The 57,671-nt window shown below is 26.3% G+C and carries 51 protein-coding genes, 1 other RNA gene and 3 pseudogenes (2 of these 55 cut by a window edge); 20 read left to right on the forward strand and 35 right to left on the reverse strand.

Annotated features, from left to right (window positions below; genetic code table 11):
- The 6 genes from tig to ASUIS_RS09840 form a co-directional block, all read right to left on the reverse strand.
- Positions 1-913, reverse strand: the 5' portion of a protein-coding gene (tig, locus tag ASUIS_RS09815; RefSeq protein ID WP_118886961.1) for a trigger factor. The gene continues 389 nt to the left of window position 1, outside the view; 913 of the gene's 1,302 nt are visible here — the first part of the coding sequence; its start codon is at positions 911-913; its stop codon lies beyond the left edge, outside the window.
- 142 nt (positions 914-1,055) lie between these two features.
- Positions 1,056-2,186 carry a polyphosphate kinase 2 gene (gene ppk2, locus ASUIS_RS09820; RefSeq protein ID WP_118886962.1) on the reverse strand — a complete coding sequence of 377 codons (1,131 nt, stop codon included), beginning with the start codon at positions 2,184-2,186 and terminating at the stop codon, positions 1,056-1,058.
- Between the two features lies 1 nt (position 2,187).
- Positions 2,188-3,087, reverse strand: a complete 900-nt coding sequence (gene ppk2, locus ASUIS_RS09825; protein ID WP_407923313.1) for a polyphosphate kinase 2 — start codon at positions 3,085-3,087, stop codon at positions 2,188-2,190.
- Positions 3,088-3,140: 53 nt separating this feature from the next.
- Positions 3,141-4,289, reverse strand: coding sequence for a carboxynorspermidine decarboxylase (gene nspC / locus ASUIS_RS09830; RefSeq protein WP_118886964.1), 1,149 nt, complete (start codon positions 4,287-4,289; stop codon positions 3,141-3,143).
- Positions 4,279-4,443 carry a rubredoxin gene (gene rd, locus ASUIS_RS09835; protein WP_118886965.1) on the reverse strand — a complete coding sequence of 55 codons (165 nt, stop codon included), beginning with the start codon at positions 4,441-4,443 and terminating at the stop codon, positions 4,279-4,281. The genes nspC and rd overlap by 11 nt, the downstream gene beginning before the upstream one ends.
- 19 nt (positions 4,444-4,462) lie before the next feature.
- Entirely contained in the window at positions 4,463-5,656 is a 1,194-nt protein-coding gene (locus ASUIS_RS09840; protein WP_118886966.1) for a saccharopine dehydrogenase family protein, read from the reverse strand.
- Between the two features lie 149 nt (positions 5,657-5,805).
- Here ASUIS_RS09840 and ssrA point away from each other — a divergent pair.
- The 4 genes and pseudogenes from ssrA to ASUIS_RS13960 all read left to right on the forward strand — a co-directional run.
- Positions 5,806-6,194: a transfer-messenger RNA gene (gene ssrA / locus ASUIS_RS09845) on the forward strand.
- A 202-nt stretch (positions 6,195-6,396) separates the two neighbouring features.
- The gene (locus tag ASUIS_RS09850; protein ID WP_118886967.1) at positions 6,397-6,669 is read left to right on the forward strand and encodes an integrase arm-type DNA-binding domain-containing protein; all 273 of its coding nucleotides are present in this window, start codon (positions 6,397-6,399) and stop codon (positions 6,667-6,669) included.
- Positions 6,670-6,858: 189 nt separating this feature from the next.
- Positions 6,859-7,521, forward strand: a pseudogene (locus tag ASUIS_RS13955) (IS3 family transposase); the annotation flags it as partial.
- 7 nt (positions 7,522-7,528) lie between these two features.
- Positions 7,529-8,005 (forward strand): annotated as a pseudogene (locus ASUIS_RS13960) (IS3 family transposase); the annotation flags it as partial.
- Positions 8,006-8,415: 410 nt separating this feature from the next.
- Here ASUIS_RS13960 and ASUIS_RS09865 read toward each other — a convergent pair.
- The 5 genes from ASUIS_RS09865 to ASUIS_RS09885 form a co-directional block, all read right to left on the reverse strand.
- Positions 8,416-9,351, reverse strand: a complete 936-nt coding sequence (locus ASUIS_RS09865; protein WP_192894502.1) for a DNA-methyltransferase — start codon at positions 9,349-9,351, stop codon at positions 8,416-8,418.
- Positions 9,344-12,070, reverse strand: coding sequence for a DEAD/DEAH box helicase family protein (locus ASUIS_RS09870; protein WP_118886969.1), 2,727 nt, complete (start codon positions 12,068-12,070; stop codon positions 9,344-9,346). The genes ASUIS_RS09865 and ASUIS_RS09870 overlap by 8 nt, the downstream gene beginning before the upstream one ends.
- 290 nt (positions 12,071-12,360) lie before the next feature.
- A complete protein-coding gene (locus ASUIS_RS09875) occupies positions 12,361-12,963 on the reverse strand; it encodes a recombinase family protein (protein ID WP_118886970.1) in 603 nt (200 codons plus the stop codon).
- A 73-nt stretch (positions 12,964-13,036) separates the two neighbouring features.
- Entirely contained in the window at positions 13,037-13,537 is a 501-nt protein-coding gene (locus ASUIS_RS09880) for an IS3 family transposase (RefSeq protein WP_118885941.1), read from the reverse strand.
- Positions 13,521-13,913: an IS3 family transposase gene (locus ASUIS_RS09885; protein WP_118886971.1), complete on the reverse strand. Its 393-nt coding sequence runs from the start codon at positions 13,911-13,913 to the stop codon at positions 13,521-13,523. Before ASUIS_RS09885 ends, ASUIS_RS09880 begins: the two co-directional genes overlap by 17 nt.
- Positions 13,914-14,422: 509 nt before the next feature.
- On the opposite strand from ASUIS_RS09885, the gene ASUIS_RS09890 reads away from it, so the two are divergent.
- Genes ASUIS_RS09890 through ASUIS_RS09900 form a run of 3 tightly spaced genes read left to right on the forward strand, consistent with a single transcriptional unit; the run spans position 14,423 to position 15,264 of the window.
- Positions 14,423-14,593, forward strand: coding sequence for a helix-turn-helix transcriptional regulator (locus ASUIS_RS09890; protein WP_118886972.1), 171 nt, complete (start codon positions 14,423-14,425; stop codon positions 14,591-14,593).
- Between the two features lie 25 nt (positions 14,594-14,618).
- A complete protein-coding gene (locus ASUIS_RS09895) occupies positions 14,619-14,918 on the forward strand; it encodes a nucleotidyltransferase family protein (protein WP_118886973.1) in 300 nt (99 codons plus the stop codon).
- Positions 14,911-15,264, forward strand: coding sequence for a HepT-like ribonuclease domain-containing protein (locus ASUIS_RS09900; RefSeq protein WP_118886974.1), 354 nt, complete (start codon positions 14,911-14,913; stop codon positions 15,262-15,264). The genes ASUIS_RS09895 and ASUIS_RS09900 overlap by 8 nt, the downstream gene beginning before the upstream one ends.
- Positions 15,265-15,538: 274 nt before the next feature.
- Here the strand turns inward: ASUIS_RS09900 and ASUIS_RS09905 are convergent, their stop codons facing one another.
- The 7 genes and pseudogenes from ASUIS_RS09905 to ASUIS_RS09930 all read right to left on the reverse strand — a co-directional run bounded on the left by ASUIS_RS09905 (position 15,539) and on the right by ASUIS_RS09930 (position 24,468).
- Positions 15,539-17,782 (reverse strand): CheR family methyltransferase, encoded by a 2,244-nt coding sequence (locus ASUIS_RS09905; RefSeq protein ID WP_118886975.1) that lies wholly within the window; start codon positions 17,780-17,782, stop codon positions 15,539-15,541.
- A 26-nt stretch (positions 17,783-17,808) separates the two neighbouring features.
- Positions 17,809-18,048 (reverse strand): annotated as a pseudogene (locus ASUIS_RS09910) (chemotaxis protein CheB); the annotation flags it as partial.
- A gap of 178 nt (positions 18,049-18,226) precedes the next feature.
- Positions 18,227-18,370: a hypothetical protein gene (locus ASUIS_RS13720; RefSeq protein WP_153801682.1), complete on the reverse strand. Its 144-nt coding sequence runs from the start codon at positions 18,368-18,370 to the stop codon at positions 18,227-18,229.
- 122 nt (positions 18,371-18,492) lie between these two features.
- Positions 18,493-21,288, reverse strand: coding sequence for an autotransporter family protein (locus tag ASUIS_RS09915; RefSeq protein ID WP_118886977.1), 2,796 nt, complete (start codon positions 21,286-21,288; stop codon positions 18,493-18,495).
- Between the two features lie 135 nt (positions 21,289-21,423).
- A complete protein-coding gene (locus tag ASUIS_RS09920) occupies positions 21,424-23,289 on the reverse strand; it encodes a sensor histidine kinase (protein ID WP_118886978.1) in 1,866 nt (621 codons plus the stop codon).
- A 2-nt stretch (positions 23,290-23,291) separates the two neighbouring features.
- Positions 23,292-23,954, reverse strand: a complete 663-nt coding sequence (locus ASUIS_RS09925; protein ID WP_192894500.1) for a response regulator transcription factor — start codon at positions 23,952-23,954, stop codon at positions 23,292-23,294.
- Positions 23,955-24,240: 286 nt separating this feature from the next.
- Complete coding sequence (locus ASUIS_RS09930) at positions 24,241-24,468, reverse strand: hypothetical protein (protein ID WP_118886980.1); 228 nt, start codon at positions 24,466-24,468, stop codon at positions 24,241-24,243.
- A 175-nt stretch (positions 24,469-24,643) separates the two neighbouring features.
- Between ASUIS_RS09930 and hisC the strand changes: the two genes are divergently transcribed.
- Positions 24,644-25,750, forward strand: coding sequence for a histidinol-phosphate transaminase (gene hisC, locus ASUIS_RS09935; RefSeq protein ID WP_118886981.1), 1,107 nt, complete (start codon positions 24,644-24,646; stop codon positions 25,748-25,750).
- A 405-nt stretch (positions 25,751-26,155) separates the two neighbouring features.
- On the forward strand, positions 26,156-26,887 hold the full coding sequence (cobA, locus tag ASUIS_RS09940; RefSeq protein WP_118885510.1) for a uroporphyrinogen-III C-methyltransferase: 732 nt from the start codon (positions 26,156-26,158) through the stop codon (positions 26,885-26,887).
- 41 nt (positions 26,888-26,928) lie between these two features.
- Here the strand turns inward: cobA and ASUIS_RS09945 are convergent, their stop codons facing one another.
- The 8 genes from ASUIS_RS09945 to ASUIS_RS09980 form a co-directional block, all read right to left on the reverse strand.
- On the reverse strand, positions 26,929-28,503 hold the full coding sequence (locus ASUIS_RS09945; RefSeq protein ID WP_226799887.1) for a nitrite/sulfite reductase: 1,575 nt from the start codon (positions 28,501-28,503) through the stop codon (positions 26,929-26,931).
- Between the two features lie 114 nt (positions 28,504-28,617).
- Positions 28,618-28,860, reverse strand: a complete 243-nt coding sequence (locus tag ASUIS_RS09950; protein ID WP_118886982.1) for a DUF4006 family protein — start codon at positions 28,858-28,860, stop codon at positions 28,618-28,620.
- 1 nt (position 28,861) lies between these two features.
- Positions 28,862-29,752 (reverse strand): c-type cytochrome, encoded by an 891-nt coding sequence (locus ASUIS_RS09955; protein WP_118886983.1) that lies wholly within the window; start codon positions 29,750-29,752, stop codon positions 28,862-28,864.
- 1 nt (position 29,753) lies between these two features.
- Positions 29,754-29,978, reverse strand: coding sequence for a cbb3-type cytochrome oxidase subunit 3 (locus ASUIS_RS09960; RefSeq protein WP_118886984.1), 225 nt, complete (start codon positions 29,976-29,978; stop codon positions 29,754-29,756).
- 8 nt (positions 29,979-29,986) lie between these two features.
- Positions 29,987-30,670, reverse strand: a complete 684-nt coding sequence (gene ccoO / locus ASUIS_RS09965) for a cytochrome-c oxidase, cbb3-type subunit II (protein WP_118886985.1) — start codon at positions 30,668-30,670, stop codon at positions 29,987-29,989.
- 14 nt (positions 30,671-30,684) lie between these two features.
- Positions 30,685-32,151, reverse strand: a complete 1,467-nt coding sequence (ccoN, locus tag ASUIS_RS09970) for a cytochrome-c oxidase, cbb3-type subunit I (protein WP_118886986.1) — start codon at positions 32,149-32,151, stop codon at positions 30,685-30,687.
- Between the two features lie 193 nt (positions 32,152-32,344).
- Positions 32,345-33,013 carry a hypothetical protein gene (locus ASUIS_RS09975; protein ID WP_118886987.1) on the reverse strand — a complete coding sequence of 223 codons (669 nt, stop codon included), beginning with the start codon at positions 33,011-33,013 and terminating at the stop codon, positions 32,345-32,347.
- A gap of 260 nt (positions 33,014-33,273) precedes the next feature.
- A complete protein-coding gene (locus tag ASUIS_RS09980) occupies positions 33,274-33,624 on the reverse strand; it encodes a hypothetical protein (protein WP_118886988.1) in 351 nt (116 codons plus the stop codon).
- 172 nt (positions 33,625-33,796) lie between these two features.
- Between ASUIS_RS09980 and ASUIS_RS09985 the strand changes: the two genes are divergently transcribed.
- Positions 33,797-34,495: a DUF1003 domain-containing protein gene (locus ASUIS_RS09985; protein WP_204513395.1), complete on the forward strand. Its 699-nt coding sequence runs from the start codon at positions 33,797-33,799 to the stop codon at positions 34,493-34,495.
- Positions 34,496-34,536: 41 nt separating this feature from the next.
- On the opposite strand, the gene ASUIS_RS09990 is transcribed toward ASUIS_RS09985, so the two are convergent.
- On the reverse strand, positions 34,537-36,324 hold the full coding sequence (locus ASUIS_RS09990) for a KUP/HAK/KT family potassium transporter (protein WP_118886990.1): 1,788 nt from the start codon (positions 36,322-36,324) through the stop codon (positions 34,537-34,539).
- Positions 36,325-36,547: 223 nt separating this feature from the next.
- Here ASUIS_RS09990 and ASUIS_RS09995 point away from each other — a divergent pair, with 223 nt between their 5' ends.
- Complete coding sequence (locus tag ASUIS_RS09995; RefSeq protein WP_118886991.1) at positions 36,548-37,078, forward strand: YaeQ family protein; 531 nt, start codon at positions 36,548-36,550, stop codon at positions 37,076-37,078.
- A gap of 17 nt (positions 37,079-37,095) precedes the next feature.
- Here ASUIS_RS09995 and ASUIS_RS10000 read toward each other — a convergent pair whose 3' ends face one another.
- From ASUIS_RS10000 to ASUIS_RS13730, 7 genes are read right to left on the reverse strand one after another with little or no spacing between them, the layout of a single operon-like run.
- On the reverse strand, positions 37,096-37,455 hold the full coding sequence (locus ASUIS_RS10000; protein ID WP_226799889.1) for a hypothetical protein: 360 nt from the start codon (positions 37,453-37,455) through the stop codon (positions 37,096-37,098).
- Positions 37,456-37,468: 13 nt separating this feature from the next.
- Entirely contained in the window at positions 37,469-38,905 is a 1,437-nt protein-coding gene (locus ASUIS_RS10005; protein WP_118886992.1) for an AMP-binding protein, read from the reverse strand.
- A complete protein-coding gene (locus ASUIS_RS10010; protein WP_118886993.1) occupies positions 38,902-40,038 on the reverse strand; it encodes an MBOAT family O-acyltransferase in 1,137 nt (378 codons plus the stop codon). Before ASUIS_RS10010 ends, ASUIS_RS10005 begins: the two co-directional genes overlap by 4 nt.
- Complete coding sequence (locus ASUIS_RS13725; RefSeq protein WP_192894489.1) at positions 40,038-40,178, reverse strand: hypothetical protein; 141 nt, start codon at positions 40,176-40,178, stop codon at positions 40,038-40,040. The genes ASUIS_RS10010 and ASUIS_RS13725 overlap by 1 nt, the downstream gene beginning before the upstream one ends.
- A 1-nt stretch (position 40,179) precedes the next feature.
- Positions 40,180-41,319, reverse strand: a complete 1,140-nt coding sequence (locus ASUIS_RS10015) for a D-alanyl-lipoteichoic acid biosynthesis protein DltD (protein ID WP_118886994.1) — start codon at positions 41,317-41,319, stop codon at positions 40,180-40,182.
- Positions 41,312-41,545 carry an acyl carrier protein gene (locus tag ASUIS_RS10020; RefSeq protein WP_118886995.1) on the reverse strand — a complete coding sequence of 78 codons (234 nt, stop codon included), beginning with the start codon at positions 41,543-41,545 and terminating at the stop codon, positions 41,312-41,314. The genes ASUIS_RS10015 and ASUIS_RS10020 overlap by 8 nt, the downstream gene beginning before the upstream one ends.
- Positions 41,546-41,585: 40 nt before the next feature.
- Positions 41,586-41,753 carry an entericidin EcnAB gene (locus ASUIS_RS13730; protein ID WP_192894490.1) on the reverse strand — a complete coding sequence of 56 codons (168 nt, stop codon included), beginning with the start codon at positions 41,751-41,753 and terminating at the stop codon, positions 41,586-41,588.
- A gap of 120 nt (positions 41,754-41,873) precedes the next feature.
- Between ASUIS_RS13730 and ASUIS_RS10025 the strand changes: the two genes are divergently transcribed.
- Both ASUIS_RS10025 and ASUIS_RS10030 read left to right on the forward strand, forming a co-directional pair.
- Positions 41,874-43,025 carry a trans-sulfuration enzyme family protein gene (locus ASUIS_RS10025; protein ID WP_118886996.1) on the forward strand — a complete coding sequence of 384 codons (1,152 nt, stop codon included), beginning with the start codon at positions 41,874-41,876 and terminating at the stop codon, positions 43,023-43,025.
- A 10-nt stretch (positions 43,026-43,035) separates the two neighbouring features.
- A complete protein-coding gene (locus ASUIS_RS10030; protein WP_118886997.1) occupies positions 43,036-44,529 on the forward strand; it encodes a PLP-dependent transferase in 1,494 nt (497 codons plus the stop codon).
- 14 nt (positions 44,530-44,543) lie between these two features.
- Here ASUIS_RS10030 and ASUIS_RS10035 read toward each other — a convergent pair whose 3' ends face one another.
- A complete protein-coding gene (locus tag ASUIS_RS10035) occupies positions 44,544-45,206 on the reverse strand; it encodes a response regulator transcription factor (RefSeq protein ID WP_118886998.1) in 663 nt (220 codons plus the stop codon).
- Positions 45,207-45,370: 164 nt separating this feature from the next.
- On the opposite strand from ASUIS_RS10035, the gene ASUIS_RS10040 reads away from it, so the two are divergent.
- The 7 genes from ASUIS_RS10040 to ASUIS_RS10070 form a co-directional block, all read left to right on the forward strand.
- Positions 45,371-48,226 (forward strand): ABC transporter substrate-binding protein, encoded by a 2,856-nt coding sequence (locus ASUIS_RS10040; RefSeq protein ID WP_118886999.1) that lies wholly within the window; start codon positions 45,371-45,373, stop codon positions 48,224-48,226.
- A gap of 126 nt (positions 48,227-48,352) precedes the next feature.
- On the forward strand, positions 48,353-49,759 hold the full coding sequence (locus ASUIS_RS10045) for a methyl-accepting chemotaxis protein (protein ID WP_226799891.1): 1,407 nt from the start codon (positions 48,353-48,355) through the stop codon (positions 49,757-49,759).
- A 9-nt stretch (positions 49,760-49,768) separates the two neighbouring features.
- Positions 49,769-50,161, forward strand: a complete 393-nt coding sequence (locus ASUIS_RS10050) for a PAS domain-containing protein (protein WP_118887000.1) — start codon at positions 49,769-49,771, stop codon at positions 50,159-50,161.
- A gap of 139 nt (positions 50,162-50,300) precedes the next feature.
- Positions 50,301-52,307, forward strand: a complete 2,007-nt coding sequence (locus tag ASUIS_RS10055; RefSeq protein WP_118887001.1) for a HAMP domain-containing methyl-accepting chemotaxis protein — start codon at positions 50,301-50,303, stop codon at positions 52,305-52,307.
- A 183-nt stretch (positions 52,308-52,490) separates the two neighbouring features.
- A complete protein-coding gene (locus tag ASUIS_RS10060; protein ID WP_118887002.1) occupies positions 52,491-54,617 on the forward strand; it encodes a methyl-accepting chemotaxis protein in 2,127 nt (708 codons plus the stop codon).
- 45 nt (positions 54,618-54,662) lie between these two features.
- The gene (locus tag ASUIS_RS10065) at positions 54,663-56,378 is read left to right on the forward strand and encodes a putative bifunctional diguanylate cyclase/phosphodiesterase (protein WP_226799893.1); all 1,716 of its coding nucleotides are present in this window, start codon (positions 54,663-54,665) and stop codon (positions 56,376-56,378) included.
- A gap of 21 nt (positions 56,379-56,399) precedes the next feature.
- Positions 56,400-57,671, forward strand: partial view of a PAS domain S-box protein gene (locus ASUIS_RS10070; RefSeq protein WP_118887004.1) — the 5' portion only. 924 nt of this gene lie beyond the right edge of the window; 1,272 of the gene's 2,196 nt are visible here — the first part of the coding sequence; the start codon lies at positions 56,400-56,402; its stop codon lies beyond the right edge, outside the window.

Genomic DNA, 57,671 nt, shown 5'->3' on the forward strand with positions numbered 1-57,671 from the left:
TCTCAACTAAAGTTTCTAAATATGCAGGTTTTAATTCTTCTGTATAATATTTTCTCATAACTTCAGATTTCATTTGCTCTTTAATTTTTTCTCTTAAAGTATCAATTGTTACATTTTCTTCACCTGGTAACATTCTTTGTGCAAATTCATCATTTAATTCAGCTGCAACTTTTTCTTGAATTTCATGTAAAGTTACTTTAAATGTTGCTTCTTTTCCAGCTAAATCTTTAGCTTGATAAGATGTAGGGAAAGTTACAACAACATCTTTTTGTTCTTCATATTTCATACCAATTACTTGTTCTTCAAATCCTGGAATAAATGAACCTGATCCTACATGTAATGGATATTTTTCTGCTTTTCCACCGTCAAATGCAACACCATTAACAAAACCTTCAAAATCAATAACTGCATGATCTCCATCTTTTACAGCTCTTTTTCTACTAAGTTTTTCTAATGGAGCTGAAGATTTAGCAATCTCTTCTAATCTAGCATCAATCTCTTTTACATCTACAGCTTTATCTTCAACTGCTGGAATTAAAGATTTATAATCACCTAAATCAATAGTTGGTTTGCAAGCAACAGAAATTTCTATATCAATAGAACCATCTTCTTTTTTGTCAAATTTAGAGATTGTTGGTTCACCAATTAAATCAGCATTTGCAATATTTAATTCTTTTAAAGCTTCACCTAAAACTGTTCTTAAAGCTTCTGCTTCTGCATCTTCTCTTAATTTGTCAGCAAATCTTTGTTTTACAACAGCTACAGGAACTTTTCCTTTTCTAAAACCTTGAACATTCATTGTTTTAGCAGCTTGTTTTGCTACTTTATCTAGATTTGATTCTACTACTTCTTTTGCAATAGTTGCAGTTATTACCGCATTTGCACTATCAACTCTGTTTGCGCTAAATTCCATTAAATTTACTCCGATTGTTATAATTTTAACGCTGATTTTATCTAAAAATTACTAAGGCTTTTATAAAACATTGATTTTAGAATACTTTGTGTAGAAATTTGTATATTTAAAGAGAGTTTTTTTAAGCAAAAAAACAAAAGATTTAATAATCTTTTGATTTTCTCATTTGTAGAAGTTCTTTTTGAACAGAGATATTTATCTCTTCATTTGCATCAAAATCTAAAGAATAATTTCTTCCATCATAATCAACAGAATTTAAAATAATCTTCATTGCTTCAAGTCTTGCTTTATGTTTATCATCACTTCTTACAATATGCCAAGGAGCACTTCTTGAAGTTGTTCTTCTTAACATTTCATATTTTTTTTCTGAAAATTCATCCCATAAATCTTGAGCTTGCATATCAACTTCTGAAAATTTCCATTGTCTTAATGGATCTTCAATTCTTCTATCAAATCTTCTTTTTTGTTCTTCTTTTGAAACTGAAAAATAAAGTTTGATTAAAATCATTCCTTGTCTTACTAAATCTTGTTCAAAATTTACAATATCTTCCATAAAAATTTCATGTTCTTCTGGTGTACAAAATCCAAAAATTGGCTCAACCATAGCTCTGTTATACCAAGATCTATCAAATAAAACTATCTCTCCACCTGTTGGGAAACGCTCTATATATCTTTGTAAAAACCACTGATTTTTTTGAGTTTCTGTAGGTTTTCCTAACGCAACTACTCTATAGTGTTTATTATTCATATATCTAGTAATTCTTCTAATAGCTCCACCTTTTCCTGAAGCATCTCTTCCTTCAAAAAGAATAATCATTCTTTTATTCTCTTTTTCTAGATAATTTTGAAGTTTAATTAACTCTATTTGATATTTTTTCAAAGCTTCTAAATCATAAATTTTTTGAATTCCTTCTGTTAAAACATGAGAATTTAATTTTTCATAATTACCTAAAATTGATTTTAAAAATTCATTTTCTTCTTTTAATTTTTTTAAAACTTCATTATCTTTAACTACCAATTTTTTTTCCTGTAATTTTATTTTTTCATCAACTTTTATTTCTGGTTTAAATAAAACAGAATTTTTAAAGGCTTCTAACAAAGAAATAGCATCTTTTTTTGTTAAATTGTCTTTTTTAGTAAATCCTAAAACTTTTACATATCTTTTTTTATCATGTTGAAATCTTGCTATATATTTATTTCCAAACTCTGGATGAGCTTCTTTTGAAACATATAATCCACTATAATTTGTTCTTTCAAAATCACCTAAATTCATTCTAAGATAACCTCGCTAATTTATTGTCCTGTTCCATATTCTCAATCTCAGTTGTACCACTTATTAATATCTCTTTATCTATTTTAAGAAATTCTTTTTCTTCTGTTTTATTTTTATATTCAACATTAGACAATATATATCTAATACAATTTAATCTAGCTCTTTTTTTATTATCACTTCTAATTACAGTCCATGGGGCAACGTCTGTATTTGAAGCCATCAACATAGAAAATTTTGCTATTGTATATTTATCCCACAAATTTTGTGATTCTTTATCTACAGGTGAAAGTTTATATTGTTTTAAAGGATCTATTTCTCTTTTTTTAAATCTTTTTGCTTGTTCTTTTTTTGAAACTGAAAAATAAAATTTCAATAAAATAACTCCAGATTTTACTAACATTTTTTCAAACTCTGGAACTTCCCTTAAAAATTCATGGTGTTCTTCTGTTGTACAAAATCCCATTACAGGTTCAACCCCTGCTCTGTTGTACCAAGATCTATCAAAAAATACAATTTCACCAGCACTTGGAAGATGCTGAGTATATCTTTGAAAATACCATTGTGTTCTTTCAATATCACTTGGCTTTTCTAAGGCAACAACTCTAGCACCCCTAGGATTAAGATGTTCTGTAATTCTTTTTATAGTTCCACCTTTTCCAGCAGCATCTCTACCTTCAAAAATCATTAGAACTTTTAGACCTTCTTCTTTTACATGATTTTGAAATTTCAAAAGTTCTATTTGAAGTTTTGTTAACTCTTTTTCATACTCTAAAGTCTCTTTCCTAACCCAAATCTGAACTTTTTCTACACCATCTTCACTCTTGTGAGCTAGTTTTTCTCTTTCTCTAGATTTATTTTTAAAATTATGTTTTAAAGAATCTTTGCTATCTATAACTTCCATATCAGAAAATTCATTATTAATAATATTTCTTTCGTGCCCCGTCATTTAATCTCCTATGAAAGTCTCATTTTGTAATCATTATAACCAAAGTTTTTTACAATTTGATAACTATTTTCATCATGTTTTATTACAATTGATGGTAATTTTATTCCATTAAATGTAGTTGTTTTTACCATCGTATAATGAATCATATCTTCAAAAATGATTTTATCTCCTACTTCTAAAGGTTCATCAAAAGAGTAATCACCGATAATATCACCTGCTAAACAAGTATTTCCACCAAGTCTATAAGTGTATTTTTTTTCACCTGCAAGACCTGAGTTTCTAATCATCGCTCGATATGGCATAGCTAAAGTATCAGGCATGTGAGCTTCTGCTGATGTGTCTAAAATAACTAAATCCATACCATTATTTATTACATCAAGAACAGTTCCCACTAAATAACCAGTTTGCCAACCAATAGCTTCACCTGGTTCTAGATAAACTTTTAAATGTGGGTATCTTGATTTAAAATCTTTTAATAGTTTTATTAAACCCTCAACATCATAATCAACTCTTGTAATATGATGACCACCTCCAAAATTTACCCATTTTAATTTATCGAAATATTGAGAGAATTTATCTTCAAAAGCTGCTAATGCACCCTCAAGTGCATCAACATTTTGTTCACAAAGAGCATGAAAATGAAACCCATCTAAATACTCCAATTGCGACTCATCAAAATTTGCCTTTGTAGTTCCCATTCTTGAAAACGGTGCACAAGGATTATATAAATCTACTTCAACGCTTGAATATTCAGGATTTAATCTAATCCCCAATGATGTTTTTCCAAAGGCTTTATCTTTATATCTTTTTAGTTGATTAAAAGAGTTAAAAACCACATGATTTGATATTGATATTATTTCATCAATTTCATCATCTTTAAAAGCAGCAGAATAAGTATGAACTTCTCCACCGAATTCCTCTTTTGCCAAAATTGCTTCATGAAGTCCTGATGCACAACAACCTTTTAAATATTTTTTGCATAAATCAAAAGTTGACCATAAAGCAAAACCTTTTAATGCTAAAAGAATATTTACGTCTGCTTCATCTTGGATTCTTTTTAGAAGTTTTAGATTATTTTCTAAAAGTTTTTCTTCACATACATAACTTGGGCTTGGTAGTTTGTCAAAACTATCTACTATTATATTATTAGTCTTCAAGTGGCTCAAAATCCTCTTTACTTACACCACAATCTGGGCATTCCCAATCTTGTGGTAAATCTTCAAATGCAGTTCCTGCAACAATTCCAGAATCTGGATCACCTATTTCTGGGTCATAAATATAATCACAAATTGTACAAATATATTTTTGCATGATAAATTCTATATGAGTATTATAACTCTAAAATTTTCCAAGGAAGACCTTGAGTCATTAATTCTTCCATAAATGGTTTTGCATCAAATTCTTCTATGTTAAATACACCTTTATTTTTCCAAATGCCTTTGTAAAGTAATTTAGAACCAATCATTGCAGGAACTCCTGTAGTATAACTTACAGCTTGAGCTCCTGTTTCTTTGTAACACTCTTGGTGGTCGCAAATATTGTAGATGTAAACTTTTTTTGCTTTTCCATCTTTGATACCTTCAATAATACAACCAATATTTGTTTTACCAACAGTTCTTGGTCCAAGGCTTGCAGGGTCTGGTAATAATGTAGTTAAAAATTCAATTGGAGTAATCATTACACCTTTATGCATAACTGGTTCTATTCCTAACATTCCAACATTTTGTAAACAATTCATATGTTGAATATAAGCATCACCAAATGTCATAAAGAATCTAATTCTTTTTAAACCTTTGATATTTTTTACTAGTGATTCTAACTCTTCATGGTAAAGTAAATATGATGGTTTAACACCAACTTCTGGATAATCATGATCAACTCTAATTTCTAAAGGAGTTGTTTCAATCCATTGTCCATTTTCCCAATATCTACCATTTGCAGATACTTCCCTTAGGTTGATTTCTGGATTAAAATTCGTTGCAAATTTATATCCATGATCACCTGCATTACAATCCATAATATCTATAGTGTGAATTTCATCAAAAAGATTTTGTTGAGCATATGCACAAAATACACCAGTAACACCTGGGTCAAATCCAGAACCTAAAAGAGCCATAATTCCAGCTTCTTTAAATTGATTATCTCTAGCCCATTGTAATTTGTATTCAAATTTAGCTTCGTCTGGATGTTCATAGTTTGCAGTATCTACATAATCAACTTTACATTTAGTACAAGCGTCCATAATTGTTAAATCTTGATAAGGTAACGCTACATTTAAAACTAATTTTGGATTTACTTTTTCTATTAATTTTACTAATTCATCAACATTGTCAGCATCCACAGAAGCTACATCTATTTTTACACCTTGATTTTTTAAAATATCAGCAGCCATAGATTCACATTTAGAAACTGTTCTTGATGCTAATGTAATCTTTTCAAAAGTGTCAATATTCATTGCACATTTTACAGTTGCAACTCTACTTACTCCACCTGCTCCAATAATTAAAATACCTTTTTTGCTCATTATTCACTCCGATATATTTTTATGTATTTATTGTACTATTTTTAAATATAAGAAAGGATAAAATGGTTTAAAATTACCATTTAGTAACAATTTGATTACAATTAACGTGGTTTTAATAATTGCTTATGTAAACTTCACTTTCGAGTTATGGGGAAGTCCTGGCTTCGATTGGAGTGTTTCGGTTTTAGTTGCATGTCGGTATGAGCATATCGTTAAAAGGCTCAAAAATGTTTAAATGCAAACAATACAAATTACGCACCTCAAAGGGTAGCAGCTTAATTGCTCTACCCCCGCTCTCTGAATAGAGGCGGGTGTTGCTTCACCTACAGATTATTCTGTTAGAGTAGGATTCGAAGTATAACAAACAAACAGATATATCTTAATTATTATCTTTTAAGTTAAGACTAACGCATAAAAGACAGTTTTATTAAAGTTTAATTGTACTTTTCTAAAATTAAATCGAACAATTAAAAAAGCATGTATAGATATTAAAGTCAAGCATTTTAAGACACGGGTTCGACTCCCGTCTTCTCCACCAATACTTTGTTCTATGTTATTCTATAAATACCACAGAACCTCCCATTTATCGATTATCTTAAATTTTATTTGTTCGTCTTTGTTCGCAAGTATTCAACTAAATTCTCAACTTTATGTTACTCTTAATGTTACTCTATTATAATTTTTATGTTACTTTTGATTTTTCATAAAATAAGTAACAAAAAATATTAAGGATATGAGTTATGCCCAAAGTAGTTACACCTTTAAATGAAAGAAAAATTATAAATGCAAAACCTAAAGAATCAAATTACACTTTAACAGATGGAAATGGTTTACAATTATTAATAAAATCATCAGGTGTAAAAATTTGGGAATTTGTTTTCACTTCTCCAATAACCAAAAAAAGAAGAAAAAAGACTTTTGGTAGTTATCCTATTATTACCTTAGCAAAAGCAAGAACATTAAAAAATGAATACTTAACTCTTATATCTAATGGTATAGACCCTGTTGAATGATCCGGCTACACTAATTCATACTTGGAATTTAAAAACTTCTAAGTTAAAATAATAAGTATGAAAGAAGTAGAAAAAATGAGAAATAGTAAATATACTAAAGAGTTTAGAGATGAGACTGTTCACTTAATTTTGAATAGTAAAAAGTCAGCAATGCAAATTGCAGCATAGAACGTAGCGTTAGCAAGAAAAGATCTTGGAATAAATGATAAAACAATTTATAATTGGATTAAAGTTTATAAAAAAGAGAATAATATAACAACTCCTATTGATGAAACTAAAAATCAATCTAAATCCTCACAACAAGAATTAGTGGCTGAACTAAAACAGCTACGAGCAGAGAATAAATTACTCAAACAAGAAAGAGATATTCTAAAAAAGGCAACAGCATACGCAGCATTTGAAACTCTATCAAAGTATGCTTGGATAAAAGAGCATAGAAAGAGTTTCAATATAAAACTTATGTGTAAAGTTTTTAAAGTTGATAAAAGTAGCTATTACAATTGGGTTAAAAATGGTTGTGTAATTCAAAAAGTTGATGAGAAACTTAATGAACTAATTGAAATAATATTTCTTCAATCAAGACAAACATATGGTACAAGAAGGATAAAAGATAAACTTCTTGAAAGATATGGTGTAATAGTTTCAAGAAGACGAATTAGAAATATTCTAAAACAATTAGGATTGTTTGTAAAAATGAAACGAAGATTTAAAGTTATGACAACAGATTCAAATCATAATTTACCAATAGCTCCCAATATTTTAAATAGAGATTTCTATGCTTCAAAAGTTGATGAAAAATATGTAGGCGATAGAAGTATTAATAAAAAGATATTAAATATATCTTTTTATTAATACGCGTTATATTCCAACAAGTGAAGGATGGTTGTATCTTGCAACAGTTATTGATTTATATTCAAGAAAAATAGTTGGTTGGAGTATGGATGAAACAATGAAAGTTTCACTTGTAAATGATGCTTTAAAGATGGCTCTTATTTCAAGAAATCCAGAAAAAGGACTAATTTGGCATACAGATAGAGGAAGTCAATATGCTTCTTATGAACATAAAGATTTACTCAAAAGACATGGAATAATTCAAAGTATGAGTCGAAAAGGGAATTGTCATGATAATGCAGTTGCAGAAAGTTTTTTCCATACATTAAAAACAGAATTAATCCATCATGAAATTTATCATACAAAAGAACAAGCAAAAAGATCAATATTTGAATATATAGAAGTGTTTTATAATAGAGAAAGAAGTCATAGTGCAAATAACAATTTATCACCAGTAGAGTTTGAAGAAAAACAAAAATTGTTACAAAAAGAAATTGCTGCTTAGGGATTATAATTTCTGAGTATGTTTTAGGGTTGACAGATCACTTCATTGTTCCTAATTTTAGTAATACCCTACTTAATATTATATTAAAGTATGCCACCTAATATGCCAATTTATTAATATGTTGAAAAATTAAATATCTATATGGTTCAATGTAAATCATCTAAAGTCAAAATCATTATTTAAATAGCATTCTGACTATATAATTACTTTAATAACTTGATTATATCTTTTGGTTTGTATGCAGATATTTTTTACTATAGAATAGTTCCCCTAATTTTATTAATAATAGGAATTAAAGAGAGAACTCTACGCAAAATATCTCTAAAATATAATTATAGCGTCTAATAAGTAAATTACATTAGAATCTATTTTTTGATAATCATTTTGCTTTTAGTTTTTTAATTGATTCATTAATTCAAAGCTAATTCTTCTAAAATCATTTCTATATTTGGATTCTTTTTGATTTCATATGGAATAGTTTTTATAGAGAAATCCATATTTCTAATGTGCTCATCAAAATATGAAAAAATTTTATCATCGGTATCTATCATAATACTATTTCGACCTTCTTCAATACAAACTCTTCCTGTTGTTCCTGAACCGCCAAAAAAGTCTAATACAGTAGAGCCTTCATATGATAAACCTCTTACAAATCTTCTTATCAGTTCTATAGGTTTTTGAGTAGGATGTCCAACTCTTTCTTTTGAATTTCCATTTAATCTACCTATTTCCCAAACATTAGTAGGATTTTTTCCTTTTTCAATATTTTCTGGTATTAGTCTTTTATCCCTCAGAGCAGCTTTCTTTTGTTCTTCTGCATATGGAACACGTACAGAATCTAAATCAAAATAATATTTCTTAGTTTTACTAAGCCAAATTGCTTCTTCATGCCTATTTGCAAAAAATCTGTGAGCAGACATACCATTTTTATAATACCAAATTACAAGGTTAACAAATCTAAGTTTTGTATGATGTCTTGTATAATGAAGAACTTCAAGTAAATCACCTTTCTTTAAGTCTTGGTACTGAAAGCCACCAAATATAACACAATTTCCTGTATCTGATAAAATTCTAAAAATTTCATCTAACCATTGTTTTGCCCATTCTAAATAATTATCATATGTATCCCAATAATCTAAATCTAAGTTATATGGAGGATCAATTAATATTAGTTGAACAGATGAATCAGGAATTTTCTTAAGAAATTTCACAGAATCTTCTGTAAAAATTGCATGTATTGTTTTTTTTGGTGACTCATTTTCTATGTGTGAACTATGTTTCTGTCCATCTTTTTTTAGCTTGTTTAAAGCAATATGCCCTTTGTTGAAATGTGATTTATTAGCCAAAAATATAATCCTTTAAATAATAGTCTTCTGTTAAGAAGTTTTTTCCAAAAAGTGTTTTTAGTTTAATTTCATCTTCATCTGAAAATCTATTAACTCTATTTTCGATAAAATCTTTTAAATTTTTCATTCTTTCGGTTGTTAATTCTAATGGTTCATCTTGATTAAATTTTAAAGTTGAAGATGTAGCATAAAAAATTAAAACTTCTACTTCTTGTGTAGTTTGTTTTATTATACCAAGTGATTCCAATAAATTAAATAAAAATGGTACTCTCCTAACTATAACGTCTTCAGTAGGCTCTTTTAATCCATTCATTTCACAAAATTGTTTAACTTCTGTATGTTTAAAAAATGATTTATATATTGTCTGTTTGGGAATGTTTTTTGACCTATTAACTCTGTAAAGATAATTTAGAAGTAAAGATAGTGCATCCATATTCAAAAATAAGTTTCTTATATATTGTAAGTTTTTAGAATCAGATTTTAGAAAGTCAAATATTTCTGTGTTAATCTTATTTAAACTTTCTATACCACTGATAGTTGAGATATCCCATGAAATTTCTTCTGATGCACTAAAAGTAAATGATTTTTCTTTCAAATAATTCTCAAAAATCTTATATAGTTTTTCTCCTTCCTCTGTAAAGGAAATTATAAATTCATTTTCTAAACTACTCCCTCTAAAATCTAAAATTATTTTTAATTCCATTAATGCTTGTAATTTATACTTAGTTTGTCTTTGAAATCCACCAAGAGAACCACTATCATAAGCTCCATTAAATTTGATATATTTTGGTGCTAAATAACTTGAGTCGAAATTCTTTTCACCTATATTTTTTAATAGATATAGCACATGACGCATATCTACGCCTTGTGGGAAATGATAGCTAAACTCTGTATGTTCATTAATTTTCTTTAAAAAACTACCCCATGAACCAAACATTGATAAATATCTACTCATTTTAAATTCACCAAATTGATTAATATCATCTGGTGTAGGTTTTCTTTTTAATGATTCTTTTAAATTATAATATGCAACTATTAAATCATTTTCTTCTATATCTAAAAAGCTTAAATCTTGAGAATCTAAAATTTCTTCAACTTCTGCATCAAATTTTACATTACATTTTGGAGAATATATATATTCTATTTTTTCAATTCTACCATTTCCACCATTTCTAATTTCTTTTGATTTACCATCTGATAAATAAGTCCTAATTTTACTTGCTTTCTTATAATTTGTAATAAAATCAAGTACAGTAACATTTTCTTTTGAATTACATAGTCTTAATCCTCTTCCGAGTTGTTGGAGGAAAATTGTTTTAGATTCTGTTGGTCTTAGAAACAATAGGACTCTTAAATCAGGAAAATCAATACCTTCATTAAACAAATCTACAGTGAAAATTACAACAATCTCATTGTTTGTAAATTTATTAATGACTTCATCTCTATTTTTTGATTCAGATGTTAGTGAAACAGAAGGTATACCTTTTTCATTAAAAAACTTTGCCATGGCGTTTGCATGTTTTATTGAACAACAAAAACCAACAGCTTTATTCGCTTTTCCTTTTTCAATATATTCTTCATAAATTCTTTGATTTCTTTCTGGAATAATAAGATATTTATTTAGGTCATTGATATTATATCTTGCTCCATTGTATTTAATTTTTGAATAGTCAATGTTGTCTTTAAGTCCATAATAATTAAATGGTACTAAAAAACCATTGTTAATTGCATCAAACAATGTGTATTCAAAAACTTTATTATAATCAAATAATTCGAATATATCTTTTCTATCCATTCTGTCAGGAGTTGCAGTCAACCCTAACATAAAAAATTTTGCTTGAAAATATTCTAAAATAATTTTATAAGAAGGTGCTTGACCATGATGTACTTCATCAACAATAATATAATCAAAATAATCATGCACAAAACTTTCTAATATATGTGATGTATTTAATGAATCTTTAGAAGCAAAAAGTATTTTTGAATTATGTAAATTTTCTTTTACTTCTCCTGTTAATATCCCTATCTTTTCATTTGGATAAACTTCTTCAAAAGCATTTTTAGCTTGTTTCAATATATCTAAACGGTGTACTATAAAAAGTATTTTTCCATCAGACTTTAATGTATCAAAAGCAGATAAATAAGTTTTTCCAGTTCCAGTAGGTAACACCACTATACCTTTTTTCCAATTATTTTTTCTACATGCGTCTAATGTTTCTAAAACTTCTTTTTGCAGATAATTAGGATTTATGCTTACATTACCTAATAGTGTAGGTTCTTGTTTTTTTATAAGATATTTTATACTATCTAATACTTTTTTTCTCCATAAATCAGATTGTAGCTGTGTAAAAGAAAACCTTAAAAGCTTCCATCCTGCTGATAATATTTCATTTTGTCTAAATAAACTATCATCAAACATATCGCTTGTAATAGCTCCTTCTGCATGGTACGTTTCACCATCAATCTCAAATGCTAACTTTGTGTTGTTATAAATTAATCCAAAATCTAATCTTCTTGACTTACCCTCTGAGTCTATAAATGGATACTGAGGTACTAAGTATTTAATAAAAGTTTCTCCTAATAATGGATATATGAAGTCTGAAATAAAAAGTTTTTCACTTTCTTGTGTTATTTGATGTTTATAATAATCGAGATACTCATCAAGAGTAACCTTTTCTAAGTCTATTAATTTATTTTCCCATGATATTGTATTTGACATGTAATTTCCTTCATAAAAAATAAAGCGTACTTGAAATATGTTAATTATTTGCTTAAAATTTATCTTAATAAAAGAGCTTTATATTTAATGTTATTGATAAAGAAATTGAAAAGATTTGTATAGATTGTGAAATTTCTTTATTCATACTATATTTTTAAATAACATATTAAATTAATTAAAAGAAATCAATAAGAATAAATATACCATTTTTTAAAATTTTGCATAGTAGAATTTTAGATAAATAATTATATTCTTTATCTAAAAAATAGCTCCAATTTTAATTATAAGTTCTAGATTTTATTTCTAATCCAACTTCTTAAAGAAGGTTGAGTGCCAACACCAATGTACTTAACTATCTTTTGAACAGATAATCCAAGTTTATATAGTTCTTCGATTTTATCTTTATGTTCATCATACATTGATTTTACTATTTGACCTTTTTGTCTTCCAAGAATTTTTCCTTTTGCTCTTGCAACTGCTAATCCTTGTTTTGTTCTCTCACTTATTATTTCTCTCTCTGTTTGAGCAAAATATCCATAAATAGAAATTAGTAAATTTGATAGAGCGGAATTATCAGTTGAAAGTTCAGGTTGATTTATAAAAATTAGTTTTATATTCTTAGAATTAAATTTTTCTATTAGATTTAAAATCTCTAACATATTTCTTCCAAGTCTTGAAAGTTCTGTTACAACTAAAGTATCATTAGCTTCTAATTTCAAAAATAAATCATCAATTAATCTTTCTTTTTGATTTTTTCTACTTGATACTTCAACTTCTATAAAATCTTCAATTTGAATTTTTTTATTAAATGCAAATTCTAAGATTTTATGTTTTTGATTTTCTAAAGTTTGTTTATCTGTAGATACTCTGATATAAGCATAATATTTACTCATTTTTACCTCTTATAAGTTTAATCCTAATGATTATGATCTGTCAACCCTAAAACATACTCAGAAATTATAATCCCTAAGCAGCAATTTCTTTTTGTAACAATTTTTGTTTTTCTTCAAACTCTACTGGTGATAAATTGTTATTTGCACTATGACTTCTTTCTCTATTATAAAACACTTCTATATATTCAAATATTGATCTTTTTGCTTGTTCTTTTGTATGATAAATTTCATGATGGATTAATTCTGTTTTTAATGTATGGAAAAAACTTTCTGCAACTGCATTATCATGACAATTCCCTTTTCGACTCATACTTTGAATTATTCCATGTCTTTTGAGTAAATCTTTATGTTCATAAGAAGCATATTGACTTCCTCTATCTGTATGCCAAATTAGTCCTTTTTCTGGATTTCTTGAAATAAGAGCCATCTTTAAAGCATCATTTACAAGTGAAACTTTCATTGTTTCATCCATACTCCAACCAACTATTTTTCTTGAATATAAATCAATAACTGTTGCAAGATACAACCATCCTTCACTTGTTGGAATATAACGCGTATTAATAAAAAGATATATTTAATATCTTTTTATTAATACTTCTATCGCCTACATATTTTTCATCAACTTTTGAAGCATAGAAATCTCTATTTAAAATATTGGGAGCTATTGGTAAATTATGATTTGAATCTGTTGTCATAACTTTAAATCTTCGTTTCATTTTTACAAACAATCCTAATTGTTTTAGAATATTTCTAATTCGTCTTCTTGAAACTATTACACCATATCTTTCAAGAAGTTTATCTTTTATCCTTCTTGTACCATATGTTTGTCTTGATTGAAGAAATATTATTTCAATTAGTTCATTAAGTTTCTCATCAACTTTTTGAATTACACAACCATTTTTAACCCAATTGTAATAGCTACTTTTATCAACTTTAAAAACTTTACACATAAGTTTTATATTGAAACTCTTTCTATGCTCTTTTATCCAAGCATACTTTATAGAGTTTCAAATGCTGCGTATGCTGTTGCCTTTTTTAGAATATCTCTTTCTTGTTTGAGTAATTTATTCTCTGCTCGTAGCTGTTTTAGTTCAGCCACTAATTCTTGTTGTGAGGATTTAGATTGATTTTTAGTTTCATCAATAGGAGTTGTTATATTATTTTCTTTTTTATAAACTTTAATCCAATTATAAATTGTTTTATCATTTATTCCAAGATCTTTTCTTGCTAACGCTACGTTCTATGCTGCAATTTGCATTGCTGACTTTTTACTATTCAAAATTAAGTGAACAGTCTCATCTCTAAACTCTTTAGTATATTTACTATTTCTCATTTTTTCTACTTCTTTCATACTTATTATTTTAACTTAGAAGTTTTTAAATTCCAAGTATGAATTAGTGTAGCCGGATCAAGATAAGATGGGAACTATCTCTTAAACAGCGAAAGGAAAATAAAAACAATGAGCAATTTTTTGAGAATAGTAAAAGTAATGAAAAAAATAGGAATAGCAAAAAGTACAATTTGGCTATGGGTTGGTGAAGGCAAATTTCATAAACCTATTAAATTAAGTCCTAGAATTACAATTTGGGAAGAAGAGAAAGTTGATAATAGGATGAAAGAAAAGTTATAAAATATTTTATGATATAATTGTCACTATGAATAAAAATGAAATCTTAAACAAATTAAAAGAACTAAAACCAATATATCAAAATGAAGGCTTAGAAATACTTGGAGTATTTGGAAGTTATGCAAAAGATACAAATACTGAATATAGTGATATTGATATAGCTTATAAATTAGATTATGAGAAATTTTCTAAGAAATATATTGGTGGTTTTTCTAAAATATTAAGAATAGATGAAATAAAAGATGAATTAAAATCTGTCTTTAAAAAAGAAATTGACTTCGTATCTGATTCAAATAAAAAAATCATTAAAGATTTAATATATGTCTAAAGCAATAAATAGATTAAATAAAATACTAGATGCAATTGAAGATATTGATTTTATTATAAATGATAATAATCTAAAAATTACTCAAGCAATTAATGATAAAATCATAAAACCTGCAATTAGAATGAATATTATAAGAATTGCAGAACAATTTTCTAAATTAAAAGATGATAATGAATTTAAGATATTAGAAAATTTTTCAAATGATGATTTAAAAGGTATTAGTGCAGTAAGAAATTATATTGCTCATGACTATGATAGTACAGATGATAATATCATAGAAGAAGTAATAAGATATAACTTAGCTATTTTTAAACAGACTATTTTAGATATAAAAAAAGAATTTTAAAACTTTACAAATTTAAAATTATAGAGTACTTTTTAGGGGTATATTTAATTTAGTAATCCTATAAATCCTAATATATAGGAATCTTCAATCCTGCAAATCTCCACCAACCTATTTAAAAACCTTATATAATGGGACTTATAGACACTTTACAATGTAGATTTCAATCAAAACTTAAGCTTATCAAATGATAATTTGTTAAATAATAAAAATCATCACTTATTTTTACTCCTAAAACTTACGAATAAGTTTTTTCTTTTTTTATATGCAACTTCATTTAACCAGTTTCACTCTCTTTTTCTTGTCGTTCTGTTGTTGTGATTGCATATGTCTTTCCATCTTTATCTACTAAAGCACTAGAAATAATATGAATATCTATAATAGAACCATCTTTTTTTAAGCGATTTGTTTTGTATGTTTGAAGTATTTTTGAACTGCAAAGTTGAGCTATTTTTTTGGTATCTTTTTCTTGCAACTCTTTTGGTATTCTATCTTTTGATTGCATTTTAAGGGCTTCTTCTTCACTCCATCCATAAAGTTTTTGTGCTCCTGGATTCCATGCAATAATTTTCCCACTTAAATCTTCAACAATAATAGCATCACTTGAATCACGCACTACGATTGCTAAACGAGAAAGTTTATTTAATTCGTTTAATTTTATTTTTATATTATGCATCTCTGTTATATCCACAAAAGATATAACAGCACCTTCTATTACATTTTCTAATGTACGATAAGGCTGAATTCTCATCAGATATGATTTTGTATCAATTGTCATAACTTCAATCTCTTTAGGAACCAAGGTATCAAGAACACTTTGAATATCACTAACTAAACTTCTATAATCAATCATATTAGATACAATATGCCCAATAGGACGTCCTATATCTGCTAAAATTAAGTTAATAATACGAGTAACAGCTGGAGTAAAACGTAAAATATTAAGCTTATGATCTACAAAAATAGTTCCTATTCCTGTTCCTGCTAAAAGATTATTCATATCATTATTTGAACGAGATAGATCTGTGACTTTTATATTAAGTTCAGAATTAACAGTTGATAACTCTTCATTAACTGATTGTAACTCCTCTTTTGAAGTTTCCAACTCTTCATTTGTAGACTGCAACTCTTCGTTCATTGATTGTATCTCTTCATTGTAGGACTTTAATTTTTCATTTGCATCTTGTAAGAATGATTTTTGAAGTTGAAGTTCTTGTTTTAGTGATTTTATGTTTATATTTTCATGTAAAAATTTAGTATCAACGTCATCAATAATTGGAAGATTTTCTTCAATAATTTCTTCTTTAGATGTAGATAAATCTTCTTGAATAAGCACAAGATATAAAGGCAGTTCTTGTTTAAATTTTAAGTTGAGATTAATTTCTCGTATAGTTATATCAACTATAATAAAACTTTCATTTGTTTTAATTTTCAATCCATATGTATGCACAATTTGTTTTTTACTTTTTGCTTTTTGAAAGCTAAGTATTAAATCATTTTTCAAACCCTCTTTAGCCATTTTAAAAATATTATTTGTATCTATTTCTCCTGAGGGTAATTCAAGATACATTCCTGCTTTTCCTTGTATATATAAAATATCTCCTTGCTCATTTACAAGTACAGCTGATGGAGCAATTTGTTCAAGGATTGCATTTTCAATTAGTTCTCTAAGGGGTAGTTTTACTCCCGCTGTTAATTTATTTATTTGAGGTATAGAGTTATATCTTTGATTTGAGGGAAGAAGTCGACTTAACATAGTTGTTTTAATATTATTATGATCTTTTTGGCATTCAAAAAGTTTTGATTTTGCGTCTATTACAGTATAAAGATTTTCAAGTTCACCTAAAGTCTCTGAATTGCCAAGAAGAAGAATCCCTTTTGTTTTTAAAGCATAATGAAAAATAGAAATGATTTTTTGTTGCAATTGAATATTCATATAAATCAATAAATTACGACAACTTATTAGATCTAGTTTTGAAAATGGTGGATCTTTAATAACATCATGTACAGAAAAAACAAGCATATCTCGAATGTTTTTATCTATTCTATAACTATTTCCATCGCTATTTTTTATAAAAAATTTTTCTAATCTCTCTTTTGAAACATTAGAATCTATACTCAAAGGATAAATACCAGCTCTTGCAGTTGTAATTGCTGTTTCATCTATATCAGTGGCAAAAATTTGTACTACAAATCTCTCTTTTATTTTTTGCATATATTCCATTATAAGTATAGCTATAGAATAAGGTTCTTCTCCTGTTGAACAACCTGTTATCCAAACTCGTATTATAGAATCTGATGATTTATCTAAAAAAAGTTTTGGAATAGCATTTTTTTCTAAAGAGGCAAAAACCTCTTCATCTCTAAAAAAACTTGTTACTCCTATTAGTAAATCATTAAAAAGAGTAGTAACCTCATCTTTACTTTCTTTTAAATATTCATAATATTCTTCAATAGTGTCAATTTTATTTACAACTAAACGACGCTCAATTCTTCGTCCCATTGTACTTGGCTTGTACATTGAAAAATCGTGGCTAGTTTGACTTTCTAATAATAAGAATATTTTTTTAAAATCTCTTCATCATAAGTAACTATAGGAATTATCGTTTGTATTTTTATATTAGAGTTTGAATACTTTATAATCTTTTTGGCCATCTCATTTGGAGCTAAGATTTCATCAATTATACCTGTTGCTATTGCACTGCTTGGCATTGCTTCAAAATCAGAAGAGTTAATACTTTGAGCGATGACAAAACCATCTACTGCTTTTATAGCTTTTAGTCCTTGAGTTCCATCATGTCACATTCCTGATAAGATTATACCTATGGCTTTATTTTGTTTATCAATGGCAAGGGAATTAATTGGTAAATGTAGTCATTTTCTTTTAGGAAGTTTATCAAGATAAAGAATTCCTTCTGATAGTTTCATATCATAATTTGGAGGGATGACATATACACAGTTTTTTTCAAATATCACTTGCTTTATATATAGTACTAAAATGACCTTTAGCTATTTGATGACCTAAATAATAAGTTACATTTTTTAATGTTGAACTTTTAAATGGTGCTTGATTATTTTCAGCAATCATTCTTAGACTAATTTTTTTCATAAAAATCCAATTACTTTTTTCTTTTAAAATAGAATAGATAGTTAAAAAGAATATTAATTATCTATTCTATCTTTTATCATTATTATAAAAATCTCAAGAAATAAATCTTGAGATTTTTATTTTTAGAATTTCAACACATATTTTGCTGAAACTACATTATTACTAAAATCTTTTCCTTGTCCTTGGTAATCATATGATACATTGATATTATTTGTTTTATTTATATCCATTTCATATCCAATTCCAGCTTCATACGACCATCTTCCATTATCTATTCCATCTGTCCCAAAGTTAACTCCTGTTGCTCCTTCATAAGCTGAAGTTACAGTTTGGTTTTTATCATGTAAATCATATCCTACATTTAAATTTCCAACTATTTTTGAATCATCTGTTAATTTATAATGTGCTAATGTTCCGAACCCTACAATTAAATCACTTGATGTAAATTTATCAACATTTAAATTTAGTGCATCTGCTCCAGTTTCATTATATGCTGGATTTGTAAAATGTCTATATGTTGTATTTACTAATGGTTGTAATAATAAATCTTTATTTACATTCACATCTCTCATTAATTTTAAATCTAAAGATGCTGTTTTACTTGTATATTTTGATTCTGCTATATCTCCTGTAAACACTGCTCTATCTGTTTGTGTTTTTTGCCAAGCGTATCCAGCTTGATACAAGAAGTTTGTTTTATCATCTATTACAGGTACATTTCCATATATTAATGTTGTAAATACATCTAAATCTGCGTTTTGATTCATATTATTTACATCAACATTTCCATTTGTATAGAAAAATGCCAATCCTAATTTTTGGTTGTTTTTATATTCTGTATCTGCTCCAAATCCTAACCCATATGTTTTTAAATCAAATCCATTTATACCATCTTTATCATTTTGAGAACCAATTGATCCAAATGGTTTAATCCAAAGATTATTTTCACTAAACATTCCATCACCTGAGTTCATACCACCAGAAGAAATATTTGCATTTTGTCTTTGAGTTACTATTCCTGCAATTCCATTTGAAATTTGCGTTGTTGCTCCAACTGTTGCACTTGTTGCTACAGGAGTTGTACTTTGAGTTGCATTTGCAACTGCACTATCTGTTGAAAGTTTATTAAATGCGCTTTGTATTGCTAGATTATTATTATAAACATTTTGTAGTGCTACTGCCGCATTTTGTGAGTTTTGATTTCCATTACCTGCTATTGTTGATGATACTATTGTTTTATCTGTTCCATCTTCATTACTAGCTTTTACTACATCTAAATGAATTGCTCCGGCTTCTTCATTTATCCAGTCATCTGAAGTTTTATATTCAAAATTCAGTAAAGCAGAATTATCTGTTACATTTAATTTTCCATTTATTGTCAATGCTGTACTCGCTGTTACTACATTCTCTAGTCTTTTTCCTGCTAATAATGATTGATTTGTTGAACTTTTTAATACATTTACATCTAATGTTGAACCATTTTCAAATATTGCACTTTCTGTAGTTAATTGTGAATAAGTTGTTCCATTTAGTGTTCCATCTGTTTTTAATCCAATACTCAATTTAGCATTTTCGTTATTTGTAAAGTTTTCGATATTAGCGCTATCTTCACCAGTTGCATTATATGCTAATTCAATTGTTCCTATATTTGCAACTGAACCCTCCACTTTCATATTACCTTTTAGAGTCCCACTGTTAATTACAGTACTAATGATATTTAATGAATAAGCATTTCTATCTAGTTCATCATTTATATATGCTTCTATAGTACCATAATTTTCAATTCTACTTATTCTTCCATCTATGCCAGAAGCACGATAATAACCATAAATATGATTTATGTTTTTTATTTTAGCATTTGCTGTGATTGTTCCTTCATTTATAATTTCAGAATTATTACTTTCAGCAGTATCTCGGTTAACATGAATAGCTTTTGCAAGAACCTCACCATAATTATATGAATTAGTATCTGCTAATACTTTAATTTCTCCTGTGTTATTGATTGAAGAATTCTTAAAATCATCCTCTATTTCGATACCATATGCTAACACCTCTTCTGAGTCTTGTGTAGCGATTGTTGTTATATTCATCGAACCAGTATTAGTATTGTTAATTGTCGAATCTGTTATTATTCCTTCAACATATATACCATAAGCTTCACTATTACTACTAATCTCAAAAGTGCCATTGTTTGTTATAGTTGAATTGTCAAGATTTATCATAGAAGTATCATCTGACATACGATTTACAACATTAGACCTAATACTCATATAAATACCATAAACATTTGGAGTATTACCACCTGCACTAGAGACAATGATATTTCCATTATTTATAATTTGACTATCTATTACTAAATTATAAAGAGAAATACCAGCAACATTATTTGTACCACTAACTTTGATACCATAGTCATCTTGACTAGAATTGCCAATATTCATAATCATACTCATACCAAAATTATAATCACTAATCTCTGGGTAATTAGTGAAACCAAATGCATCACCGTTTCTATTTTCTACATTTAATTTATCAAGATTAATGGTTATTTTCTGAGTATCATTATCTTTATCATATGATGCTAAATTATAAATGATAATTCCATTTATAGAGTGAGCTTCTCCCATAGCAGAAATATTACTTCCATTTATTGATAATATATGCTTATTATAGCCATTTACCTCAAAAGCAGAACTATCTGCAACAGTTAAATTTTCTATAATAAAAGAGCTACTGTCTTCCATATTTTCATTATAATATGATGTATTACCAGTTACTGATATAGGAATAGAAGGAGTTGCATTTACCACTGTTACTGTTCCCATAAGCATTGTACTTATAATAAGAGAAATTTTTCCACCTTTTAGGATTCGGAATCTTGATTTAAAATCAATATTATCTATATATCTACTAAACATTTATTCTCCGATATTAAAATTATTTGATTGATTGTACTTAACAGAAGTCCCAAAATAATTTCATTTCAAAAAATATTTTAAACATTAGTAGAATAGTTTGCTTAACTTTTTAGACTCGATTTTTTTAATTAAGCTTCAAATTACTATTGTAAATTTAATACCTTGTTTAAAATTTTCAATATCAATTTTTCCATTTAATCTATCATTTATTAACATCTTTACAACGGCTAATCCAAATCCACTACTTTTACCATTTTCTTTTTCTGATACAAAATAATCAAATACGGATTCTATAGGCTTTATTTTGATACCTCCCGCATTATCTACGTATGATATTACGACTCTATCACTGCATTTCTTAAATGAAATAAAGATTTCTTTATTTCTATCATCTATTTCAGAAAATACATCTAGAGAATTATCAACTAATACTAAAAATATATTAGACCAAATATGTTCAAAACTTTTAATCTTTAAATTAGATGGAATATCTAAATGAATATTTACTTTTTTTAATATAATTTTAGAACTTAATATCTCTAAAACATTTTCTATACATGGTATAGGAGAAAAAATTTCCATCTCTTTTTTATTTGAATAATAGTTAGAGAACTCATCTATGGATTTCTTCATTATTTCTATGGAATTTTTAATTAGAGGTAATTTATTTCTAAATGTTGTGTTTAATTCTTTTATATTATGTTCTAATACTGTTTCTAAAAGAGTAATTAATGTTCCTAGTTTGGTTAATGGACTTTTCCATTGATGAGATATATGTCCAATTGCTTGACCTAGAGAACTAAATTTTGATTGTTCAAGTAATAGAATTTTTGCTTTTTTAAGTTCATTTTGTTCAAAATTATTTTTTATAGTTATAGAAATAAGCATAGAAATAATATCTATAATATATGATAATGGAGCTAAATATTTTAATTCCTCATGGTAATTAATTATACCCATTATAGCTAAGCTATTTATTATAACAACTATAAATAAAATTGCATTACCTAATAAATAATATAGAGAACCTTGCTCTCTTTTTAAATACATATAAAAAGCAAGTATAGTTGAATGTATTATTACCATCATTGAATTTAACAATACCAAATAATAGTATTTGTATAAATCATGATTTATAAATTGAGTATAAATTAGAAATAAAAATAAACTAGTAGAAGTTAATAAAAAAAATAATGAAGAATAAAAAAAATTTCTATATCTATTATTTAATTGAAAAAATGTTATTGAAAATAAAGATATAAAAAAAGCCCCTATTGTTGTAGCATCCCAAGCAATTGCTGTAATAAAATTTAAATTTAAATTTAAATTCAAAAAATAAAGAATGCCGTTAAAACTATATTGGTAACTAAATATTGAAAGAGTTATCATACAAATAATAAGATATTCGATTTTTTTGTATGTAAAATATTGTAAAACATTAAATATTAGAAAAAGTATTAACATACCACCAAATATTCCAAATAAAAAAATAATCTTAAATTCTTCATTTGTGAATTTTTCTATACTTGAAACTTCCCAATTTAAATTATTTACAAGATAATTATCTAATTTTGATATTATTGTTATCTCTTCATTAGGTTCAAATTTTAAAATGAAACTTGAATACCTGTTAATCAATTCCCTTAAATTTTGTTCTCTTAAATCACCTAAAAGTAAAATCTTATCAAGTTTATTATTTTTGATTATATAAACATCGATTTTATTCATCCCTGATAAATTGTTATATATCACTAATTCTTTAAAATCATTTGTATCATTTTTTATTATTAATTTTGTCCAATAAGTTTTATTAGAATTTTTTAAATTCTTTTTTTCTAATGAAAAAATATCTTTTTTATCTATGATATCTTGATAAGTATAATTTTCATCAGTAATATAAGATATATAATCTACGGACTGGTTAGTTTCAATATTAGAAATATTCAATGTTTCTGAATATGTAAAGCTTATAAAAAATATTATATATAAAAATATTCTCATTATTAAATTTCTTTCCTAAAAGAATAACCTAAACTTTGTATATTTTGTATATTGTCTTTACCTATTTTAAGTCTAAGTCTGTGTATTATATTTTTAATAGCTTGTTCACTTTTTATTTCATTAGGAGATAAATGAGATTGTATTGTTTCTATCGAAATTATTGAATTTGGATTATTTAATAACAATTCTAATAGAATAATTTCACTCTTTGATAGTTTATATTGAGTATTCTTTTTATTATTGATAAGTTCTTTTGTTAAAAAATTATAGTTAATATCATAATTAATCTGGAAATCATTAAGACTTAATTTATCAATTCTTTTTAGCATATTTTTTAAACAATCAATTAATTCGTTATAGCTAATTGGTTTTAAGAGATAATTAGTTAGTTCTAAATCTATTAATTTTATTAATTTCTCTTTTTCATAATAATTACTTATTATTGTTACTGGTATATTATAATTATTTTTTCTAAGATATCTACAAAATTCTTCACCATCCATAATTGGCATAACATAATCACTAATAATCATATCAATTTTATGGGATTTTAATTTTTCTATTCCTTCCATACCATTTTTTGCTAAAATTACTTTTTTGAAAAAAATTGATAAAGTTTGATATAAATTATCTTGTAATTCTTCATCATCTTCTATTAATAGCATGGACATTTTTTTTAATATTTTTAAATTTAAGTACACTTTTTCTTCTTTTATTTTTGTAATTACGATTCAAATGGGATATACAACTATATGATTAACTTTAATCTAAGATTTTTGATTTTAGTATTAAGATATTTCAAAATAGTTTCATTTCTTTGTTTGTCTCAAATTCATATTCTTTATTATTTTTAATTCTTTCACTGATAATTTTCTTACAACCAAAAAATATTTCATATTTATTATTTGATTTATATTTTAAATTATAACTTAATACATATTCTATTTTATTCTATAGTAAACTCCTATCTAAAACCAAAACCTTTGCTTCTGCATTATTAAAAAATCTGTTTCTACCTTTTCTAACTGCTTTAATACTAAAAATATCATAATCAACATCAAAAATCTTAATTGTTGCATCAATAATTGATAAATCTTTATCCAATGACAAAATTAATTGTCTGTAATAGATTATATCGCCACAAAGTTCGGCTTTTTTTAACCAATGCAGAAATAACATGAGTGTCAGCCATAATAAATATCCTTTAAATTTGAGAAAAGAGAAAGGAATTTTAGATACTTTTTTGTGCAAGTGCTAAATAATATCGAAAAAATTAATTTATATCAAACACTAAACAGCCACTTTAAATTTATAGAATCTTTTTTAAAATTATTATTCAAAATAGGAAAAGTAAATGCAATTTAATCAAGTATTAGAGAATGTTACAACTTATGAAGCTGGAAAACCAATAGAGTTAGTTGTTAGAGAATTTGGAGTAAATCCAAAAGATGTTATAAAATTAGCTTCAAATGAAAATCCTTATGGAACTAGCCCAAAAGTTGTTGAAAAAATCAAAGGTTTAGTTCAAAATATGTTCATTTATCCTGATGATTCAATGTTTGAATTAAAAGAAGCTCTTGCAAATAAATTTGATTTAACAAGTAAACATGTAATTATTGGTTCGGGAAGTGATCAAATTTTAGAATATTGTGTTCATGCAAAATGTGAAAAAGGTTCAAAAATCCTAATGGCAAAAACAACATTTGCTATGTATGAAATTTATGGAAAACAAACTGGTGCAACAATTATTAAAACTCAAGATGATCAACATAATCTTGAACAATTTTCAAAATTATATAAAGAACATGGTGCTGATGTAATATTTTTGTGTTTACCAAATAATCCATTAGGTGAATGTTTAGATAAAGATGATGTTTATGCATTTTTAGAAACTATTGATAAAGAAACTTTGGTTGTAGTTGATGGAGCTTATCAAGAATACGCAGCATTTAAAGATGAGAAAAAAAGAATAGTTCCAAAAGATTTAATTGCAAATTTCCCAAATGCTATTTATTTAGGAACTTTTTCAAAAGCTTATGCCCTTGGTGGAATGAGAGTTGGATATGGTATTGCTCAACCTGAAATTATAAATGCCTTTTATAAATTAAGAGCTCCTTTTAATATTACAACTTTAACACTAGCAGCTGCAATTGAAGCACTAAAAGATGAAGAGTTTGTTAATGCTTGTATTGCAAAAAACTTTGAAGAGATGACAAGATATGAAGATTATGTAACTTCAAGAGGATTTGAATATATACCTTCGTATACAAATTTTATAACAATTAAATTTGGTGATAAATTTGTATCAAAAACAGTTGCACAAAAACTTCTTGAAAGAGGAGTGATTGTGAGAGATTTAACTGGATATGGACAAAATGCAATAAGAATTACAATAGGAAGAAATGAGCAAAATACAAAAGTATTTGAACAGTTAGACGAAGTATTAGAAAAATTAAAATAAAGAGGATGGATTTTTCATTTCATTATCTTTTGGAATAATACTGTCATTAATCATCAGTTCAAAATGATGGATTATTTTATAGATAATGCAAGTGAAATGGTTTTTCTAAAATTAAATCTAAATTTTTAGTTTACCACTAAAAGGACACTATGAATTTATATAATTCTTTATGTTGAAAAAATATGGTTAAATATATTCATCCTAATATTAAACTTTTATCTTTTCAATTACTCCCTACTTGTTTTATAGACATTTGTCTATGTTAAAGATTTCTTATTGTATTTTCTTAAAAATATTATTATTTCTCAATACATAAGAAATCTTTTTCTATTCAAAATATTTAAGTTAATTCATATTTAATAAATTTTTATAGAACAATATCTAAATTTAAAGTGAGATAATAATATGCCCAAAGTATACCTAACAGGCGCAGGACCTGGAGATGTAGAACTTCTAACATTAAAAGCAGTTCGAGTAATACAAAATGCAGATGTTCTAATCTATGATAGATTAGTAAATCCAGAAATTTTAGAATTAGCAAAAGAATCATGTGATTTAATTTATGTTGGAAAAGAAGATAAAAAACATACTCTTCCTCAAGAAGCGATAAATGAATTAATTTATCAAGCTTCTTTAAAATATGAAAATGTAGTAAGACTAAAAGGTGGTGATCCTTTTGTTTTTGGTCGTGGTGGAGAAGAAGCTCTTTATCTTTATGAACGAAATATTAAATTTGAAATAATCCCGGGAATCACTTCAGCAATTGCAGTTCCAGCATACGCAGGAATTCCAGTAACCCATAGAGGAATAACAACATCTTTTAGAGTTGTAACTGGTCATGAAAATCCAAAAAAGAAAATTTCTCAAATTGAATGGGAAACATTTTTAAATGATGAAACAATTGTTTTTTTAATGGGTTATCACAATATTGAGTTAATTTCTTCAAAATTAATAGCTTTAGGCAAAAGAAAAGATTATCCATGTGCAGTTATTTCAAAAGGAACAACAAAAGAACAAGAAGTAGTAGTTGGAACTTTAGAAGATATAACAAACAAATCAAAAAATCTTCCAACACCAGCTATGATAATAATTGGTGAAGTTGTGACATTAAGAGAACAAATTAGGTGGTTTGATTAGATTTAACTTTTTACTATAACAAATAAGAAGAATTTTTCTTCTTATTTATTTAACTCTACAACATTTAAATATTCTTTAAATGTATTTTGTTTTAAATTATCTGTTTCATAAGAGCTAATTAGTTCGCTAACAAAATTTACTAACTTATCTGCTTGGATTTTTACATCTGTTTTATGTGCAAATCTACTTCCTTCTACACCATGAAGTTGTCCACCTAAAATAACATCATAACCGTCAACTCTATTTCCTTCTTCATCTCTAACTTTTGTTCCAACAAAACCAATATCAGAAATTTGAGGATGAGAACAAGCATTCCCACATCCTGAAATTGCCATAGTAATATTTTCTTTAAAATCAGGAAATTTTTCTTCTAGTTGCGTTACCACAACTTTTGCAAACTCTTTAGTTTCAGTAATTCCAAATTTACAGAATTCTTTACCTGTACATGATTGAAGTCTTGCTCTAAAAGGAGTTGGTTTATATGGATAACCTAATGCTTCAAATTCATCTGCTAAAGCTTGAGCATCTTCATCATTTACACCATATACTATAAAATTCTGAGTTGGAGTAAGTGAGATTCCCTCTACCTTATATTTTTTACAAATATCACTAATTTTTTGAAAATCTTCACCCGCAACTCGTCCTGAATTTGTTGCAAATCCAATAAAAGATTTTCCTTCTTGTTTTGCTTTATGAATTCCGAAATGATTTCTCTTTTCAAAAGGAGTAATTTTAGGTTCAATAGTTCCAATTAGAAGTTTATATCCTAATCTTGTTTCCATTTCATCCACAAATTTTTCTAATCCCCACTCATTTATTAAGTGTCTTACTCTTGCTTTATTTCTATTACCTCTATTTCCATAATCTCTAAAAATTTCAGCACAAACTACTGCTACTTCAACTACTTGCTCAGGTTTTACATATCTACTTGCTCTATAAGCAATTTGTTTAGATTTTGACAAACCTCCACCAAGAGTTAAATCAAATAATATTTCGCCATTTTCATATTTAAAAGCCGTAAAAGCCACATCTTGTATCTCATGAGCAGCTGTATGTCTTTCACAACCAGAGATTCCAACTTTATATTTTCTTGGAAAATTACAAAATCTATCATCATTTTTATCAAAATATGAATTTAAATCTTTAACCAAATATGAAGTATCAAGTATCTCTTGGGGGTCAATACCAGCTACTGGAGATATCATAATCGGTCTTGGACCATCACCTGAAGCCATTCTTGAAGTTAATCCAACTGATTGTAATAATTCAAAAATTGCAGGCATATCTTTTATCTCAATATAATGAAATTGAATATTTTGTCTATTTGTAATATCAACTAAACCTTGAGCATATTTTAAACCTATTTGTGCCAGAACTTCTAATTGTGTCAAATTAATTTTTGCATCAATTATTTTAATTCTTTTCATAAAATATTTTTTATCTTCTAAACCTTGAGAATTAATATGTGGATACATTCCATACCACTTTAACAAGCCTATATAATCATCAGTCAAGGGAATTCCCTCAACTGCTTCCTTATAAATATCTTCTATTACTCTTAATGGATTTCTAGATGCTTTTAATATTTCTAAAGGAGATAATTCTTTTTCTATCATATTTTTTCCATTTAACCAACGAATACTCTAGCAGAGTCAAAAAATGCATAATAAGCTGTCATAACAGCCGACATTATAAGCAAAAACCAAATTGTGTAATACATATCTTACCCCTTATTTACCAGTACCAACAAGTTGATACTGTTTATAATTATCTGAGCTATTCATTTTTAATCCATTTAAATCTTGATTAATTTTATAAAAATTACTAGCTTCATTTTGTTGAACTTTCAAACCATTAAAAGTTAAAATACCTAATATTGATAATAGTAATACAACTGCTACTAACATACCTGTAATACCATTTAATTTAAAGATTCCTCTTTCATTTTCGTTCATTTGTGTATTTCCAGCCATGTTACTCTCCTAAACTTCTTAAGTATGTTGCTAATGCTTTTTCTTGAGTTTCATTAAGTCTTCCATTGAAGCTAGGCATTGCTCCAATAGCACCTTTTTTACCATCTTTTAAAACAGCCATTACTAAAGCATCATCATAAGCTCTGATATTTGGAGCAACTGCTTCCATACCTTTTCCATCTTCACCATGACAAGAAGAACAAGTAGCAAATGATGCAGGTTGTTCACCTTTGAATCCACCAGCAACATATTCAGCAACTGCATTAATATCTGCATCTTCTGTTAACATCATTGGAGGCATTCCAGCTGGATATGTAGAAGTTAAGTTATTTGCACCATTTTTAATAACATAAACAACTTGCTCTTTAGAAACTCTTTTTGTTAAGTTTTGAGCTTTCCCATCTATTCCTTCAGCATCTACACCATGACAAGGTGCACATTGTACTAAGAAAGTAGATTGTCCCATAGCTTTTAAAGTTTCATCTGATGGATTTTCCCATTTTTTCTCAAATTTCGCATTATATTCTAATGTCTCTTCATTCCATTGACCAATTTGTGAAAATCCATTAATTGGGTAACCAACTGTAAAATACCAAAACATCCAAATAATAGCACCTGTAAATGCTAAAGCCCAACCAGTTGGAACATGATTTTTATATTCACCAATTCCATCCCATTTTTCTTCAGCTAAATCACCGCTTGCTGTATCATTTTTCATTTGATTAACATATTTCAATGCAACGAATACAGTAATTGTAATAATAGCTACTGCACCTAACATTGTTAAGCTGTTAATATAATCATCACCATTAAAAGCATCACCTGCTGCAAAGTAAGTTCCTGCTAATAAAGCGATGATAAGAATTATTCCACCTATAACCATAGACTTCATCTTATTTCTCCTTATTATCTATATCTTTATCATTTTTTCTTTCTTCAAGAGGAGCTGAAACACTTGAATCATCATGTACAAGTTTTGAATATTTTTCAAAATCTCTCTCCCCTGATTTATCCCTTTTATAAATAGAATAAGCATAAGAGTAAAATATGATAAACACTGCTAAAACCAAAAAGAATTTAGCATATCCTTGCACTGTTAAAAGTGTTTCATAATCCATAACAACCTCTATTTTAAAGAATTTAAATATGCAATTAATGCAACTATTTCAGGAATTTGACCTTTTTCAACATCAGCTTTAATAGCTTCATTTTTCATTCCAGCAGCAATTGCTTTTGCATCTTCTTTTGCTTTTGCAATTGCAGTTTCATAATCACCAAGTTCTACATCAATTTTTCCATCACCATCTAAATCTTGATCATATGGTGTAGCAAATACTGTTTTAACTGTATAAGCTTCTGCATATGCTGTATCTAAATCAGCTTTGTTAGTAAATTGGTGTTTATATGCTGGCATAATACTTCCAGGAACAACCGCTGAAGGTTCATACATATGGTTTTCATGCCAATCTGTAGTTCTATAATTTCCAACTCTCATTAAGTCTGGTCCAGTTCTTTTTGATCCCCATAAGAATGGTCTATCATAAGCAAATTCTCCAGATAATGAATACATACCATATCTATCAGTTTCAGCTTTAAACGGTCTAATTAATTGAGAGTGACAAGCATTACAAGAATCTTTTATATAAACTTGTCTTCCTGCTAATTCTAAAACACTATATGGTTTTGTACCAACGCTTGGTCTACTTTGTTTTGCAAAATCTGGAATAACTTCAACGATACCTGCAAATGCAATAAATATAAATACTAGTACCGCAAAGAAAAACGGTCTTTGTTCAAACCAATGAAACATAATTTCTCCTTTTCTTACGCAGCTACTGGTGTAGCATTTACTGGTTCTTTATCAAGTACTCTTCCACATCTAATAGTTTTATAAATATTATATGCGAACATAAAGAATCCAATTAGGTATAATAACCCACCAACTGCTCTAATTGTATAGTATGGATGTAATACAGTTACTGTATCAATAAATGAATATACTAAAGAACCATATTCATCATATGCTCTCCACATCATACCTTGTGTAATACCTGCAATCCACATAGAAGTAAAGTATAAAACGATACCTGTAGTTTGTAACCAGAATTGTGTATCCATTAATGATTTAGAGTAAATTTCTCTTTTATACATTCTTGGAACCATATGGAACAATGCAGCCATAATCATAAATACAACCCATCCTAAAACACCATCATGTACGTGTCCTGGAATCCAGTCAGTAAAGTGTGCGATAGCATTTACAGATTTAATAGCTTGAATTGGTCCTTCAATTGTTGATAACATATAGAAAGTTGAAGCTAATACCATAAATTTGATTAGTGTATTTGTTTGTAATTGTTGCCACTCGCCCTTCATTGTTAAAAGCATATTAATAGCTGATCCCCATGATGGTAAAATTAAAACAACTGACATTACAGAACCCATAGTTTGCATCCAATCTGGAACAGTTGCATAAATAAGATGGTGTCCACCAGCCCATAAATAAACAAACAATAATCCCCAGAATGCTAAAATAGAAAGTTTATAAGAATAAACATTCTGTCCTGACTCTTTTGGTAAGAAATAATAAATCATAGCAATAATTGGTACAGTAAATACAAAGGCAACAGCATTGTGTCCATACCACCATTGAACTAGTGCATCATTTGTACCTGAATACATAGAAACAGAGTGAATCCATGAACCATAACCAGATACTAAAGCTGTTGGAACTTCCATATTATTGAATAAATATAACATTGCAACTGCGATAAATGTAGCAATGAAATACCATAATGAAATATAAAGAGTTCTTTCTCTTCTAATTCCAATTAATCCAAAAATTGAAATACCCCATAAAACCCACCATACAACAACTAAAATGTCTAATGGCCACTCTAACTCAGCATACTCTTTTGAAGTTGTAATACCCATAAAAAGTGTAACAACAGCTAAAAGAATTGTAATAAAATATAAAACAAAATGTATCTTAGCAATTGCCATTAAAAAAGGTGACTCTTTTAATGAAACTTTTAATACTCTTTGCGAAATATAATACCACGCTGCAAATACTCCACTTAGTGTAAAACCAAATGTAACACCATTTGTATGAATTGGTCTTAATCTACTAAATGTACCATATTCTCCAGCTAAATGATTTAACTGTGGAAACGCCAATTGAAACGCAAGTACAACACCGATAGTCATACCTATGATACCAAACAAAATTGCGACAATACTAAAAGCTTTTGCAACTGAGTAATCGTACTCAATTTGTGCACCGTTTTGCATCAATTTTCTCCTCTTAATTATATATAAGTATAATTGTAAAATTGCATTTACATTCTTGTTAGATGCAAATTAATTCAAACAATTCTTTACTTATGGTTTAGTTTATATGATTTTGGTGTTCATTTAGTGGTACATTAAATCTTTAATAAATATTAAAATCATCATCTATAAATCAAAAAAATTAACAGAAAGGTTACACTTTATTCTGCTTATTAATATATTTTGCTTCTGCTAACACATTAGTTAAATATAATGATAGGTGTTGCATCTTACTTATAGTTGTTTGATTCATTAAAGGAGTATTTATTTTAATATCATTCATTTTTTTTATCTGAAGATTAATTTTATTATATATTTCAATTAAATTTAAGAAATCAAATTCTTCAATAAATCTAAAATCTTTAAAACTGTAACCTTTTTCTTTCATATCAATAATTAAATATAATGCTAACATTTCTGGTATATAATAATTTTTACCATTATCAGAAAATAAATTCATTTTACTAATAAATCTTTTAACTATTACATCATAAAAATATAGTCTAGGTTCCATAACTATTGCTTTAATTATACTTTCTTTTGAACTTTTATCAATTATGATTTTATATATTTCTTCTATCGTAAATATATGCTTTAATAAAGAACTCTCGAGTTCTTTTAACTTTGTATATATTAAATTTTGTTCTTCATTTGTCATATAACAACTATATCCGAAATCTATTTTATTATCTTCACTTTGAATATATTCACGAATAAGCTTTAAACAAAATATTAGTATAACTTCTACTTTTAAGTCTTTTAATGTTTTTCCTGTTGTCATTAAATAAAATTGTAAATTACTTTTAATATTATTTATTCTCATTTTATCTTCCTTAATAAAATATATAATATTGCACGCTAACTAAAAATTTAGATATTTTATTTACAATTGGTGTTCTTATAGTGGCTTATTCATTTTCTTGAAGATTTAATATTTAATTTAGCATCATTTTGAGTTTCTTGATGTTGTTGTACTGATTTTTATAATTTTTCTATAGGTTTAATTAGATGTATAATAAATGAGCATTTAATACTATCAATTATGTAGGTCTTAGAACAACTTTTGACCGTGCATATAAAATATTAGTTAACATAATCTGAACAGTAATAAACACTGAAAAACAAGCCTTCTTTTTTATTTATAAAAGCATTTTCATTTTTATTGTATATATAATTCAACTCTTTTGAAACTAATCTATCTTTACAAACTACAAGTTTTCCATCAAAAAAATCTTTTATTACTATTTCATTATTTTTCTTTATCCAAAATATTAATCCTATACACAATAAAATAACAGACAAAAAAACTATAAAAAAGTTGTTTTTACTACTTTTTTTTTCTTTTTTTGAATTAGTATTTTTATTTATTGATTTATTATTTCTTTTTTTATTTGGTATTATATTTGAATCAATTTGAAAAGATTTATTTTCCAATTTTTCTCCTGAAAAAATAAAAGTAAGTTAAAATATTCCCAGAATATTAGGTTTTTAATTATAATAACTTTATTAAAACAAAAGATATTTTTCACATTTAAATATCTATCTCTATTTTTTGTAAACCTTAGTTATGATACAAATTGTAAAAAATGAATAAAAAAGGATAACTTTGGAAAAATTACATAAGTGCTCAGTTTGTCATAAAAATTTCAAAAGTAATGAGATTATTCATTCTGATATTATTCGAGAAGGAATTTCTAAACTAATACAAAAAGATATTACAGATTGGAATGAATCATCAGAAATTTGTAGAGATGATTTGCATTTTTATCAAAATAAATATGTTCATATGTTACTTGAATCAGAAAAAGGTGAATTAAGTACTCTTGAACATCAAGTATTAGAAACTATGCAACAGCACGAACTTATTTCGATAACTTCAGCTGATACAGCATCAGATCATGAATGGACATTAGGAGAGAGAGTTGCTGATAAAATTGCAACATTTGGTGGAAGTTGGGCATTTATGGGATTTTTTGCTGGATTCTTAGTTGTTTGGATAACTATTAATTCTGTGGCTGTATATTGGAAACCTGCCGATCCATATCCATTTATTTTATTAAATTTATTACTTTCTTGTCTTGCTGCAATTCAAGCACCAATAATTATGATGAGTCAAAATAGACAAGAAGCAAAAGATAGATTAAGGTCACAATACGATTATCAAGTTAATTTGAAAGCAGAACTTGAGATTAGACAACTTCATGAAAAAATGGATCATCTTCTTTCACATCAATGGGAAAGATTAGCTCAAATTCAAGGAATTCAAATTGACCTTTTAGAAGAGTTACGACGAAAAACAAAATAATTTAACTCTACATCTGCATTAGTTGAGTTATAAATTTATATTTATAACTCAACTCTTCTAGTAACACCAAGTAATCTATCATGTGGAAATTTATAAAAACTTACAAATGATGGTGCAAGATTCTTCATACTGGCAAAAAATATCCAGATTGGATTTGTTGCAATAATTTCTTCTTGTCCATAAAATATAGTTTTTGCATCAATATTTTTACTTGCTAAAACATCTTCAACATCAAGCATTTCCATATATCCAACTTTTATATTTAACAGTTCTATTCCTTCTTGAATTACTTCTAATTCTGAACTAATACCATGTGGTTCGTTCATTGTTTTAACTGTCGCAATAATATTACGCTCATATATAATATTATTTTCAAACATTGTTTTTGCTATATATGTTGGTATTGTGTCTTGTCTTCTTGCAAAAAACATCCCTACTCCTGAGATAGGATTTGTTTGTTTATAAGTTTTTTTAAATTGTTCTAAAAATTCATCTTTTGATACAATTTTTAAAGCTTGATATAATTTCTCTTGTCCTTTTGTATATATTAAAACTATTGTCAAAGGAACCATACTCATAATTAATGACCAATATCCACCATGTGGGATTTTAAGCGTACAAGATATAAAAAATATACCACTTACAATAAGTGATAATATGGCAAAAGCTGTTTTAATATAATTTTCTTGTTTTAGAAAAATAATAATCATTAAAAGAGCAGTAAGTGTCATTGCTCCAGAAACTGCAAGACCATAAGCTGATGCAAGTTTTGATGATTCTCTAAAAAGAAACAATGCACAAAGTACACACAATAATAAAGTCCAATTTACAACACCAATATATATTTGAGAACGAAGTTCATTTGAAGTATAGTTTACTTTCAAATGAGGAAAAATTTTTGTTGTCATTGCTTGATATAAAACTGAAAAGATACCACTAATCATGGCTTGAGATGCAATAATTGTTGCTAATATTGCTAATATTACAAAACCTACATATATGTTTGGAGATACTGATTTTATCATCTCAAACAATGGACTTGTTGCAGAAGCTGAATTTGCTATAACAAAAGCACCTTGTCCAAAATAACAAAGAGCTAAAGCAATAAAAACAAATAACCAACCTTTTAGTATAGGAAGCCTACCTAAATGTCCCATATCTGCATATAATGCCTCACCACCTGTTGCAACAAGTATTACATCTGCTAAAACAAGAAATGTTAAAAAAGGATTTTCAATTATAAAATTAATTGCATAAGTTGGAAAAAGAGCAAGAAGTACACTAGGATTTTGAATAGTGAAATATAAACCTACTCCACCTATTGTCAAAAACCAAATAATCATTATTGGACCAAATGCACTTGCTACTTTTTCTACACCTTTTTTTTGAACAATAAATAAACAAATTGCTATTAACGAAGCTATAATTAAAAGTACTTCCCGAGATGTTCCTTCAAAACCTGGAATCAAAGCTATTCCTTCAACAGCACTTAGAATACTAATTGCAGGAGTAATTACCGCATCACCAATCATCAAAGAAAAACCAATAAAACTTAAAATTGTTATTATGGCTATTTGTTTTGCATTTTTTATTTTACTAAGTATTATTTGTAATAAAACTATCGTACCACCTTCTCCTCTTTTTGAAAGACTTGTAGCTAACCAAGCATATTGAATCGTTACAAGAATCGTAAGTGTCCATATAAAAAGTGACAATAATCCAAAAATATTTTCAACAGTTGGCATTGCAACCAAAAAAACTACAGCAAATGTATATATTGGACTTGTTCCAATATCTCCATATACAACACCTAGTGCTTTGATAACCATAAACTCTTTTTTTTAAAATTCAATAAATGAATTGGTTTTATTCATAAAAATAACCTTCGTTTTGAAATAATATTACGAGTATATATTGTTTGGCATAGGTAAAATATAAATAAAGATTGATATATATAAAGATTTTATAAAGAGATTATTTCAAATTCGAGAATTTACTAAGCATCTAGAGTTGAAGGTGCTATAATTCACCAACAATAAAACAAGGAATCAAATGGCTACGAAAGCAACAATACACAAAGCACTTTTAAACATAGCAAATATGGATACAAACTACTACAATGAACATAATTTAACCCTTGCACTACATCCATCTGAGACAGAGCTACGATTAATGGCACGAGTTGTTGCATTTATTTTAAATGCTAATGAGGATTTAGTTTTTTGTAAAGGAATATCAGAAGATGATGAACCTGATTTATGGGAAAAAGATTTAGATGGAAGTATCAAATTATGGATTGATTTAGGGCAACCAGATGAAAAACGAATTAAAAAAGCTTGTGGGCGTTCAGATAAAGTTATTATTTATACCTACCAAGAAAATATGGCTTCACCTTGGTTTAAACAATTAGAAAATAGTATTAACCGATTTAAAAATCTATCAGTAATTCATCTTGATTTTGAAGATGATATAGAAGAGTTAGTAAAAAGAAGTATGGTTTTACAATGCAATATTAGCGATGAAGAACTTACTTTAATTAAAGATGACAAAAGTGTGATAATTAGCCAAAAAATATGGAAATAAGATAATTTATCTTATTTCTATTTTATAAATCTTTTTTCTATTTCTTCATTGCTTAGTTCAAGATTATTTTCATTTAAAAAACCATAAAAATAACTTTCATTACCAATTAATATCTCAATTACTAAAATATTTTTATCTGGATAATTTTCAACAAATTTTTCAACTGCTTCACTAGCAGAAGTTTTCCAGTATTTTTCAAGTTCATCATTATTTCCAACATCACAAAATAAACAATCTTCACATAATGAAAACAGGTACTTTCCAGCACCTTCATATATCTCAAAAGAGTTATCTTCATTGTCTAATTTTTCATTTGTAAAAGGACAATATAAACTGAATTTTCTCATTTCTTTTGGTTTTATTACAACTTTATTCACTATTTATCCTTTTTTATAAACTTTTATATATATTAATTAATTCATTTTTATCAATTTTATGATTCGAATTATATGGGAATTTTTCTAGAACTACTATATCAGAAGGTACCATATAATAAGGAAGTACAACTGATATTTCTTCTTTTAAATCATTGATATTAATATTTTTGTTAGAAATTATAAAAGTGATTAATTTTACAACTTCAGAACCTCTTTTTAAAGGAATAGTTATAGCTTCATTTACTTCTTTGTTGTTAGTAAACTCTTTATCTATTTCACCTAATTCAATTCTAAAGCCATGAAGTTTTATTAATTCATCTTTTCTATTTGCAAAAAACAACATATTATCTTCAAAATATCCGAAATCGCCAGTTCTAAAACTTCTTTTTTCATATTTTGATTCAAACTTTTGTTTGTTTAATTCTTCATTTTTAAAATATCCAATAGAAACATTATCTCCAACAATTTCTATTTCTCCAACATTTTCGCTATCAATATCTAACAGATTTATTGTTGTATTCTCTTTTACATACCCAACTGGTAAACTTTTAGAATACTTCTCAACTATTTCAGGAGTAATTTCTATTAATGTTGTAGCAACAGTAGCTTCTGTGGGACCATAAGTATTAAGAACCTTAGAATCTGGGAAGTTATTTTTAATTCTTTTTACAGTCATTGCAGGTAATACTTCTCCACAGAAAAGAAAAGTATTTAAACTTTTTATTTCATTGCTTACAAACTCACCTGAAAGTAAATATTTACTAATAAAAGATGGAGTTGAAACCCAAATATTACAAGCATATTTTTTTAATCTTTCAAAATATTCAATATGATTTTCTAAAAGCTCTCTACTATTTAAAACTATTGTTCCACCAAATAATAAAAATCCAACCAATTCATATACAGATAAATCAAAACTAAAAGGTGCTTGATTCATAAAAATATTTTCATTTGAGAATTTAAAATCTGATTCTAACCACTCTTTAAAGTCTAATATAGAATCTCTAGTAATTTGAACACCTTTTGGTTCTCCGGTACTTCCAGAAGTAAATATTATATAAATAATCGGGTCATCTAAATGATAATTTGTATTTAAATTATTTGTATTTATCTCTATTTTATCTTCAATAGTAGAAATCACAACTGCTGAACCCACAATATTTACTATTTTATTAAGTCTTTCTTTTGGATAAATAGTATCAACTGGAATATATGGTAAACCTAAACTCATACAAGCTGTCATACTAACTATAAATTTAGCTTCTTTATGTCCGTAAATAACTACGGGATGCCCTTTTGGAAGGTTATATTGAGAAAGTTCAATTTTCAGTTTTTCAACTTCAATTTTAAATTCATTCCAAGTTAAATCTTTATCACTAGCACTAATAGCCAGTTTTTCAGAATCTTTGTCACACTCAACAAAATCTAATAATTGTAAATCAAATCTCATATTGGAACTCTCCCACTAAAAAAATAAAGTGCTAATACTGCACCATTTAACATCAAAAATCGTTTTAAATTCAAAGCTATAATATTGGGAAAAATTGTAAAATAATCATATCCACCTTTTTTAACATATACAACATAAATATTGTGAATAGCTGAAAAAATTCCAAATAAAAATCCACTAAAAATAAAATACCACGTAAAACCATTCCACATTCCCATAAGTAAAAATGTAGCTATGATTGCAAGATTTTGAATTAATAATCTTCTTCCTTTTAAAATATTAAAATTATGTAAATATTTATATAAAGGTTTGAAGAAATAATCTGTCAACCAAGAACCTAAAGTAATATGAAATCTTCTCCAAAAGTCTTGTGGATTAGCAGCTAAATAAGGATGATTAAAGTTCATAGGAACAAATATTCCCATCATAATACTCAAACCAACAGCCATCGCACTATATCCAGCAAAATCAAAAAACAGATATGTAGTATAAGCATAAGCACTATTTACCATATCTAAAATCACTATACTATTTTCATCAATAGTTGAAAGCCAAAATTTATTTACAAATTCTGCAAAAATAAATTTAAATAAAACTCCAACGATTAAAATATCCCAGCCTTTTCCAATATTACTTAAAGTTAAATTTTCATAACCTTTTTGTAAATCTTCTTGAAATCGGTATGATCTATCAATTGGACCTGCTAATAATGTTGTTGGAAATAATAAAAATGAAGTAAACTCTATAAAAGATAATTTTCCATAATTATGACTATCTACTATTGCTTGAATAGTTCTAAATGTGATGTATGAAATACCAATAACTTTAAATATTGGGTCTATATCAAATTTATGTAATATCATAGGTAAAGCAATAATAATCATAGGAAAAAGTGTTTCTTGGTATTTATTTGAGACATAAATCCAATATACAACATAAACATAAATAAGAAAAAATAGAATTTTTTGCGCATGTGGTATAAAAAAAGATATATATAAAATAATTGATACAAATAATATCATTTTATAAGAGATAACTGTTTTTAAAATATTTTTAAAAACATGTAAAAATAAAATAAAGCCAAAAATCAAAATAAAAAAATCAAGTCCAGAAAAAGGTAACATATTTCCCATCAAAAAGCCTCATATACAAATTCTACAGTTGATTCAACCTCTTGTCCACTTAAATCATCTATGTTTTGATCAATTATAATAAATGAAAATCCAATAATCAATAACAAATATATTAAAAAAGTTCTAAAAAAATATTTCATTTTAATTTCCTTCTTTAGGCATAAAATGTTCAATAATTTTTTGATTAATTTTAACCCAACCTAATTCACCAGAATGAACAATATCAGTTAAAGTTCCTATTTCATAATCTTCTTTTTTATACGTCCACATATCTAAATATCCATAACTATTCTCTTGTATTTTAGATTTTATTGTTGTTATAATTGCTGTCATTTCATCCCTATTTTTTGCAAATACATAAGGATGTAAATCTTGCATTACAAAAAGTGGTTTAATTTTATAACTTTTTAATAATTCAAGTAATACTAATAAATCTTGATACTCTTGGTTTTTATCAAGTTCTGAAGGAACAATTATAGTGTAAGGAAAATCTCCTTTTGTAATTGAAGGTTCGATATGTTTTGTAAAATATTCATTACCAATTCCAAAACTATTATTTGTTGAAGGAGTTGCAATTTTATTTGCTTCTATTTTCAAACTTGCATAATCAAGCATTGGATTTTTATAAGTAACTATTGGAGGATTAATATCTCTATTGTCAAAACTTTTAATTAAAAACTTTTTTACTTCGTTATTCAAATAATCTTCTTCTAATTCATTAAAAGAGTATTCATAAATAAAATTTGGATTTTTAATATAAGTTATATTTTTTTTAACATAATTGTTAATCAGGATTTTATAACTATCATCTATTTCACTTTGAAAATAGAGTTTGTTCATCATTCCAGGATACATAAATTCTAAAAATTTAGGTATTGTTGTTCCATTATTATAACTTCCAGTAAACCAACTAGGAGATAAAAGAATCACAACTTTTCCATTTTCTTTTATAAGCTCACCATGATAAGCAGCTAATTGAGACATAATTGCAAAGGTTTGTTGACCTTCATTTCCTTGAATTCTTAATGGTAATTTTAAATCATTATTAAAATAATTTTGAGGTAAAAATTTTTGATTAGGATTTATTACTAATTCAGAAGAGCCAAATACTACTATTTTGCCACTTTCTAAATCATTTTGCAAACTAATAGTTTTTTGTAATGAATCTTGTAAAGGTTTAGCATAATAGTTTAAAATTTCATTTTTACTAACATAAAGTAGTGATATAACCACTACTAATGCAAAAACAAAAGAGAGAATGTTTATAAAAAGTTTATTCACTTACCCTACTTTTTATATAAGCAGCTAACTTATTTATACTATCAAAATTGCTTTCAATAATATCTCTAACATCAATTTTTATATTAAATTCTTCTTCTAACATCATTGCTAAATCAACTGTTCCCATACTATCAATCAAATTTGAAGTATATAAAGGTTCGTCATTTCCAACTTCTTTAAATATTATTTCTTCTACTAGTGGTTTTATTCTTTCAATTATATCCATTGTTTTTCCCTATTATTTTTTAAGTTTAGCATATAAAATCTTAATCTTCTGTTGCTTCATGAATAGCTTTTTTAGTTGAGTCGTAGGCTTTACCTGACGTATCTTTTGTAACTTCCCATGCATCTTTGCTATCTTTTTTAATTCCAGTCCAAGTTGCACACCCTTGAAATAAAATTATAAGAATAATTAATAAAGTAAATTTTATCATTACTTAATACTCCTAAAAAATTAAATTGCAAGTGAAGTTATAGCATAAATTTCATTAAGTATTTTGGAGATTCTATTAATATGATTTTAGATACAATTCCAAAAAAAATTTAGGACAAGTATGAGTGAACAAATAGAGACATCTTTATGCCATATTTCAAAATTTGCACCTTTTGATGATATCACGGGTGCTTCACATTTTCCAATATATAATACTGGAACTTTTGATTTAAAAAAACAAACTGGCGATAAGATTTATGATTACACAAGAAGTGACAATCCAACAAGAGAAGTTTTAGAAAATCTTTTCACTCATGTTGAAAATGGAGCTGGTTGTGTTTGTACACATACAGGAATTGCTTGTGTATCACTTTTATTTGAAACTGTTTTAAAAGCAAACTCTCACATACTTGTAGAAGCTGATTGTTACGGTGGAACATTTAGACTTTTAAAAATTTTTAAAGAAAAATACAATATTACTGTTCATTTTGCAAATTTTTTAGATTTTGAAATGTTAGAACATATTTTGACAATAAATCAAATTGATTTAGTTTTATGTGAAAGCCCAACAAATCCTGGACTTAAAATAATTGATTTAGAAGCTGTTGCAAATCTTTCTCACAAATATAATGCTTTATTTGCTGTTGATAATTCACTTGCTACTTTTATTTCTCAAAAACCGTTAGATTTAGGGGCTGATTTTTCTTTATTTTCAACTACTAAATATATTTCAGGTCATGGAAGTGTTGTGGCTGGTGCAATTGTTGCCGCAACAAAAGAGTTATCACAACAAATTCATTATTATGCAAATGCCCACGGAAGAAGTCAAAATCCAATGGATGTATTTTTAATAAGTCTTGGAATTCCAACTTTAAAAATTAGAATGATTGAACATGAAAAAAACTCTATTTTTATCGCAAAATATTTAGAAAAACAATCTTACATAAAAAGTGTAACTCATCCAGCATTAGAATCTCATCCTCAATATGAGTTAGCTAAAAAACAGATGAAATATATTCCTGGTGTTTTTTGTGTTGATTTTACAAGCGTTGAATTAGCTGAAAAATTTATAGAAAATACAAAAATATTTGGTGAAAAATGCTCTTTTGGAAGTCCTGATAGTAGAGTTGAAATTCCAGCAAAAATATCTCACGCATCTTTTTCAAAAGAAGAATTAGCTGCAATTGGAATAAGTGATAGTACAGTTAGATTTTCTATAGGATTAGAAAGTGTAGAAGATTTAATAAAAGATATAGAACAAGCTGTAAAGTAGAAAACAAAAAATGAAAGAAAGTATTTTTAATTTTATTCCTTGTGGTCAAACGCTACCTTTAAATAATATACACGCCGTTTCTGTATCAATGCCTTTTTTACAAGATGTGATAGATTATGAAGAACAAACACCACAAATTTTAGAAAAAATAAAAAGTGCATATCCAAGGTTTGTTATGCATCCATATTTGAAACTTCTTTCAATTCATATAAAAGAAAAATACAAGATAAGTGATGCTTATGAAGTAGTTTTATTAAGCTCACAAAAAGCTGTTGAAGTTGTAAGTAATAAATATTTTATTCATAATAAAATAGAAATAAATGAACCTTTTGGAGTTATTTTAGTTCAAAATGGAACCACGCAACTAAATAAAGTTTTAAAATTTATTCAACATGTTGGATATAACTTATCTTCAAGATTAGCAGAAGATTATTTATTTGAAGTAGGAATTTTAAAAGAAAAACATAAAGAAGAACTCGAAGATAAAACTCTTGCAAAAGAGATTTTAATTTCAAATTTAGCAATTGCTTATAATCAACCAACAAAAAACATCTGTTTAACTCCATCTGGAATGAATGCTGTTTATTGTGCCTTAAGAGGTTTAAAAACTATTCAAAATCAAAATGGAAAAAATAAATTAATCCAACTTGGTTGGTTATATCTTGATACTATGAATATAGTTGAACACTATTTTGAAGAAAATAAAATCTTTTATGATATAACTGATTTGGATTTACTTGAAGATTATCTAAAAATCAATGGTCATACTATTTCAGCTATTGTTACAGAAATCCCAACAAATCCCCTACTCCAAACTGTAGATTTACCTAGATTAAAAAATCTTTGTTTAAAATATAATATTGTTTTAGTAATAGATGCAACTTTTGCAACACCATTTAATCTAGACTTAAAACCTTACGCAGATATTTATGTGGAATCTTTAACAAAATTTGCTTGTGGTAATGCTGATATTTTGATGGGAACAATTATTTTAAATGAAAACTCTAAAATATCTATGATTTCCCAAGAATTCTTCAAACACGCAGATGAGCCATATATAAAAGATATTCAAAGATTAGCTTTCCAGATAAAAAACTATAAAAATAGAATAAAAACCATCTCAAAAAATACAAAAGCTTTAGTTGAATATTTCCAAAAAGCTTCATTTATTGATGAAATTTTTTATTGTTTAAGTTCTAAATATGCTTCAAATTATAAAAAACTAATGATTGATGAAAATTCTTTAACTGGAATAATCTCCGTTACTTTTAAAAAAGATTTCAAAGAAGTTTATGACAAACTAAATTTTGCAAAAGGACCAAGTCTTGGAACTGAATTTACACTTTTAATGCCATATACTTATTTAGCTCATTATGATTTAGTAACTTCAAAAGATGGAAATGATTTTTTAAAAAAGATTGGACTTCCAATAAATCTTCTTCGTATTTCTGTGGGAGTTGAAAATATAGAAGATATTATAAAAGAGTTTGAAAGATTAAATTAGCTTTAATATTTTAATTAAAAAATTAATTTATATCCTAAACCATATTCAGTAATCAAATATTTAGGATTCGCGCCTGTATCACCAATTTTTATTCTAATATTTTTGATGTGATAATCTAAACTTCTATCACTTTGAATAATAGATGATAAACATTTTAGTAAATCATCTCTTTTTATTACTCTGTTTTTATTTTCCATTAAATACTTCAAAATCTCAAATTCTGTTTTTGTTAATTTTAATATTTTATTTTCAAATGTAATTTCATTATTTGATAACTCAAAAATATTTTTATTTATTTTATCTGTAAATGCTGAAAAATTTTTTAGTTGAACCCAAATTCTAGCTTCAAGTTCTTCTGGATCAATTGGTTTTACCATATAATCATTTGCTCCAAGTTTAAAAGCTTGAAGTTTTGAGTTTTTGTCAGAATAAGCACTTATTACAATAACTGGAATATTTATTTTGTTTTTATTTAAAAATTTTAATACTTCAAAACCATTAAAATCAGGAAGATTTATATCAAGAAGAATCAAAGAATATTTTTCAAATTTTATATTAGATATTGCTGTAGTTACCGTATTTGCAATATTAATCTTAAAATCATACTCTTCCAAAAAATCTTTTATTAAAAATGCACTATTTTCATCGTCTTCAATTAATAAAATATTATATTCCATTATTATAGGTTCCTTGTATTTTACTCAGATTGCTCAGATTTTACTCTTATTTCCCTTATATTTATATTGTATTATTATAGACAATTTATAAGCTAAAGATATTTATATGTAAAATTATATATAGTATTATGATAAATAAATTAACATTATTTTCAAGGTTAAAAATGCGACAACTTTTATTTATTTTTATTATTTCTACTTTTTTATTTTCAAATGATTTAAAAACTGTATCAATACAATTAAAATGGAAACATCAATTTCAATTTGCTGGATTTTATATGGCAAAAGAGTTAGGTTTTTATAAAGATATTGGCTTAGATGTAGAACTTAAAGAATTTGATAAAAATATGCATATTGTAAATGAAGTAACTGAACTTAAAAGTGATTTTGGGATAGATGATTCCTCTTTAATTTATCATAAATTAAATGGAGCAAATGTAGTTGCACTTTTCCCTATATTTCAAACTTCTCCAATTACTTTGATTACCCAAGAAAAGTTTTCAACTATAGAATCTTTACAAAATAAAAATATAGAATTTTCAACAAATGAACTAGTAAATATTTCAATAAAAGCTATTTTTCAAGCACATAATATAGCCATTAAACCAATAACCCATTCTTTTTTTGTGGATAAATTTATTTCAAAAAAATCAGATGGAATGGTAGGATATATCTCAAATCAACCTTATTATTTGGACTTAAAAAATATAAAATATAATATATTTAATCCTAAAGAATTTGGTTTTGATTTTTATGGAGATATTATTTTTACTTCAAAAGAATTTGCAAAAAATAATCCAAAAATTGTGAGTGATTTTATAAAAGCAACTAAAAAAGGTTGGGAATATGCCTTTTCTAATATTCCAGAAACTGTAAATTTAATCTCTCAAAAGTATAACACTCAAAATAAAACAAAAGAATCTCTAATTTATGAAGCAAATATGCTAAAAGAACTGAGTGGTTTTGGAACAAATTTTGGGAAAATAGAAAAAGAAAGAATAAATGAAATTGAAAATATCATAGCTTTATTATTTCCACAAAAATATAAAAGTTCAAATTTAGATGATTTTATCTGGAATGAAAAAGAAGAATTAATAAATTATTACAAAAACAATTATCTAAAAAATCAAAAAGAATTTACAGTTTGTGTTCATGATAATCTTTTCCCAATAGATGGAATAAATCAAGGGAAATTAACAGGTATTTCTGGCAATATTTTAAATGATATTGCAAAACAATTTGACATAAAATTAAAACCTATTCAAGAAAAAGATTTTAATAGTACTTTCAAAAACATAATAGCTGGAAAATGTGATATTTTAACAATTACTGCCGAAGAATCTTACAAACAATATAAAGTTTTAAATAAAAGTGAGTTTTATTTAGATTCAAATCTAGTTATTATTACCAAAATTGACAAACCTTTTATGGAAGATAATCATTTTTTAGAAAATAAAAGATTTATTACTAGATATGATATATTTGAAAAATATCTACTAAATTTATATCCAAATATTGATATTAATGTTGATAACAATATAGAAAATGCTATTACAAAACTAGAAAATAATGCTGTTGATGGATATATTCTAGATAATATTACAGCTGATAATATTATTCAAAAGTTTGGTTATGGAAAATTTAAAATATCTGGTTTTTTAGGAAGCGAAAAACCAATTAGTGGTTCATTTGGTGTTATAAATACAAAACCTGAACTTTTAGAAATCATTAATTTAGGAATTAATTCTTTTAGCAAAAAAGAGTTAGATCAAATAAAAGAAAACTGGAAAGTTACAAGATATAGCACTATTATTGATAATAGTTTAGTTTGGAGAATTATTACTATTTTTATTATAGTTTTGATTTTTATTGTCTCTTTTACAATAGTTTTAAGACAACATAACAAAGAGTTAAATGAATGGCTAAATTCTACAATTGAAGGAATTGCAATTTTTGAAAATGGAAAACTAATTAAAGCAAATAAACAGTTTTTAGCTATTTTGAATTATGAAAGTTTTGATGAAATTTATGAAAAAACCCATTATGATTTTGTAGTTCCATGGGAACATCGTATTATAAAAAATAAATTAATTTCAAATCAAGAACCTTATGAAATAACTCTTATAAAAAAAGATGGTGAAAAATTTGATGCTTTAGTAAAAGGTCATAAAATAGAAGGTAAAAATATAAGAATAAGTACAATCATTGACATAAGTGAATTAAAAAATACCCAAAGAAAATTAAAAAAACTAAATGTAAATCTAGAACATAGAATCCATGAAGAGATAGAAAAAAATAAAAATCAACAAACTATGATGTTTCAACAATCAAAACTTGCAGAAATGGGATTAATTTTAAATATGATTGCCCACCAATGGAGACAACCTTTGAATAATATCTCTTTAATTGTAAATACAATCATTTTAAAACAAAAAAGAGAACGATTACTGCTTGAAGATTTAAATAAATTAAAAACTGATTTTCAAAAACAAATAACTTATCTTTCAAATACTATTGATGATTTTCAAAATTTCTTTAAACCTAAAAAAGACAAAGAACTTTTTAAAATAAAAGATATGGTAACAACAACCTATTCTTTAATACAACCTCTTTTTGATAAAAATCAAATCAAATTTAATATTGACATAGATTTAGAAACTATCTATTTTGGATATAAAAATGAGTTATCTCAAGTATTATTAAATATTTTAAATAATGCAAAAGATGCCTTACTCGAAAATAATATTACAAATAAGTTTATAAATATTTCTTTATCACAAGATGAAAATAATCTTATACTGAGTATAAAAGATAATGCAAATGGAGTAGATGAATCTATTCTTGGAAAGATTTTTGACCCATATTTTTCTACAAAAAGTAGCAAAAATGGTACAGGTCTAGGTTTATACATGGCAAAAATAATTATTACTGAACATTTTAACGGTGAAATAAATGCAAATAATATAAATGATGGGTTAGAAATAATTATACAACTTCCTAAAAAAACGGATATGGTTTAATAAAATAATATTATTCTTGGAATTTGATTATTATTTAAACATAATAATATAAATTTATACACTTAATGGAGAGATTCTTGCATATAATATACAATAATGTAAGAAAGATATTAAGGGAAAAGTATAATGAAAATATTAGAACAATTAAAAACTAAAAATAAGCTATTGATACTTACATTAATAGCACAAGTTGGTTTTATTAGCATCGGAATTGCAGGAATACATACACAAAATACTATGCTAATTATTATTTTAAATATTGTTTTTGGTTTTTTAATGGCTATATTAGGTCTTTTATTTAGCCAATCAATTGTAAATGGTTTAATAAATTTTACTAACTCATTTGATGAGTTTTTAAAATTTTTATCTTTGAAAAACAATAAATATGTACCTATTCTTGTAACGGGAAATGATGAAATCTCAGAGCTTCATAAAAAATTAAATAGTGTTTCTATTGGATTTGATGACACTTTAAAAGCTGATATGAAAGTTTTAGGAGAAATAGTTATTACAATGGATAGAGTTGAACAAGGAATTTATAGTTGTAGAATAAAATCAAAAACTACAAATCCAATGATTATGACTTTAAGAAACACAATAAACAAAATGCTTGACGAAGTTAATGAAGATATGACAAATCTTGTAAATTTACTAGAATCTTATTCAAAAGATGATTTTAAAAATCAAATAACAATCCACAAAAATATAAAAGGTGAAATGTTAAAAGTATTAACAAGCATTAATTCTTTGGGAAAAACTCTTTCAAGTAATGCTCAAAAAGATTTAAACAATGGACAAATTCTTGCTCAAAACTCTATTACAATGGCTCAATCTGTAAACTCACTTGCTATAAAAGCAAACGAACAAGCAGCTTCCTTAGAACAAACAGCTGCTGCATTGGAGCAAATTACAAGTATTACAAGAAATACTGCTCAAAATGCTCAAAAAATGTCACAACTTGGAAATATCGTAAAAGGTGCTGTAAGTGGTGGACAAAAATTAGCAAATCAAACTGCAACTTCTATGGATGATATAAATCAAGAGGTAACTTCTATAAATGAAGCAATTACAATAATTGACCAAATTGCTTTTCAAACAAATATTTTATCTTTAAATGCAGCCGTTGAAGCAGCAACTGCTGGAGAAGCGGGAAAGGGATTTGCAGTAGTTGCAGCAGAAGTGCGAAATCTTGCAAATAGAAGTGCAGATGCAGCACGAGAAATTAAAAATATAGTTTTAAAAGCAACACAAAAAGCAAATGAAGGAAAAAATATTAGTGATATGATGATTAAAGGTTATGAAGAACTTAACACTAATATAACTCAAACTATTGAAATTATTCAAGATGTTAGTATTTCAAGTAATGAACAAATGCAAGGAATTGAACAAATAAATGCAATGGTTACATTACTTGACCAAGTAACTCAAGAAAATGCAATTCAAGTAAATAATGTAGCAACTATTTCTACACAAACTCAAAAAATGGCTGAAGAACTTGTAAATAAAGCCAAAACTAAAAATTTTAATTACTAAGGCAAGACAATGGGAAAAGAAACTATTTTAGATGAATATGCCTTTTTAGTGAGTGAAACTGATGAAAAAGGAATAATAAAATTTGCAAATAATGACTTTTGTAAAATTGCAGAATACTCATTAGATGAATTAATGGGAAAACCACATAATATGGTAAGACATAAAGATATGCCAAAAATTGCCTTTAAAGATTTGTGGGATACAGTTAAAAAAGGTGATATTTGGACAGGTTATGTAAAAAATGCAACAAAAAATGGTGGATATTATTGGGTTTATGCAACAGTTTATCCTTTTGAAAGTTGCGATGGTTCAATGGGTTATTTATCATGTAGAAAAAAAGCTTCAGAGCAAGAAATTGAAGTTTATGAAAAACTTTATAAAGAATTAATAGCCAAAGAATAAAAACAATAAATCTATATACAATTAATCTTTAATAAATTAGTTGTATATAATATCTCAGAATACTCAGATTTAACTCACATATCACTCAGATTTATATAGTATAATTTTTAATAGAAATATCCAAAGAAGGAATAAAAGAATGTTGAAAAATATAAGTGTAAAAAAACAGTTAACAATTCTTATAAGTATTGCCATTTTAGGTTTTATTAGTATTGTTGGATTCAGTGTTGTACAAACAAATAAAATTTACGATGCTGCAAATTTTGGAAATGTAAATTCAGTTCCATCTATTGTATTAATGACTCATATAGAGGAATCAGTGAGTACTATAAGAATTTTATCTCTTAATCATATTTTAGAAACTGATGAAAAAAGAATGCAAAGTATAGAAGAGAATCTAAAAAAGAATCTTACAGATATAGAAAAAGAGTTTGAAGAATATAGAAAACTTTTAACAGATAAAACTGATGAAGATATGCTAAAAGAAGATATAGCTGCTTTTAATGATTATAATTCAAAAAGAGAAAAAGCTCTTAATTTTTCAAGGGAAAATAAAAATACTGAAGCAAGAGATGCTATTTTAGCAATCAGTCCTCTAACTGAACGATTAACTACTGCTTTAAATAAACACATGGATTATAATATTAAATTAAGTGATGAAGGTGCAAAAAATGCCCAAGAGATAAAATCAACTTCTATGATGATTCAAACGGTAATTTCTATTGGAGCTATTCTTTTAGTTTTAGTTCTGGGAATTACTATTGTAAAATCAATATTAACTTCATTGTCAGTTTTTAAAGAAGGATTATTTAGTTTTTTTGCATACTTAAATAGAGAATCTTCAAAAGTTGAACTAATAAAAATAGATTCAAAAGATGAATTTGGAGAGATGGCAAATGTAGTAAATGAGAATATAGAAAAAACACAAAAAGGCATAGAAGAAGATAGAAGATTAATAGATGAGACAATTAGTGTTTTAGGAGAGTTTGAGCAAGGTGATTTATGTCAAAGATTGAATTTAAATGTTTCTAATCCTGCTTTAATGCAATTAAAAACTGTATTAAATCAAATGGCAAATAACCTTGAAAACAATATTGATAATGTTTTAAATATATTAGAAAAATACTCAAATTATAACTATTTAGAAAAAGTTCCAACTTCTAATGTAAAAGAACATCTTTTAAAACTTGCAGGTGGTGTAAATACTCTTGGTGAATCAATCACTCAAATGTTAATTGATAATAAATCAAATGGACTGACTTTAGATGAAAGCTCAAATATATTACTTTCAAATGTAGACAAACTAAATATTAGTTCAAATGAAGCAGCTACAAGCCTTGAAGAAACAGCAGCAGCTTTAGAAGAAATTACAAGTAATATTAGAAATAACACAGAAAATATTGCAAAAATGTCTAAACTTTCAAGTGAAGTAACAGCTTCTGCAACACATGGTGAAAAACTAGCAAATCAAACAACAGTTTCAATGGATGAAATAAATACACAAGTAAATGCAATAAATGAAGCAATAAGTGTAATAGATCAAATAGCATTCCAAACAAATATTCTTTCTTTAAATGCAGCCGTAGAAGCAGCAACAGCAGGAGAAGCAGGAAAAGGATTTGCAGTAGTTGCAGCAGAAGTAAGAAACCTAGCATCTCGTTCAGCAGAAGCAGCTAAAGAGATAAAATCTATTGTTGAAAATGCTACAAAAAAAGCAAATGAAGGAAAAGATATAGCTAATAATATGATTGTTGGTTATAAAGAACTAAATCAAAATATCTCTTTAACTATAAATTTAATTCAAGATATAGAGATGTCAAGTAAAGAGCAATTAACTGGAATAGAACAAATAAATGATGCAGTAACTCAATTAGACCAACAAACTCAACAAAATGCAGCAGTTGCTTCACAAACTCATGATGTTGCAGTTTTAACTGATGAAATTGCGAAATTAATAGTAAATAATGCTGATGAAAAAGAGTTTGAAGGAAAACATGAAGTAAAAGGGAAAAGTGTAAATAATAAAAATATTACAAAAAACATTGTTCCCCACATAGTTAAAAAAAGTTCAACAATATCATCAAAAACTACTCCTAAAAAAATAGAAGCTACAAAAGCCTCTAGTGAAGAGTGGGAAAGTTTTTAAATAATACCGACCTTGGTCGGTATTTCTCAAAATAAAATTTTATCCTTTCCTCAGATTACTCACATTTAACTCTTAAAGCACTCAGATTCGTATGATACAATTTTTATAAGTATCTCTTAAAATATAAATTTATTTCAAGATATAAAAATGCTAATTAAATAATAATAAAAAAGAGGGAAAAAAATGAGGGTAAAAGTTAAATTAAGTCTAATTCTAGGAATGGTATTTATAAGTCTTGTGGGATTTGTTATTACATTAAATATAGTCATTTCAGAATTAAAAGACTTTTCAAAAATGCAATTGTTAGATAAAAATTTAGATTCAAATTTGTTGGAATTAAGAAAAAATGAAAAAGATTTTATGCTTAGATTAGAGACTAAATATGTTGACAATTTTAATAAAACTACAGAACAAATTTTTCAAGATTTTAAAGAATTAAATGAATTATTGGAAGATTATAATATTAAAATAAGTTCAATTGAGAATTATAAAGAATCAATAACTAAATACAAAAATTATTTTGAAATTTATACAAAAAAACAAATACAAATAGGATTAACAGAAGATGAAGGTTTATATGGAAATTTGAGAAAAAGTGTACATGCAGTAGAAGATTATGCTAAAAAATCTCAAGAACAAAAACTTTTATTATCAGTTTATAATTTAAGAAAACAAGAAAAAGATTTTATGTTAAGAAGAAATTTAAAATATGTTGATAATTTTAAAGTAATCATTGATGAAACTTTATTAAGTTTAGATAATAATCCTAATAAAGAATCTTTAATTAAATATAAAGAATCTTTCTTAAACTTAGTAGAAACAGAAATTGAAATAGGATTAACTCCAAATGATGGTTTAAAATTAAAAATGAGAGAAATTGTTAAAGAAGCTGAATCATTTAATGAATCTTTCCAAAAAGAGTTATTTTCTACAGTTGAAGAAATAATTTCTCTTTTAAATAAGATTATATTAACTTCAATTATATTGTTCGCAATTATCATTTTATCAATAATATATTTTACTTCTAAACAAATTTCTAATTCTTTACATACTTTTAAAGAAGGATTATTGTCATTTTTTTCATATTTAAATAAAGAATCATCAACCATAACTTTGCTTAATGAAAAAGTAAAAGATGAATTCGGAGAAATGGCACTGTTTGTAAATGAAAATATAAAACAAATAGAAAATACATTAAACCAAGATGTAGCCTTAATCGAAGATGCAAAAGTAGTAATGACAAGAGTAAATAATGGATGGTATGGACAATTTATAGAAAAGTCAACTTCAAATGCTTCTTTAGAAGAGTTTAAAAATAATGTAAATCAAATGATAAAAAGTACAAGAGATAGATTTGCAGAAGTTGATGATATTTTAGAACAATATGCAAGACTTAACTATTTAGAAACTTTAAATATGCACCCAAATGATGAAAGAGGTGGATTGTTTGAGAAATTAGTAACAGGTATTAATACTTTGCAAAACTCAATTACTCAAATGTTAGTTGAAAATAAAACAAATGGATTGACTTTAGATGAAAGCTCAAATATCCTTCTTGTAAATGTAGATAAATTAAATCAAAGCTCAAATGAAGCAGCAGCTTCTTTAGAAGAAACAGCAGCAGCTATTGAAGAGATAACTTCTAATATTAGAAATAATACAGAGAATATTTCAAAAATGGCAAGCCTTTCAAATGAAGTAACAGCTTCTGCAACACATGGTGAAAAACTAGCAAATCAAACAACAGTTTCAATGGATGAAATAAATACACAAGTAAATGCAATAAATGAAGCAATAAGTGTAATAGATCAAATAGCATTCCAAACAAATATTCTTTCTTTAAATGCAGCCGTAGAAGCAGCAACCGCAGGAGAAGCTGGAAAAGGATTTGCAGTAGTTGCAGCAGAAGTAAGAAATCTTGCATCACGAAGTGCAGAAGCAGCTAAAGAAATTAAGTCTATAGTTGAAAACGCAACAACAAAAGCAAATCAAGGTAAACAAATAGCTGGGAATATGATAGAAGGATATAAACAGTTAAATCAAAATATTACTCATACAATAAATCTAATCCAAGATATACAAAATGCTTCAAAAGAACAGTTACTAGGAATTGAACAAATAAATGATGCAGTAAATCAATTAGATCAACAAACACAACAAAATGCTATGGTAGCAAGCCAAACACATGATGTAGCAGTATTAACAGACCAAATAGCGAAATTAGTTGTATCAAATGCTGATGAAAAAGAATTCAAAGGTAAAAACGAGGTTAAGGCTAAGAGCGTAAAAATAAAAAAGTCTAAAAGTTAAAAAATGTTCATAAATCGTATATTAACTAAGAATGATGGGCAAAAAATGAAAATACAAATTGGTGCCGAAATTTCAAAACAAAAAGAGTTAGAAAATCAAATCCTAAAAGAAAAAGATGATTTTATAAACTCTTTTAAAATATTAATTGATTCGATTTTAGAAGGAATTATCATCTATGATGAGAATACATATTGTATTAGAGTAAATGCCGTTGCACCTAAATTATTAGGATATACAAGCCAAGAAATGATAGGAAAACATGCTTTAGATTTTGTAGCTCCTACATTTAAAGATGTAGTCAAAAAAGTAATACAAAATCACAATCAAGAACAATATGAAGCGGAACTAATTCGAAAAGATAGTTCTATTTTGCCTGTTATATTAAGAAGTAGAGATTTAGTTTTATTGGGGAAAAAAATAAGAGTTACTGCAATTATTGATATGAGTGAAATTAAGAAAAAAGAAAAAAAGATTTTAGAATTAGCTTATTATGACAGTTTGACAACTCTTCCTAATCGTTTATTGTTAAAAGATCTTTTAGCTGTAATGATAAAAAGAGTAGAAAGAAATAATCATTATGGAGCATTATTATTTATAGATTTAGATAATTTCAAAATGGTAAATGACACAAAAGGTCATGATATAGGAGATTTTGTTTTAATTGAAACTGCAAAAAGATTACAAAATACGATAAGAGAAACAGATCTTATTTCAAGATTAGGTGGAGATGAATTTATAATTGTTTTAGAAATACCTGAATCAAATAAAGAAGTTGCCATTAATAACATAAATATCGCTGCAAAAAAAATACTCGAAGAAATTAAAAAACCTTATTTAATATCAAATTTTGATTTTAGATTAACAGTTAGTATTGGAATTGCTTTATTTGAAAATAATGAATTTTCAATAGATGAACTAATGAAATTTGCAGATACAGCTATGTATTCTTCAAAAGCCAATGGAAGAAATAGATTTACTTATTTTGACCCAATTTTACAACAAATGGTAGAACAAAAAGCTCATTTATTTGAAAGATTAGACAAAGCTATAGAAAAAGAATCAATGATTTTATACTATCAACCTCAAATAAAAATAAAAAACAATCAACCTCTAATAGTAGGAATGGAAGCTTTAATTCGTTGGAATGACGAAAAAATAATTCCTCCAAATGATTTTATTCCTTTAGCTGAAGAAACAGGACTTATTATTCCATTAGGAAAATGGATTTTAATACAAGTAATGGAACAAATAAAAATTTGGGAAAATGATTTTATAAAAAAAGATTGGCAAGTATCTGTAAATATTAGTTATAAACAGTTTGAGAAAAATGAATTTTTAGATTTAATAAAATCTTTAATAGAAGAATATCAAATTAATCCAGCTAAATTAAAATTAGAATTAACAGAGAGTTTATTGATTAAAAATACCCAAGAAAATTTAAATAAAATCAAAGAAATCAACAAACTAGGAGTTTCATTATCAATAGATGATTTTGGTACAGGATATTCTTCTTTAGCATATTTAAAACAATTGTCAATTAGTGAACTAAAAATCGATCAATCTTTTATTAAAGATTTAGTAATTGATTCTAATGATTTTATCATTGTAGAAACCATACTTTCAATTGGAGATAAATTTAATTTAGAAGTGGTAGCAGAAGGAGTTGAAACAAAAGAACAATATGAAAAACTATTATTAATGGGCTGTTCTTATTTTCAAGGGTATTTATTTGGAAAACCAAATAATCCAAATTTACTTTAAAAAATAAAAGGATAATTTAATATGAAAATTCTTGCATATAATCCTCTTGTTGAATTTAGGGCAAAAGATTTTAATATTTTAATTATTGAAGATTCTTCTTCTATGATTAAAATTATTGATACTATTTTCAAAGATAAAGGATTTAACACTTTTTTATCAACTACTCTAAAAGATGCAAGAGAAAAAATAAATTCAATCAAAATAGACTATGTTATTTTAGATATAAATCTCCCTGATGGAAATGGTTATGAACTAATAAAAGAACTAAGTTCTTCGTTAGTAAAAATAATAGTTCTTACTTCACAAACTGATTCTCAATTGAGGGAAATTTCTTATCAAAAAGGAATAATTGATTTTATAAATAAAGATAAAAATTTTATATACAAAATCTTTGAAATCCCTAATCTAATAAAACAACTAGAAAAAAATAGAACAAAAACAATTTTAATAATAGATGATTCTTTTGTTGTAAAAGAACAACTAAAAGATATATTTGAAAATAGAAATTATAGTGTTTTAATTGCTTCTAATACAACTGAGGCTTTAAATTTAATTAACACAAATAAAATTCATTTGATGTTATTAGATTTGGAATTAGAAAAAGAAAATGGTTTTGATTTTTTATTAAAAAATAGAAAAGTGATTTTGGATGAATTAAAAATCAAAGTTATGATTATAACTGGAAATATTTCATCAACTATACTAAGAGATGCTTTTAGATTAGGGGTTAGAGATATAATCAAAAAACCTTATGTAATAGAAGAATTGATTTTAAAAACAGATATGTTTATAAATGATAAAGACAATGAAAATGAAAGTGAAGCAAAAACACAACTTTTAAAACAATATAAAAATGCAGTTGATAGAAGTTTTATTGTTTCTAAAACAGATGATAATGGAATTATAACTTATATAAATGAAGCATTTTGTAAAATTTCTGGTTATAAAGAAGAAGAACTTTTAGGAAAATCCCACAATATTGTAAGACATAAAGATATGCCCTCTTCTACTTTTAAAGATATGTGGAAAACAATAAAAGAGTTAAAAAAACCATGGATGGGAACAATAAAAAATAGAAAAAAAGATGGAAGTGATTATTGGGTTCAAACTATAATAAATCCAATATTAGATGAAAATAATAATGTAATAGAATACATTGGAATTAGAACCGATATAACTGAAATAGAAAAAGCAAAACAGCAATTAAAAGAACAATATAATATCTCTCAAAACAACTTTCAAGAAATTATGAATTTATCAAAACTTTATGAAAATGCAATGGATGAAAGTAAT

It is taken from the genome of Arcobacter suis CECT 7833, assembly GCF_003544815.1.
GTDB lineage: Bacteria > Campylobacterota > Campylobacteria > Campylobacterales > Arcobacteraceae > Aliarcobacter > Aliarcobacter suis.

Excerpts from the sequence above, each read along its gene's own strand:
- ASUIS_RS09975 (WP_118886987.1), bottom strand. The coding sequence starts at position 33,013 with ATGAGAATAAATAATATTAAAAGTAATTTACAATTTTATTTAATGACA.
- ASUIS_RS09870 (WP_118886969.1), bottom strand. The coding sequence starts at position 12,070 with ATGTCAAATACAATATCATGGGAAAATAAATTAATAGACTTAGAAAAG.
- ASUIS_RS09945 (WP_226799887.1), bottom strand. The coding sequence starts at position 28,503 with ATGATAGAAAAAGAATTATCTCCTTTAGAAATATTAAAAGCATCTAGA.
- ASUIS_RS13730 (WP_192894490.1), bottom strand. The coding sequence starts at position 41,753 with ATGATAAAATTTACTTTATTAATTATTCTTATAATTTTATTTCAAGGG.
- ASUIS_RS10005 (WP_118886992.1), bottom strand. The coding sequence starts at position 38,905 with ATGAGATTTGATTTACAATTATTAGATTTTGTTGAGTGTGACAAAGAT.
- ASUIS_RS09995 (WP_118886991.1), top strand. The coding sequence starts at position 36,548 with ATGGCTACGAAAGCAACAATACACAAAGCACTTTTAAACATAGCAAAT.
- ppk2 (WP_407923313.1), bottom strand. The coding sequence starts at position 3,087 with ATGGAAGTTATAGATAGCAAAGATTCTTTAAAACATAATTTTAAAAAT.
- ASUIS_RS09960 (WP_118886984.1), bottom strand. The coding sequence starts at position 29,978 with ATGGATTATGAAACACTTTTAACAGTGCAAGGATATGCTAAATTCTTT.
- ASUIS_RS10060 (WP_118887002.1), top strand. The coding sequence starts at position 52,491 with ATGAGGGTAAAAGTTAAATTAAGTCTAATTCTAGGAATGGTATTTATA.
- ASUIS_RS10010 (WP_118886993.1), bottom strand. The coding sequence starts at position 40,038 with ATGGGAAATATGTTACCTTTTTCTGGACTTGATTTTTTTATTTTGATT.
- ASUIS_RS09905 (WP_118886975.1), bottom strand. The coding sequence starts at position 17,782 with ATGTACAAGCCAAGTACAATGGGACGAAGAATTGAGCGTCGTTTAGTT.
- ASUIS_RS13725 (WP_192894489.1), bottom strand. The coding sequence starts at position 40,178 with ATGAAATATTTTTTTAGAACTTTTTTAATATATTTGTTATTGATTATT.
- ASUIS_RS10045 (WP_226799891.1), top strand. The coding sequence starts at position 48,353 with ATGAAAATATTAGAACAATTAAAAACTAAAAATAAGCTATTGATACTT.
- ppk2 (WP_118886962.1), bottom strand. The coding sequence starts at position 2,186 with ATGAATTTAGGTGATTTTGAAAGAACAAATTATAGTGGATTATATGTT.
- ASUIS_RS09840 (WP_118886966.1), bottom strand. The coding sequence starts at position 5,656 with ATGAGCAAAAAAGGTATTTTAATTATTGGAGCAGGTGGAGTAAGTAGA.
- ccoO (WP_118886985.1), bottom strand. The coding sequence starts at position 30,670 with ATGTTTCATTGGTTTGAACAAAGACCGTTTTTCTTTGCGGTACTAGTA.
- ASUIS_RS09990 (WP_118886990.1), bottom strand. The coding sequence starts at position 36,324 with ATGGTTATCAAAGCACTAGGTGTTGTATATGGAGATATTGGAACAAGT.
- ccoN (WP_118886986.1), bottom strand. The coding sequence starts at position 32,151 with ATGCAAAACGGTGCACAAATTGAGTACGATTACTCAGTTGCAAAAGCT.
- ASUIS_RS13720 (WP_153801682.1), bottom strand. The coding sequence starts at position 18,370 with ATGAAAAAAATTAGTCTAAGAATGATTGCTGAAAATAATCAAGCACCA.
- ASUIS_RS09900 (WP_118886974.1), top strand. The coding sequence starts at position 14,911 with ATGTCTAAAGCAATAAATAGATTAAATAAAATACTAGATGCAATTGAA.
- ASUIS_RS09875 (WP_118886970.1), bottom strand. The coding sequence starts at position 12,963 with ATGAGTAAATATTATGCTTATATCAGAGTATCTACAGATAAACAAACT.
- ASUIS_RS09890 (WP_118886972.1), top strand. The coding sequence starts at position 14,423 with ATGAGCAATTTTTTGAGAATAGTAAAAGTAATGAAAAAAATAGGAATA.
- ASUIS_RS09915 (WP_118886977.1), bottom strand. The coding sequence starts at position 21,288 with ATGTTTAGTAGATATATAGATAATATTGATTTTAAATCAAGATTCCGA.
- ASUIS_RS10035 (WP_118886998.1), bottom strand. The coding sequence starts at position 45,206 with ATGGAATATAATATTTTATTAATTGAAGACGATGAAAATAGTGCATTT.
- ASUIS_RS09885 (WP_118886971.1), bottom strand. The coding sequence starts at position 13,913 with ATGTGTAAAGTTTTTAAAGTTGATAAAAGTAGCTATTACAATTGGGTT.
- ASUIS_RS10055 (WP_118887001.1), top strand. The coding sequence starts at position 50,301 with ATGTTGAAAAATATAAGTGTAAAAAAACAGTTAACAATTCTTATAAGT.
- ASUIS_RS09925 (WP_192894500.1), bottom strand. The coding sequence starts at position 23,954 with ATGCTATTAATAGAAGATGATGAAGAATTACAAGATAATTTATATCAA.
- rd (WP_118886965.1), bottom strand. The coding sequence starts at position 4,443 with ATGCAAAAATATATTTGTACAATTTGTGATTATATTTATGACCCAGAA.
- ASUIS_RS10030 (WP_118886997.1), top strand. The coding sequence starts at position 43,036 with ATGAAAGAAAGTATTTTTAATTTTATTCCTTGTGGTCAAACGCTACCT.
- ASUIS_RS09930 (WP_118886980.1), bottom strand. The coding sequence starts at position 24,468 with ATGTTATTTCTGCATTGGTTAAAAAAAGCCGAACTTTGTGGCGATATA.
- ASUIS_RS10025 (WP_118886996.1), top strand. The coding sequence starts at position 41,874 with ATGAGTGAACAAATAGAGACATCTTTATGCCATATTTCAAAATTTGCA.
- ASUIS_RS09895 (WP_118886973.1), top strand. The coding sequence starts at position 14,619 with ATGAATAAAAATGAAATCTTAAACAAATTAAAAGAACTAAAACCAATA.
- ASUIS_RS09955 (WP_118886983.1), bottom strand. The coding sequence starts at position 29,752 with ATGAAGTCTATGGTTATAGGTGGAATAATTCTTATCATCGCTTTATTA.
- ASUIS_RS10040 (WP_118886999.1), top strand. The coding sequence starts at position 45,371 with ATGCGACAACTTTTATTTATTTTTATTATTTCTACTTTTTTATTTTCA.
- ASUIS_RS10050 (WP_118887000.1), top strand. The coding sequence starts at position 49,769 with ATGGGAAAAGAAACTATTTTAGATGAATATGCCTTTTTAGTGAGTGAA.
- ASUIS_RS10065 (WP_226799893.1), top strand. The coding sequence starts at position 54,663 with ATGAAAATACAAATTGGTGCCGAAATTTCAAAACAAAAAGAGTTAGAA.
- hisC (WP_118886981.1), top strand. The coding sequence starts at position 24,644 with ATGCAATTTAATCAAGTATTAGAGAATGTTACAACTTATGAAGCTGGA.
- cobA (WP_118885510.1), top strand. The coding sequence starts at position 26,156 with ATGCCCAAAGTATACCTAACAGGCGCAGGACCTGGAGATGTAGAACTT.
- ASUIS_RS10020 (WP_118886995.1), bottom strand. The coding sequence starts at position 41,545 with ATGGATATAATTGAAAGAATAAAACCACTAGTAGAAGAAATAATATTT.
- ASUIS_RS09850 (WP_118886967.1), top strand. The coding sequence starts at position 6,397 with ATGCCCAAAGTAGTTACACCTTTAAATGAAAGAAAAATTATAAATGCA.
- ASUIS_RS09920 (WP_118886978.1), bottom strand. The coding sequence starts at position 23,289 with ATGAGAATATTTTTATATATAATATTTTTTATAAGCTTTACATATTCA.
- ASUIS_RS09950 (WP_118886982.1), bottom strand. The coding sequence starts at position 28,860 with ATGGCTGGAAATACACAAATGAACGAAAATGAAAGAGGAATCTTTAAA.